Raw genomic sequence first — 55,699 nt, 5'->3', positions numbered from 1 at the left:
TCCACGGAGGGCACGCCCGCGGGATCGCACAGAATGGCCGATTCGGGCCTGCCCGGAAATCCCAAGGGAGGAGGCTGGTTTGACTCGGCGTCATACCGTCGGCGGCCGTCCCCGTCGGGCGGCTCACAGCCCCTCGGCGGCGGCGATCTCCCGGACGGTGGCGACGGTGTCCGCCTCGGCGGCGCTCTTGTCCGGCCGGTAGCGGACCACCCGGGCGAAGCGCAGCGCCAGTCCGGCCGGGTAGCGGGGGCTGCGCTGGACGCCGTCGAAGGCGATCTCCACGACCAGTTCCGGCCGGACCCGCACGGTGTAGGAGTCCCGTCCGGTCTCCCGGGCGAGGAGTTCGGCGGTCTGCCAGGCCAGGGTCTCGTCGGTCAGGCCCTTGAAGGTCTTGCCGAGCATCACCCACGGGCCGAGGCCGGGCTCACCGGCCGCCCGGGCACCCAGGTGCAGGTTGCTGAGGTGGCCGCGCCGGCGGCCGCTGCCCCACTCGGCGGCGAGCACCACCAGGTCCAGGGTGTGCCGGGGCTTCACCTTGATCCAGCCCGCGCCGCGCCGCCCGGCCGCGTAGCCGGCCGCCGGGTCCTTGACCAGCACACCTTCGTGGCCGAGCGCCAGCGTCTCGCGGAAGAAGGCCAGGGCCTGCTCGCGGTCCCCGGTCTCGGCGCGCGCCACCCGCAGTCCGGCGGGCACCGCCTCCGCCAGCGCCGCCCAGCGCTCCCGGCCCGGCCGGTCGACCAGGTCCTCGCCGTCCAGGTGCAGCAGGTCGAAGAAGTAGGCGTTGAGCGGGACTTCGGCGCGCAGCCGGGCCGGGTCGTGGCGGGAGGCGGTGCGCGCGGCGGTCTCCTGGAACGGGCGCGGCCGCCCGTCCGGGCCGAGCGCGATCGCCTCGCCGTCCAGTACCGCCGAACGCAGCGGCAACGCCAGGGCCGCCTCCGCCACCTCGGGGACGCGGGCGGTGATGTCGTCCAGGCTGCGGGTGAACACCGCCACCTGTCCGCCGTCCCGGTGCACCTGGACGCGGATGCCGTCCAGCTTCCACTCGACGGCGGCCGGGCCGGTGCGCTCCAGCGCCGAGGCGACGTCCGGCGCGGAGGCGGCCAGCATCGGCCGCACCGCCCGGCCCACCTCCAGCCGGAAGGCGGTCAGCGCGGGCACCCCGCCGGTCAGCGCCGCCTCGGCCACCGCGCGGGCCGAGCCGCGGAACATCAGCGCCCGGCGTACCGCCGTCGCCGGGACCTCGGCCGCCTTGGCGACGGCGTCGCCGACCACCGCGTCCAGCGCGCCCTGGCGCAGGTCGCCGACCAGCACCGCCCGCAGGAACGCCTGCTCGACGTCGGTCGCCCGCTCGAACAGTGCGACCAGCAGCCGTCGCCGCTCGGCCTGCGCCCCGGCGCCGTGCACCGCGGCGATCCGCTCCAGCTCCCGTTCGGTCTCCCGGACGCCGAGCGAGGCCGTGGCGGCGGGCGGGGGCAGGTCGCGCAGACTCGCCGGGCCGATGCCGGTGCGCAGCCGCTGCGACTCGCCCGAGAGCAGGGCCACCGCCGCAGGGGCCTCGGCCGGGCCCAGCTCACGCAGCTGCTCGGCGAGCAGGGCGGTCTTGGCGCGCCGCCCGGACTCCGCCGCGACGGCGCGGGACGTCAGGGCCAGGTTGCGCAGCCGCATGGGGCTCCTCAGGCTCGTCGGTGGACATCGGTCGACATCGGTGGACATCGGTGGACCTGGACGGGCATTGACGGGCATTGACGGGCATTGGTGGACATCGGTGGACGTCGATCGACTGCGATGGGGTGATCGGATGGGCGTGGGCGTCCAGGATCGGCGACCGGGCCCGCCCCCGCACGGCGGCGCGCTCCCGTCCAGCGCCGGTGTGGAGTACGCCGGCGGGTCCGCTACGCCTCGGTGGCGATCGGCGGGGAGCCGACGGCCCGTCATGCTGACGCCAGTTCGCGGCCCGGTGATCCCGGCGCCGCCCGACGGAGGGAGCCCGAGTTGGCCACCACGACCCGCTGGCAGATCACCGCCCCCGAGCTCGCCGACTACCCCGCCTGGCGTGAACTCTTCCGCGGCTACTGCGAGTTCTACCGGGTGCCGATGCCGGAGGAGAAGGCTGAGCGGGTCTGGTCCTGGCTGCTCGACCCGGAGCACGAGCTGGAGGGCCTGCTGGTCCGTGACGGGGACGGCACGCCGGTCGGCCTCGCCCACTACCGCCCGTTCGTGCGCCCGCTGCACGGTGCGACGGCCGGCTTCCTGGACGACCTGTTCGTGGCGCCCGAGGCGCGTGGCAGCGGCGCGGTGGACCTGCTGCTGGCCAGGCTGCGGGCGATCGGGGCCGAGCGCGGCTGGAACACCATCCGCTGGATCACCGCCGACGACAACCACCGGGCCCGCAGCAAGTACGACCAGGTCGCCACCCGGACCATGTTCGTCACCTACGACATGGCCCCGGACGCGGGCTGACCCCGGGACACCGGCCGTCCCCGGGCCGCCCGGGGGACGCCCGGAGGACGCCCGGGGGGACGTGCGGACGACGCCCGGGACGTCCGCCGATCGGGGAGGGTGGCGGGACCGCCGGACATTCGTTCGGACTTTCTGTTATCGGCCCGCCGCCCCGGGGTCTCCCAGGTGTCGGCACCCGACCGCCGACCCGGACCCCGGCAGAGAAAGCGTGGCCACGTGAACAGCGACGACAGGACGACGATCCTCCCGGTGACCGGTGCGGCGGGCGAAACCTCCGGGCGGACCGGCGGTCGTGCCGCGCGTCGGGCCGCTGAGCGCACCGTGGAACGTCACGGGGGCCGGGGCCGGCGGGCCCGGAGGCGAGGCGGGATCGGTCCGGTCACGGTGGTGGTCGCCGCGGTGGCGGGCACCGGCGTGCTCGCCGCCCTGGCCGGTGCCGGGTACGCGGCGTACGGCGGCAAGCAGAGCGACCGGGACGCCGGCCAGGCCGTCGCCGCGGACGCCCTGATCGCCGCCGAGGTCGGTACGCACGACGGCATCCAGGTCCCGGGGGCCGGGGGCGGCGACCTCGCGGCCGGTCCGGCGTCGACGGTCGACCTGTCCGCCACCGAGCCCTCGGCCGCCCCGACCTCCACCGGCCCGACGGCCACCGCCACCGCCACCGCCACCGCCTCCGTTTCGGCCTCGGCGTCGGGCAAGGCGTCCGCGAGCCCGACCGCCACCAGGACCAGCCCGACCGCTGCCACGAAGACCACCGCCGCCACCAGTACCCAGCGCACCGGAACCTCCGCCGCCACGTCCACCGCCGCCCCCACCCCCGTGGGCGGCGGCGCCGCCCCTTCCTACGCCCAGCAGGTCGTCGACCTGGTGAACGCCGAGCGCGCCAAGGCCGGCTGCGGCCCGGTCGCCGCCGAACCCCGGCTGGCCAGCGCCGCCCAGTCGCACAGCGACGACATGGCCAACCGCAACTACTTCGACCACGCCAGCCCCGAGGGCTACCACGCCGACCACCGGATCGAGGCGACCGGCTACAGCTGGAGCACCTGGGGGGAGAACATCGCCCGCGGCCAGAAGGATCCGGCCGCCGTGATGGACGCCTGGATGAACAGCCCCGGCCACCGCGCCAACATCCTGAACTGCGCGTTCAAGCAGCTCGGCGTGGGTGTCCGGACCGGCTCCGGCGGCCCCTGGTGGACCCAGGTGTTCGCGACCCCGGCCTGACCGAGCCGTCCCGGCCCCGGGGGTCCGCAGGCTCCGGGCGGGGCCCGTTTTCCGATTCCGCGCAAATTGTTGTTATCTGATCACTCCCCACGAGTCTCCGAGGAGGCAGCGGCGGACGGAACACGGCAAGACGGAGTGCGGACCATGAACGCTGACGTGCAGAACCGGACCGGGATCACCCTGGTACGCGCGGCCCAGGCGGGCGACCGGCAGGCCCAGGAGGCGCTGGTCGCCGCCTGGCTGCCGCTCGTCTACAACGTGGCCGGGCGCGCCCTCGGCGGCCACGCCGACGTCGACGACGTCGCCCAGGAGACCATGATCCGGGCCCTGGACGGCCTCGAAGGGCTGCGCGACCCGGAGTCGTTCCGCTCCTGGCTGGTCGCGATCACCATGAACCAGATCCGCCGCCGCCACGCCGCCGGGCAGCAGCAGCCCACGGTCGGTGGCCTGGACGAGACCTGGGAGGTCGCCGACCCCCGGGCCGACTTCACCGACCTGACGATCCTGCGCCTCGGCCTGTCCGGCCAGCGCCGCGAGGTGGCCGAGGCCACCCGTTGGCTCGACCCGGACGACCGCGAGCTGCTCTCCCTGTGGTGGCTGGAGGCCAGCGGCGAGCTCACCCGCGCCGAACTCGCCGAATCCCTCGACCTGAGCCCCCAGCACACCGCCGTCCGCGTCCAGCGGATGAAGAAGCAGCTCGAAGCCGGCCGGGTCGTCGTCCGGGCCCTCAGTGCCTACCCGCGCTGCCCCGAACTCGCCGAGGTCACCATCGGGTTCGACGGCACCCCGAACTCGGTGTGGCGCAAGCGCATCGCCCGGCACATCCGCAGCTGCGCCAACTGCGACCGGCTCGGCCGTGACCTCTTCCCCGCCGAGGGCCTGCTGGCCGGCCTCGCCCTGGTGCCGATCCCGCTCGACTCGCCCGTCCTGCTGCACCTCCACCCCACGGCCGCCGCCGGCCACGCGGCAGGCCACGCGGCCGGTACCGGCGCCGGGCACGGCGTTGGAGCCGGAGCCGGAGGTGGCACCGGCGGCGGAGCCACGCCCGGAGGCCACGGGGCCGCGGGCGGTGCCGGCCACGGCGGGTCGGCAGCCCATGGCGCCCACGGTGCCCATGGCGCCCATGGTGCCCACGGCGGTTGGAGCGGCCTGGTCCGCAGCAAGGCCGTCCTCGCGAGCGGCACGGCGGCCGTCCTGGCCGTCACCACCCTCGCGCTGGTCTGGCCGCAGTCGACCGAACCGCCGCGACAGGCCGCCCCCGAGCCGAGCACCCCGGCCGCCGCGCCCGACCTCCCGACGGCCACCGCGACCCCGCTGCCCACCTCGGCGGCACCGGTGCCCGTGCCCGTGTCGGTCACCGTCGCGCCCACGCCGACGCCCACCGAAACCCCCACGGCGACGCCCACGCCCACGCCGTCACCCACCGCCACCCGACCGAGCCCCGCACCCAGCCCGGAACGCCAGCTCGTCGACCTGGTCAACGCCGAGCGCGCCAAGGTCGGCTGCGCCCCACTGCGGATCGACCCCCGGCTGCACACCGCCGCCCAGAAGCACGCCGAAGACATGGTCGCCCGTGGCTTCTTCGACCACGTGAACCCCGACGGCGTCCATGCCGACGCCCGGATCACCGCCGCCGGTTACCGCTGGTCCCAGTGGGGCGAGAACCTCGACCGGGGCCCGACCGCCCCCGCCACCGTCGTCTCCCGCTGGATGGACGGCGGCATCCACCAGTCGAACATGCTGGACTGCGCCTTCAAGGACGTCGGCATCGGCCTGGCCAATGGCCCCGGCGGCAGCTACTGGACCCAGGACCTCGGCGCGCCGCTGTCCTGACCCGGGCGCGGCACCGCCGCCAAGCCGGCACCGCGGCCCGGCACCGCGACCCGAACTACGCCGGAGTGATTCCGACCAGACCGTCCGCCGACCCCGTCACGAACCCGGTCGCCTGCCCGACCACGCCGCCCGCGTCCCCGACCTGACCCGGCACCGTGTCCGGCGCGCTCGTCAGCGGCCCGGGCACGCCGTCCTGGCCGCCGACGGCACTGGCGTGCGCGCTGGGCGCGGTGAGCGAGGCCACGACGCCCACGGCGAGCGAGGCAACGGCGAGCATGCTGCGCTTCTTCATACCCACCTCAACGACCCCCGGCCGCCCGGGTTACGCGCCGCCCGGCCGAGCGGTCACGTGACCGGTCGCCCGCCCGACCACCCGGGCCCGCCGAGGGAGGCCCCGGCCCGCCGGACGTCGCGGACCGGCCGGGGCCCTCGGTGTGCCGCCGCCGGCGGTCAGGCCGTCAGGCCCGCCGTCAGCGGTAGAAGGTCCGGCCGGCCGCGCCCGAGGAGACCGACCAGACCTCGGTTATCAGCCCACCGGTGATCCGCAGGGTGTCCGTGCCGCTCCTGGCGACCACGGCGCCCTCGTCATCGGTGAAACTCGCCCGGTACGGCCGGGCCACCAGACCCGAGACCACCCCGTCCACCTCGGCGAGGTCGACCACCGCCTCGCCCTCGGCGGCGAAGTCCAGCTCCTGACGGCTCGCCCGCCAGCGGGCCACGACCCCGGCCAACTGCTCCGGGGTGCGCACCTCGTCGAACGCCTCCGTGTTGGCCTGGGTGTAGCGGAGGGTGAAGTCGGGCGCCATGATCTGCTCGGCCAGCCCGGTTTCGCCGTTCCACATCGCTGTCCACCGGTCGTAGATCTCGATCCCGACCTGGCGCAGCTCGTTGCTCATGAAAATCCCCCGTTCTCTGACTGTGCTGACGACGCTAGCAGGGCCCACTGACAAGCCGTCATTCAGTGGGCCAGAGCAGGGGCGTCGCCCATCACCACCACCGGGTGCAGCGCCGGATCCAGGGCGCGCAGGAGCTCGCGCATCCGGTCGGCGGCCAGCCCGATGCAGCCGTGCGTCGGCCCGCCGTGGTCGACGTGGAGCCAGATGCCGCCGCCGTAGCCGCCACCGCGCGGCCGCCGGCGGTCCAGCGGGGAGGAGCCGGGGACGCGGTTGTAGTCGACGGCGACCACGTAGTCGAAGGACCCGTCGAGCGGTTCGCCCTCGAAACCGGTGCCGGCGATGGTGAAGGCGTCCGAGCGGTCGTACGGCAGGCGGCTGCCCGGGTCGGGCATCCGCCCGCCCGCGTCGCTGAGGGTGAACACGCCGACGGGGGTGCGCAGATCGCCCTCCCGGTGGTCGGTGGTCCAGCCGCGCCGGGCGTTGCGGGCCGGCCAGCCGGCCCCGGCGAGCCAGCCGTCGCCGTCGTCCCGGTACAGCGTGGCGCGGCCGGTGGAGGAGTCGGGTCCGTCGCCGACGACGATCAGGGCCTGTCTGGTCCCGGCCGGTACGGCCGCGAGCAACTGCGGGCCGAGCCCGGGGAGTTGGCGGGGCAGCTCGGGCGGCGCGGGCCGGGCGGCCATGGTCGGCGAGGCGGCCGCCGAGGGCGAGGAGTCAGGCTGGGCGGTCGAAGCGGGGACGGCCGCAGCGGACACCGGCGTCGCCGCCGGCCGGCCCGCCCCGGGCGGCGTGCAGCCGACCAGGACCAGCGCCAGCCCGGCGAGGAGGGCATGACGGGGTAGGGACACGGTGAAGTCTGCTTTCGCGAAGGGGGAGTCGGGGGAGCCGCGTCAGCCGTCGACGCCGGTCGGCGCGTGGTCGGCGCTCTCGGCGGACCGGATCGAGTCGAGCACCTGCTGCGCCACCTGGAGCGTCCGCTCGGACGGCTTCCGGAGGCACGCCGACAGCTCGATCAGGACCGGCTTGCCCTTCTGGTAGACGGTCCGGATGCCGACGAGTTCGCGGTCGCCGCCGCGTGCCGCGCAGTCCTTGGCGAGCGGCGCCTCGGCGAGCGGGGCGGGCGCGGCGCTCAGCTTCTCGGTCAGCCGCGGGTCCGCGAACCGCAGCGTGAGGATGGCGCTGTCGACGGGCGTCGGCGCCATGGAGGGGCAGAGGCTCGCCGACGACGGGCAGGCCGGCCCTCCGTCGAGCGGCAGGTTGGTCAGGTAGCCGATGTCGCCCACGAGGTCGCCGGTCGCGGCTCCCCGGGTGCGCCAGTCCGGTGGCACGTCGACGACCGCGTCCCAGAAGGCCTTGAACCGGATCGGCGTGCCGGTGGCCCCTCCGGCGACCGACGGTGAGGGGGCCGCCGGGGACGCCGAGGGCGAGGCCCCCGTGGCGCCGGGCGTCGTCGGCGCGAGCGCCTGCGGTGAGAGCTCCGTCGGCACGGGCGTCGTCGGCGGGAGCGCCAACGGCGAGTGCTCCGGCGCCGGGGCCAGCGCGGGTGCTGCGGCCAGCGCGGCGGCGACCAGACCGGCGGTCAGCCCGGTCCCGAGTCCGGCGGCCAGCCGACGGCGCCGGGTGCGGGCGGCGCGGGCGAGGATCCGGTCCAGCCGGTCCTCGGGCGCGTCCAGGTCCGGTACGGCCTGGACGGCCTCGTGCAGCAGGATGCGCAGCTCGGCCTCCTCCGCCAGGCCTTCCGGCCCCGGTCCGTCCGGCTCCCGGCCGCCGGCGCCCAGCAGATCAGTTCCGGTCACGGTGTCCCCCGTCCAGCAGCAGTTCCCTGGCCGGCAGCCGGCCGCGCAGCGCGTTGAGTGCGCGGTGCGTCTGGCTCTTGACCGTCCCGGTGGTGCAGCGCAGCACCTCGGCGGTCTCCTCGACGCTGAGGTCCTCGAAGAAGCGCAGCACCACCACGGCCCGTTGACGCGGCGGCAGGGCGCGGACGGCCTGGGCGACGACCTGGCCGAGCACCACCCCGTCGTACGGGTCGTGGCCGGTCGGCGGCTCCGGCAGTTCGCCGTGTGGGAGTTCCCCGGTCCAGCGGCGGCGCCACCAGGAGACGTGGCAGTTGACCAGCACCTTGCGCAGGTACGCCTCGGGCCGTTCGATCGCGATCCGGTCCCACTTCGGCCAGACCTTGGCGAGTGCGGTCTGCAACAGGTCCTCGGCCTGGTGCGGGTCGCCGGTGAGCAGCCAGGCCACCCGGAGCAGTCTCGGGCCGCAGACGGCGACGAACTCCTCGAAGTCCGGTGTCGCGTCCCTCATCCTGCTGCCCCCGCCATGGTGTCCGCGCCGTTCCTGTCAGCCGTGGCGGCCGGGTGGGCCGCGTGCGTGGTGTCCTTCTCACGGCTGCTTGAACGCGGTGGGCGGTGGTTCGGGTTGCCTGCCGGAGGTGACGAATTCACGCCGACTCGACGGGGGCGTGCTGGACGGCCCGCGGGCCGACCGGGACGAAGCCGGGCGGCGGGCGGGCCGTGGGCACCACGATGGGCTCACCCGCCCCGGCGGGCCAGGGCGTGCACGGGGCGCCCGGGCGCACCCGTCCGGCGCGCCGAGGCGTACGGCCGCGACCGGGGCGGGATCCGAGCACCCCAGGCCCAGAGCGTCCAGACCTCAGAGCGTCCAGGCCCAGAGCGTCCAGACCTCAGCGCGTCCAGACCTCAGCGCGTCCCGACCTCAGAGCGTCCCGGAGCCACGCGGCACCTCCGCCCGGACGCCCCGGGCCGCGGCCGTCCCGTCCGGCGCGGCCGCCGCCACGGGGGTGACGGTCCAGTCCGGGTGGCCGGGCATCGGCGGGGTGCGCAGCCCGTAGAGCCAGTCGGTGAGGAAGTCGGTGAGGTCCTCGCCGGAGACCTCGGAGGCGGTGCGCAGGTAGTCCCGGGTGGTGGCGGTGCCGTGCTGGTGCTCGCGGAGGAAGGTGCGCTCGATCCGGTCGAAGGTGTCGGCGCCGACCTTCTCCCGCAGCGCGAACAGCACCAGCGCGCCGCCGGTGTAGCGCTGGCTGTCGAAGAGCCCGGCGGCGTCGGGCGGGGCGGCGACCGGCCCGGAGTCGTGCCGCCACTGGTCGCCCAGCCCGTACAGGTAGCGCATCCGGTCGGTCAGGGTGGTGTAGCCCCAGGCGTCCGGCCAGCCGCGCTCGTACCGGTAGACGAGGCCGTAGAAGTCGGCGTGGCCCTCGTTGAGCCACAGGTCCGCCCAGGTGGCGGGGGAGACGCTGTCGCCGAACCAGGAGTGGACCAGCTCGTGCATCATGTGCGAGCCGATCGCCGCCTCGGGCTGGCGCAGGAAGTTCGGCTTGTAGAGGGTGAGGGTCTGGGTCTCCAGGCCGGTGAACCCGAACGCGGCCGGGTCGTCGGTGTTGGCGGGCAGGATGCCGTACGACTCGAACGGGAACGGCCCCAGGTGGTCTTCGGCCCAGGCGAGTTGGTCGGCGGTGAGGGCCAGCGCCGGTTCGAGGTCGGCCGCGCGGGCGGTCGGGACGACGTCGCGCAGCGGGAGCCCGTGCGGGCCGGTGCGCTCGCGGACGGTGTAGTCGCCGACCGAGACCTGGACGAGCTCGGTGGCCATCGGCTCGCGGGAGGAGTACCGCCGGGTGGTCCGGCCGTCGCCGAGCGGTTCGGTGTCGGTCAACTCCCCGTTGGCGACCCCGAGCAGGCCGTCCGGCGCGGTGACGGCGATGGTGAAGCGGGCCTTGTCGCTGGGGTGGTCGTTGCACGGGAAGACGGTGTGCGCGCTGTCCGGCTGCCCGGCCACCGCGAAGCCGTCCGGGGTGGGCACCCAGCCGGTGTGCGGGAGCCGGGCACGCGGGTCGGCGGTGTACTGGACGGTCAGCTGCGCGGTGGCACCGGGGTGCAGCGGTCGGGCCGGGGTGACGGTCAGCTTCTCGTCGTGGCCGGTGGACTCCGCCGGGCGCCCGTCGACCCGGACGGCGCGCACCCGCAGGCCGAGCGCGTCCAGTTCGAGGTGCGCGAGGGTGCGGGAGGGCCGGACGGTGATCACGGCGGTGGCGTCCACCGTGCGGCTGTCGGGCCGGTAGTCGAAGGCCAGGTCGTACGCGAGGGCGTCGTACCCGGTGTTGCCGAGGGTGGGGAAGACCGGGTCGCCCAGGCCGTCCGCCGCGGCGGTGCCGGGCGCGGCGGCGGACAGCAGCGCCGCGCTGACGGCGAGCGAGAGGGCGAGACGGCCACGGGGCCTGCGCAGGGTGATCACCGAACTCCGGGGTCGTGGCCCCGGAGCGCCGGGGCGGGAGGCCGAGGCCGTGCCGCGGTACGTGTGCGACGCACCAGGCAGGGATGCTAGTGGAGCGGCGGGCCGGTCCGGGCGGGTTTCCGCGACTCGACGACACGGTGTCATCCCCCGGACGGCCCACCGTGCTGGCGCGGCCCCGGGGCGCCGGATAGCGTTCACAGTGCTTCGTCCCCTGACGGACGAGGCCACGGCCGTCGGAGAACCTGGCCAGGTCCGGCGGCCGTTCTTCGTGCCCGCGTGCACCCCGTAGGCTGGCGATCGAGACGACGCCCGCGTACCGGATGCCAGGAGCCGCCGTGACCAGCCCCGATTCGCACGTTCTGGTGATCGGCGAGTGCGTCGCCGACATCGTCCGAACGGACGGCGCGCCGGACCGGGTGCACGCCGGGGGCAGCCCCGCGAACGTCGCGTACGGCCTGGCCCGGCTCGGGCGGCCCGCCGTCCTCCTCACCGAGCTCGGGGACGACGCCAACGGGCGGCTGATCCGGGCGCACCTGGAGTCGGCGGGGGTGACGGTCCGGGCCGCCGCGGTGGCGCGGACGCCGTCGGCCGTGGTGCGGCTGGACGGGCAGGGGCGGGCGGACTACACCTTCGACATCGGCTGGACGCTGCCCCGGACCGGCCCCGCTATCGCCTCCGAGGACTCCTCCGAGGACGCCCCGGCTGCGGTCCACATCGGCTCGATCGCGGCGGTCACCGAGCCGGGCGCGGCGGCGGTACGTGCCCTGGTGCGACGCTGGCGCGGGCGGGCCGAGGTCAGTTACGACCCGAACGTGCGCCCCGCGCTGATGGGCGAGCGGTCGCGGGCCGTCCGGCGGGTCGAGGAGTGCGTGGCGCTCAGCGACGTGGTCAAGGCCAGCGACGAGGACCTGGCGTGGCTCTACCCGGGCGAGCCGGCGGAGGCGGTCGCCCGGCGCTGGCTGGCGCTCGGCCCGGCCGTGGTCGCGGTCACCCGGGGAGCCGACGGCGCCTTCGCGCTCACCGCCGACGGCGGCCGGGCGGCGGTGGACGTCGTCCGGGTGCCGGTCGCGGACACCGTCGGCGCCGGGGACTCCTTCATGGCCGCCCTGCTGCACGCCCGCGCGACCGGCGCGCCGCTGGACGCCTGCCTCGGCCAGGCCGCCACGGCCGCCGCGCTGACCGTCTCCCGCCCCGGCGCCAACCCGCCCTCGGCGGCCGAACTCGCGACCGCCCTGGCGGAGCGGCGGTAGCGGTCCACCACTCGCGGGCGGCTCAACCGCTCTGCGCGGCCCGGCCGGTGAGCTCCTTGCCGTACCAGATCTGGGCGTACGGGCCGGTGCTGTAGGCCGGGATCTCGCGGTAGCCGTGGCGGGTGTAGAGGGCGCGGGCCTCGACCAGGTCGAGGCGGGTGTCCAGGACGATCCGTTCGGCGCCGAGGGCGCGGGCGGCCTCGTCGACGGCGGCGAGCAGCCGGACGCCGCCGCCCGTGCCGCGCAGCTCGGGGCGGACGAAGACGCGGGTCAGCTCGACCGTGGTGGCATCGAGCCGGCGCAGACCGGCGCAGGACCGGGCGGCGCCCTCGTAACGGCCGACCAGGAAGAGCCCCTGCGGCGGCACGAGGTCGTCGCTCGGGGAGTCGGCCAGGCCGGACTCCAGTTCCTCGCGGGTGCCCTCCCGGCCGAGGTGCAGGCGGTAGTAGCGGTTGGCGACGTCGTAGTAGTAGTCGCGCAGCAGCGCCAGCGCCTCAATCGTGGTCACGTCTTCGGCGGTGACGGTCCAGAGGTCGGAGGAGGCGCGTGGCGGGCTGATCGTCATGGGCGCATGATCAACGCTCCCGGGCCGCCGTCGCAAACGGTTTTCGGGGCCCGACCCCGGGCCAGACCCCAGGCCCGGCGCCGCGCCCGCCCCGGGGCTCCCGTCCGGCCGCCGGCTGCGCCGCACGGGTGACGGGGGGATTGGCGGGGGTGTCCCACGGGGGAGCAGTGGACCTATGGACAGACCATCAGATTGTCGCACTAATGGGGATTTGAGGGGGAGTCACCGGAACCGGACCGGCCCGCGCGCCACCGCACGGACCGGCCTGCTGGCCACCGTCTGCCTCTCCGCGATCGCCGCCGGCTGCTCCGGACCGACCGGCCCTGCCCGGCCCAACGCCGCCCCGGCGGCCCCCGCCCCCGCGGCGCAGGTCGCCCCCGCCGCGCCCGGCGAGGCGGCCGGGGCCGCCGCCGACCGCGGGGCGGTCCGCCCGCCCGCGGCCCCGCCGGTGCTGCCGGGGCTGGCCCGCCGGGAGGAGGAGACCAGCAGCGAGGCCGTCGCCCGCCAGGAGTCGACCCTCCGCGCGGCCCTGGAGGCCGCGCACCGCTGGGGCCTGGAGCGCCCGCCGCTCAAGACCCCGCCGCACCCGGCGGTCCGGCCCGAGCTCACCCCCGTGACGGGCGTGAAGCTCAAGGAGGGCCGGCCGCCGGTGGTCTACCGGGTGCCGACCGAGGAGAAGATCGTCTTCCTGACCGTCGACGACGGCGCCGAGAAGGACCCCGAGTTCTCCCGGATGGCCGAGGAGCTGGGGATCCCGCTCAGCGCCTTCGTCGCCGACTACCTCGCCCGCGAGAACTACGGCTACTTCCGCGACCTGCACGCCCAGGGCGTGGAGATCAACAACCACACCATCAACCACCGCAACCTGAAGGTCCTGGACTACGACACCCAGCGCGACGAGATCTGCCGCCAGCAGGACCAGCTGGAGAAGCAGATCGGCGTCCGCCCCCGGCTCTTCCGGCCCCCGTACGGCGAGTACAACGACGACACGCTGCGGGCGGCGGCCTCCTGCGGGGTCCAGGCGGTGCCGATGTGGAACGAGGAGGCCTTCCCGGACCGGATGGAATGGCGCTACGAGGACCGCAGGCTGCACCCGGGCGACATCATCCTCACCCACTTCCGGGGCACCGACATCTGGAAGGCCACCATGCCGGACCTGCTCCGCAAGGTGGTCGACGAGGTCACCGCCCAGGGCTTCTCCTTCGCCCGCCTCGACGACTACCTGTAGCCGTCCGGGCCGGATCAGCCGAGCGAGAGGGCGTCCAGGTACACCCAGGCGCCCTCGTGCCGGACGAACCGGCTGTGCTCGGTGAGCACCCCCTCCTCGCGGCCCTCGGTCCAGTACGCCCGGAACGCGACCGTGCCCTCGGCGTGGAACGCCCCGCCCTCGGTCGTCGAGACCACCTCCAGCCGGGTCCAGCGCAGCGCCGGATCGAAGTCGACCGAGTCGGGCCGGGTGTCCGGGTGCCAGGTCCGCAGCAGGTAGGCCTCGTCCTGGGCGGCGAAGGCGCTGAACCGCGAGCGCATCAGCGACTCGGCGGTACCGGCCGCCGCGGTGCCGCGGTGCAGACGCCCGCAGCAGTCGCCGTAGGCGGCGGGCAGGCCGCACGGGCAGGGGGAGGAGGGCAGCAGCCGCGGTGCGGGGGCGGCGGAGCGGGGCGCGGAACGACGTCGGGACATGCCGTCCATTCTCCCCCCTGGCGCCGGGTGCGCCCCCACGCGGGGTGGGGGCGCACCCGGGCCGCTCAGGCCCGGCGCTTGAAGGAGTAGTTGAACTCCGGGGTGCCGAACTGCCGGTAGATCCGGATCCAGAACGGCATCATCATCTCGGTCCCCCGGGCGCCGGTGATGTCCCCGAGGTCGAGGATCCACTCCGCCGGCCAGCCGAACTCGCCCAGCAGCGCGACCGTTTCGGCCTTGGCACCGGCGTCGTTCCCGGCGATGAACAGGTTGTGCTCCCCGGGCAGCTTCGCCGGGTCGACCATCATCACGGCGGTCAGCGTGTTGAGCGCCTTCACCACCCGGGCCTCGGGGAACTCGCGCTGGATCTGCTCGCCGATGCTGTCGGTGTTGACCGGGTCGAGGGTCAGCTCGCCCTCGGGGCCGAACACCAGCGGGTTGGAGACGTCGATCAGCAGCTTCCCGGCCAGCCGCTCGGCCCCGGCCGCCCGCAGCGCCGCCAGCGAGACCGTGCCGCCGGTCGCGTTGATCACCACCTCGCCGAACTCCGCCGCGTCGGCGAAGGTCCCGGCGTGCCCGTTCGGGCCCGCCTGCCCGGCCCAGGCGAGGCCCTTCTCGTTGTCCTTGGTCCGGGACCCCAGCGTCACCTCGTGGCCGAGTTCGACCAGCTTGCCCGCCAGTGTCTGCCCGACCGTGCCCGTGCCGATGATTCCGATGCGCACAGCGTCTCCGCATGTCTCGTGAAACTCGTGAAACGCGCCCCTCGTGGAGCATGCCGCCGACGACCATAGTTGACCGGGCGTCACCTCGGCAGGACCGTCCCCGGTTCAGGCGCCGAGCGGGGCGCCGAACCAGGCGCGCAGGGACCTGCACGGACCGGCCCCGGCCGGCCCGTGCGGCCGGGGTGTCAGCGCCCGCGCTCGACCACGAAGCCGGGTAGCGCGAACAGGAACTCCCGTGCCTCCTCGGCCTCCTGGCCCGCGACCTCGGGGGCCGCGCCGAGCACCTGGTCGATCTCCCGCTCGGCGGCCTCGACCAGCCCGGCGGCGGCCTGGCGCGCGCTCTCCACGCAGTCGTAGGCCGTCAGCCGCTCCAGCAGCCACCGGACGTCCTCGGCCGCGTCGGGGCCGCGCTGCGCCCTGGTGGCGCTCAAGTAGCCGACCACGCGGGAGTGTTCGGCCGGGGTGCAGCGCTCCAGCAGGTGGATCAGCATCAGGGTGCGCTTGCCCTCCCAGAGGTCCCCGGCGATCTCCTTGCCGTAATCGGCCTCCGTGCCGACCAGGTTGAGCACGTCGTCCTGGATCTGGTACGCCGCGCCCAGGTACCAGCCGAAGCGGTCCAGCCGGTCGGCCCGGGTGGTGGCTCCCTCGGCGACCAGCAGTCCGGAGCGGCAGGGGTAGAGGAAGGTGTACCAGGAGGTCTTCTTGAGGCACATCCGGTAGTAGTCGCCGGGCACCAGCGCGCACGCGTTGTCGCGGATCCAGGCGATCTCCAGCGCCTGGCCCTCCAGCGACTGCCGGCACATCAGCTCGGTCTCCTCGAACAGCCGCCAGGCGAGCTCGCCGCCGAGCGCCCGCCGGTTGGCCATCAGCCGCTGGAGGCCGAGCAGGTTGGTGGCGTTGCCGACGTTGAGCGCGACCTCGACGCCGTACCGGGCGGGCAGGGTCGGCTCGCCCCGGCGGAGCTCGCTGCCGTCTTGGATGTCGTCGTGGATCAGGAAGGCGTTGTGGAACATCTCGACCGTCACGGCCGGGTTGAGGGCGCGGGCCGGGTCGCCGCCGAAGGCCGCGCAGGTGGCGAGGCAGAGCGCGGCCCGCAGCCCCTTGCAGGGGCGGGCCGGGTAGTCGGCGGCCAGCTCGTACAGGTACGGCGGGCTCTGCCCGGGGATGTGTTTCAGGAGTGCGGCCACCGTGCGCTCCCGGTAGCGGTCCAGCACCCGTTCGACCAGCGGGGCCCCGCCGGTGAGCCGTGCCGGGGTCACCCCTCGTGCCGGCCGTCGGTCTCCGGGCCGGCGGTGCGCTGGTGCCCGAAGGCGTTCGCCAGCCCCTGGTTGGCGAAGGCGGGCGCGAGGCTGCTGAGGTTCAGCAGCAGGTCGACGATGTCGTGCGCGCTGGTGGTGAGCTTGCGGGCATGCTCGGCGGCGTCGCCGGTGGTGCCGTCGAGCACCCGGGCGCTCACCGCGTCGATCAGCTCGTGGGTGTTGTCGGAGACCCGGCGCACCAGCTTGTCGAACTCCTGCGGGTCGACCCGGTGTTCACCGCTGACCCGGGCGCCGGCCGCCTTGGCGTCGACGAGTCCGGCGGCGAGCTCGCTCTCCAGGACGGCGGCCGCCTCCATGACCGCGCGCGAGCCCTGCTCGCCCAACTCGCTGAACCGACCGGCATCGGGCATTGGCCGACCTCCAGGTTCGTGCCCCGGGAGGTCCGGGGACACCGTCGCAAACACTGAGCACCGATGGTACACGGCTGTGCGCGGAGCGTGTCCGGGCCGTGGAGTGGTCGGGAGTCCCCCCGGGGGCTCGGCGAGTCGCCCGGCGGCCCCCTCTGGTCACTGATAGTAGTTGCCTGCTTGCGGAGCGAACCGACGCAAGGTGATCCGGCAGGACGGTCCGGGCCGACGGGCCCGACAGGACGTGAGGAGCGGTCATGGGTGGCAGACAGCGTCCGCCGAGAGCGCGGACCCCTCGGCAGGGCAAGGCGGCCGGCGGTGGCCGGCCGAACTCCCGGGCGGACTCCCGGCCGAGCCCCCGGGCGGACTCGACGGTGGAGATCGCCCGGCTGGAGGGCTACCTGGCCTGGGAGGCCGAGGTCGCCGCGGCCGAACGGGACGCCCGCGCCTTCGCCGGGCAGTTCCCGTGGCTGCCCACCGCGGAGCGGGAGAGCCTGGAACAGGCCTACACCGCCGACCGGCTGCGCTACGCCGAGGAGGTCGTCGACCGCGCCGTCGAGCGCTGCCGCCAGCTGGCCGCCCGCTACCGCAGCGAGTGCCGCCGGATCTGCACCCGCTGGGCGGCGCTCTGCCTCTCCGTCACCCTCGCGGCCGCGCTGTTCGCCGTCGTCCCGGCGGCCCTGCGGGGCTGAACCGGACGGACCCGGCCACGACGAGGGCCCGCCGCGCCGGTGACGGCGGGGCGGGCCCTCGTACTGCGCGGCGGCTCAGTGGTGGCCGTGGCCGCTGCTGATCTCCTCGTGCTCCTCGACGGTGGGCTTGGCGATCTGGCTGCCCTCGCCGTAGAAGCCGCGGGACAGCTTCACCCGGGCGCGGGTGAACAGGCCGACCTTGCGGGCCACCCCGTTCTCGTCCACCTCCGGCGGCAGGTCCGCCGGCTGCGGCTGGTCGTGCGCGGTGAGGGTGAACAGCCGGCCCTGCGGCAGCGGGGCGTGCACCTCGATGTACTCGCCGTGCTGGAGCCGGTTGATGACGCCGGTCTCCCGGCCGTGCAGCACCTTCTCCTTGTCCCGCCGCTGGAGGCCCAGGCACCACCGCTTGGTGACCACGAAGACGATCACCGGCAGGGCGAAGAACCCGGCCCGGACCGCGTAGGTGATCGCGTTGATCGACAGGTGGAAGTGGGTGGCCAGCAGGTCGTTGCCGCCACCGGCGAGCAGGATCAGGTAGAGGCTCATCCAGGCGGCGCCGATGGCCGTGCGCACCGGTGCGTTGCGCGGCCGGTCGGCGATGTGGTGCTCGCGCTTGTCCCCGGTGATCCAGGCCTCCACGAACGGGATGCCCCAGATGAAGACCAGCACGAGCGGGAAGATCATCAGCGGGATGAACACCCCGAGGTTGATTGTGTGGCCGCCCCAGACGCTGATCTCCCAGCCCGGCATGACACGGATCAGCCCCTCGGAGAAGCCCATGTACCAGTCCGGTTGGGCGTCCGTGGACACCTGGTCGGGCCGGTACGGGCCGTACGCCCAGATCGGGTTGACCGTGGCGATGGCCGACATCACCGAGACCACGCCGAACACCAGGAAGAAGAAGCCGCCCGCCTTGGCCGTGTAGACCGGCAGCAGCGGCATGCCGACCACGTTGTCGTTGGTCCGGCCGGGCCCGGCGAACTGGGTGTGCTTGTGGTAGAAGACCAGGATCAGGTGTGCCGCGAGCAGGCCCACCATGATCCCCGGGATCAGCAGGATGTGCACGGTGAACAGCCGCGGCACGATGACGGTGCCCGGGAACTCGCCGCCGAAGAAGAAGAACTGCAGGTAGGTGCCGATGATCGGCACGGCCAGGATCGCGCCCTCCATGAACCGGATGCCGGTGCCGGAGAGCAGGTCGTCGGGCAGCGAGTAGCCCATGAAGCCGTCGAACATGCCGAGGAACAGCAGCAGCGCGCCGAAGACCCAGTTGATCTCGCGCGGCTTGCGGAACGCGCCGGTGAAGAAGACGCGCATCATGTGCGTCAGCATCGCGGCGACGAAGACGATCGCCGACCAGTGGTGGATCTGCCGGATCAGCAGCCCGCCGCGGATCTCGAAGCTGATGTCCATCGTCGAGGCGTAGGCCTCGGACATCGGGATGCCCCTGAGCGGGATGTACGAGCCGTCGTAGATGACCTCGGCCATGCTCGGCTTGAAGAACAGGGTCAGCCAGACGCCGGTCAGGATGATGATGATGAAGGTGTAGAGCGCGATCTCGCCCAGCATGAAGGACCAGTGGTCCGGGAAGATCTTGCGCAGGTTGGCCTTGGCCAGGCCGTAGATGCCGAGCCGGCCGTCGGTCCAGTCGGCGAGGGCCTCGGCCGTGTTCGCGGGCTTGGCGCGCGTACTGGTCACCGGTCCCGGCTGCGACTGCTGGTCGGCTCTCACGACGGGCTCCCCGGCGTCCTCGGCGTACCGGGCTGGAGGCCCGCCGACGCGAACGCCGGCCGGCGAAGTGTTGTGATCATGGGACCTCTCGATACGGGACCGCCGGGCGGACCCGGCGCGCGGGCGGGGTGACCCGCCGACCCCGTTGCTCAGGGTGATGGAGCGCTTACTCTGTCATGCTGTCGGCAGGGGGCCGACTGTGCACGTCCATCGGCCCGTCCGGCCGCTCGTGTCGGGCCGGACGGGGGTCCCTGACGCCCGATCGGCTGCCGCCGAGTGGCCGGTGCTGCGCTCGGGTGCCGCTGAACCGTTTCGGCGCGCGCCGTGCGAGGGGGTCCCGCGATCCACGGCCTACGCTGCGCCAATGGTGGATCACCGTGAACTCTTCGAGGACGTCACCGCGGCTCTCGCCCGCGCCGGGTTCGACACCGGGCCGGGGCCGTCCCGGCTGCGGATCGGCCATCGCCCGCAGGGCGTGGTGGTCGGCTGGGCCCCCGGGGGCGCGCCCGACGGATCTGACGGGCCGGGCGGACCTGATGGGCAGGGCGGATCTGACGGGCCGGATGGACCTGACGGGCCGCCGTCGCGGGGTGCGCGGGCCGCGGTCAGCGGGGCGGCGGCGGTCGTGCTGCGCGAGTGCGGCTACCGGGTCACCGAGACGGACGGCGGCGAGCTCCTGGTGACGGCGTCGGCGTCGGCTTCGGCCGGGGCCGAACCGGTGACCGTGCCCGCCGACGGGCCGGTGGACCGGGAGACCGTCCCGGAGCAGTGGTGGGGCTAGGGGGTGTCTTCGGATCATGCCGCGCCGTCCGGCCTGGCGCGGCGGCCCGCCGCACCGGCGCGGCCCTCATACCGAACCCTTACCGCCCCGTGCGGGTGCACCGGAGGGCGGCGAACCTAAGGTTTGCCTAAGCTAAGCCGCAACGCCCTGGACCAGCGATGTCCGGGGCGTTCGGCTGTGCCGTCCCGCCGTCACCCCGGGAGGAGCCCGCTGCATGTGGGATGAGGCGTTTCCCAGCTTCCTGATCGGACTGCGCGAAGGCCTGGAAGCCGGACTGATCGTGTCGATCCTGATCGCCACCCTGGTCCGCTTCGACCAGCGCAACCGGCTGCCGCAGGTGTGGACCGGCGTCGCCGCCGCCCTCGCGCTCAGCCTCAGCTTCGGTGCCGTGCTCACCTTCACCGCCGCCAGCCTCTCCGGCCACGCCCAGGAGGCGTTCGGCGGGGTGCTGAGCCTGATCGCGGTCGGCTTCGTCACCGCGATGGTGTTCTGGATGCGCCGGTCCGCGCGCACCCTCTCCGCCGAACTGAAGGAGAAGGTCCAGGCCTCGCTGGCGCTGGGTGCCGGGGCGCTGGTGCTCACCAGCTTCCTCGCCGTCGCCCGCGAGGGCCTGGAGACCTCGCTGTTCCTATGGACCAACGTCCGTACCGCCGGGGAGTCCACCGGCCCGCTGATCGGCGCGGCCGCCGGCCTGCTGCTGTCGGCCGGGCTGTGCTGGGCGCTGTACCGGCGGGCGCTGCGGATGAACCTGACCCGGTTCTTCACCATCACCGGCGCCGGACTGATCGTCATCGCGGCGGGGGTGCTCGGGTACGGGCTGCGCGACCTCCAGGAGTCCGGGCTGGTCGGCGGCGGCGCCTCGTACGCCTTCGACCTGGGCGGGCGGCTGGACGCCTCCTCCTGGTACGCCACGCTCGTCCAGGGCACCCTCAACCTGACCGTCACGATGACGGTCCTCCAGGTCGTCGGGTACGTGGCGTACCTGTGCATCGTGATGACGCTGTTCGTCGAGGGCCTCCGGGGGAGCGGGGCGGCTCCGACCTCGGCTCCGGCTCCCGCGGCGGGCCCGACGGCTGCCTCGGGAGCGGGCGACGGAGTGGCCGGGGGAGCGCGGAAGGCCGACCCGCCGGGGCGCCCCGGCCGACGGCGGTGGGTGCTGCCCGCCGCGCTGGTGGCCGGCCCGGCCGTGGTGGCCGCGGTGGTGATCGCGGTCGGCGCGGACAAGCCGGCCGGCGCCGCCACCGTCGCCGTCTCCGAGGCGGAGTGCGGTCGGGGGTTCACCGCGCCGGCCCCCGGCCAGCAGGTGTTCCAGATGCACAACACCGGTGACAAGGTCGCCGAGGTCTACCTGGTCAACCCGGCGACCGGCGCGGTCTACGGCGAGATCGAGGGCCTGGCGCCCGGCACCACCCGCGCCCTGACCGCCACCATCGGCACCGGCGACTACGCCTGGCGCTGCGTGCCCACCGGCGGGAGGTCCGTCACCTCGGCCGCCGTGCACGTCACCGGTGGCGGTGAGGTCAAGGCGGTCAAACCCGTCGCCGAGGACGACCTCAAGGGCCCGCTCGACAGCTACAAGCAGTACGTCGTCCAGGGCCTCGCGAGCCTGCGGACCGAGACGGCGAGGCTCCAGGCCGACGTCCGCGCCGGCGACCTGGCCGCCGCCAGGGCCGACTGGCTCACCGCCCACCTGCGGTACGCCTCGCTCGGCGCCGCCTACGGCACCTTCGGCGACCTCGACGGGCGGATCAACGGCCGCCCCGACGGCCTCGCCGACAAGGCCGGGGACAAGGACTTCAGCGGCTTCCTGCGGCTGGAACACGGCCTCTGGCACGGCCGGTCGGCCGCCGAACTCACACCCGTCGCCGACCAGTTGGCCGCCGACGTGGCGAAGCTCGGAGAGGACTTCCCCGGCCAGGACTTCGATCCGGGGGACCTGCCGCTGCGCGCCCACGAGATCCTGGAGAACACCCTCCAGTTCGAGCTGACCGGCGACACCGACCAGGGCAGCGGCAGCAACCTGGCCACCGCTCAGGCCAACCTGGCGGGCACCCAGGAACTGCTGACCGTGCTGCGGCCGCTGCTCGACGAGCGGGACCCGCAGCTGCTCGCCCGGGTCGACGCCGGGGTGAAGCAGGTCGGCGACCTGCTCGCCGCCGCGCACGGGCCGGAGGGCTGGACCCCGCTGGACCGGCTGCCCGCCGACCACCGGCGGCGGTTGAACGGCGCCGTCGGCCGGCTCCTGGAGGACCTCGCCCCGATCCCCGCCCTGCTGGAAATCCGGAAGGCCGCCTGATGACCGACCACACCACCGCCGACCCGGTCTCCTGCCCCGCCCCGCAGGACCGGGCCGCCCCGGAGGGCGGCTGCCCGGCCGGTCCGGCCCGGCGCAGCGTCGTCCGGGCCGCGCTCGGTGCGGGTGCCGGGGCCGCCGCGATCGCCGGGGGCGCCTTCGTGCTCGCCGCCGAGCCGGCCGCCGCCGGGAGCGGCCGCCCGGCCGCCACCGGCACCGTGTCCTTCCACGGCCCGCACCAGGCCGGGATCCTCACCCCGCCCCCGGGCTTCGCGGCCTTCGTCTCCTGCCAGGTGATCGCCCCGGACCGCAAGGGGCTCGAGGAGCTGTTCCGGACGCTGACCGAGCGGATCCGCTTCCTCACCGCCGGGGGCACCCCGCCCGACCTCGGCGTCGGCGCGCCGCCCTCCGACAGCGGCGTCCTCGGCCCGGTCGTGCCCGCCGACAACCTGACCGTCACGGTCGGGGTCGGCGCCTCGCTGTTCGACGAACGCTACGGGCTGGCCAAGGCCAAGCCGGTCCGGCTGGCGCCGATGCGGACCTTCCCCAACGACAACCTTCAGGCCGCCGAACTCCACGGCGACCTCTCGTTGCAGCTCTGCGCCGACCACCAGGACACCGTGCTGCACGCGCTGCGCGACATCGCGCGGCACACCCGGGGCGGCATGCAGGTGCTCTGGCGGATCGACGGCTTCCAGAACCCCGCCCGCCCGGACGGCGCCCAGCGCAACCTGATGGGCTTCAAGGACGGCATCGTCAACCCGGACACCACCTCCGTCCGCGAGACGGACCGGCTGATCTGGGTCGTCGACGGCCTGGGCGAGCCCGCCTGGGCGACCGGCGGCAGCTACCAGGTGATCCGCGTCATCCGGATGCTGGTCGAGTTCTGGGACCGGGTCACCCTCGCCGAGCAGGAGAAGATGTTCGGCCGCCGCCGCGACACCGGAGCGCCGCTGGACGGCCGGCAGGAGACCGACGCGCCGGACTACGGCAAGGACCCGGAGGGCAAGGCGATCCCGCTCAAGGCGCACATCCGGCTCGCCAACCCGCGTACCGCGGACACCGACAACTCCCGGATCCTGCGCCGCGGTTACAACTACGACCGGGGTGTCGACCCGGCCGGGAACCTGGACCTGGGGCTGGTGTTCTGCTGCTACCAGCAGGACGTGGTGCGGCAGTTCGAGGCGACCCAGACCCGGCTGGTCGACGAGCCGCTGGTGGACTACATCTCGCCGGTCGGCGGCGGCTACTTCTTCGCCCTGCCGGGGGTGCGGGACGCCGCCGACTGGCTCGGGCGGGGGTTGCTCGGCGCCGCCGGACAGGCCGACGTCACCTGACGATCCGTCAATTATCCGCCGACTGTCCGTCAGCTATCCGTCAACTGCCCAGGGTGAAGCCGATCACCGTGCCGCCGCCGGGCCGGTTGGCGGCGAAGGCGGTGCCGCCGTGCGAGCGGGCCACCTCGTGCACGATGGCCAGGCCGAGCCCCGAACCGGGCAGGCTGCGGGCGGCGGTGGCCCGGAAGAAGCGGTCGAAGACCCGGTCCAGGTCGGCCTCCTCGATCCCCGGCCCCCGGTCGCGGACCTCGACCCGGGGGCCGCGCACCACCACCTCGATCACCGCCGTCCCGGCCGGGTCGAACTTGGCCGCGTTGTCCAGCAGGTTGGCCACCGCGCGGGCCAGCGCCTCCGGCCGGGCGGTCACCGTGGTCTCGTCCGCGTCGACGGTGATCTCCCGGCCGTTGCGCCGCCGGGCCTGGGCGGCGGCCTCCCGGACCACCCCGGCCAGCACCAGTGCGATCGGCTGCTCGTCCGCCTTCTGTTCCGCCGCGAGCGCCACCAGCTCCTCCACCAGCAGCGTCAACTCCTTGGCCTCCTCGGCCAGATCGGCCATCAGCGCGGCGCGCTCGGCGGGCGGCAGCCGGTCCAGGCTGGGCAGCACGGCGAGATTGGTGCGCAGGCTGGTCAGCGGGGTGCGCAGCTCGTGTCCGGCGTCCTGGACGAGCCGGCGCTGCTTCTCCCGGGCGGTGGCCAGGCGCCCGAGCATCCGGTCGAAGGCCCGGCCGAGCCGGCCCACCTCGTCCGTCCCGGTGGCGGGCACCGGGACGTCCAACCGGCCGCTGGCGGCGACCAGTTCGGCCACCTCGGTGAGCCGGAGCAGTCGGCCGGTGATCCGGCGGGCGAACAGCCAGCCGACCCCGCCCGCGCCCACCGCGACCACCGCGACCACCGCCACCGTGCGCAGCCGCAGGACCGACAACAGGTGCTCGGTGTCCCCGAGCTGCTGGACGAGCTGGACGGCGCCGCGGCCACCGCCGAGCGAGACCACGGCTACCCGGTAGGTGTCGCCGTGGGCCCGCCGCAGGTCGGCCGTGGTGCGGCCGGGGGCGTCGGCCCGGGCCAGGCCCTGGTCGCCGGGGGCCGGGGGCAGGTCGACGCGGGCGGTGCCGGGCAGCACCGCGCCGTTGGCGTCCAGCGACTGCGCGGTGACCCGGATCGGGCGCAGCAGCTCCTCGCTCAGGCCGCTCGGGCCGTTGAAGTCGCCGGGGAAGAGCTTCTCGCGGACGACCTGCTGGTGGACCGCCTGGACGGCCGCGGTGAAGTCGGCGGTCTCGTCGTCGCGGATCAGCCGGGCGGCCGCGCGGTAGCCGAGCGCGCCGATCAGCACCGCGATCAGGGCGGCCATCGCGGCGAAGGCCAGCGGGACGGTGGTGCGCAGGCCGGGCATGCGCAGCCAGGGCAGGCGCAGGCCAGGCACGCGCGGCCAGGGTAGGCGCGGCCCGGGCCTGCGCAGGCGGGGCGTGCGCAGGCCGGCGGTGCGGCGGGGGCGCCGGGGGCCGGTCACCGTTCGCGCAGCGTGTAGCCGACGCCGCGGACGGTGTGGATCAACGGTGCGAGGCCCGGGCGGTCGAGCTTGCGGCGCAGGTAGCCGATGAACACCGCGAGGTTCTTCGAGCCGGGACCGAAGTCGTAGCCCCAGATCCGCTCGTACACGGTGGCCTGGTCGAGCACCGCGCCGGCGTGCCGGGTCAGCAGCTCCAGCAGGTCGAACTCGGTGCGGGAGAGTTCGAGCTCGTGCCCGTCCCGCCAGGCGCGCCGGGCGCCCGGTTCGATCCGCAGGTCGGCCACGGTGAGGACGTCCTCGGCGGGCTCGGGCGGGTTGCGGCGCAGCAGGGCGCGCAGGCGGGCGAACAGCTCGTCCACGTCGAAGGGCTTGACCAGGTAGTCGTCGGCTCCGGCGTCGAGGCCCGCGATCCGGTCCGGGACCTCGACCCGGGCGGTGAGCATCAGCACCGGGGTGCGGTCGCCGGCCGCGCGCAGCCGGCGGCAGATCTCCAGGCCGTCCGGGGCGGGCATCATCACGTCCAGGACCAGCAGGTCGGGGCGCTGCTCGGCGAGGGCGGCGAGCGTCTGGGCGCCGTCCACGGCGGTGCTCACCCGGTAGCCCTCCAGTTGCAGGGCGCGGCTGAGGGAGTCGCGGATGGCCCGGTCGTCCTCGGCGATCAGCACGGTGTGGGTCATGGCTCCGATTCTTCCTGGCGTGCTCACGACGGTTTCGGGCGGGGCGGGTTGGGTTGGGCCGTGGGGCGGGTTGGGCCGCGGGGTGGGGGCAGGGCGTGCGCCGGGGTCGGGAGCGGGGTCGGGGGCGGGTGACGGGGTCAGGCGGGGACGGCCGCGTACCGGTGGGCGAGGGCCGCGGCGGTGTCGGCGAGGCGGGCGCGCAGCTCCGGCGGGGCCAGCACCTCGACATCGGTGCCGAGGGCGAGGAAGGCGGAGTGCGCGTGGTCGAGCGATTCGATCGGCAGCACCGCCCGCACCCGGCCGTCGGGCTCGGGCGTGCCGGTGGCCTCGGCGGCCCGGGCGGCGGCGGTGCCCAGCCGGGCGGCCGCGCCGGGGGCCAGCAGGACCTCGGCCTCGCCGCGGTGCAGCCGGGCGTGGAAGTCCGCCTCGTAGGCGCGCCACCAGCCGGCCAGGTCGAAGCCGTCCGGTGGGGTGAAGCCCTCCGCCAGTTCCCTGAGTTCGAGGATCTGGTCGACCCGGAAGGTGCGCGGCCCGGGCCCGGCGACCAGGTACCAGCGGCCCGCCTTCAGCACCAGACCGTACGGCTCCAGCCGCCGGTCGACGTCGGTCGGCGCCTTCCAGCGGCGGTAGCGCGCCTGGAGCACCCGGCCCCGCCACACCGCGTCCGCGACCTGCGCCAGGAACGGCACCTCGTCGTCCTCGGCGTACCAGCCCGGCGCCTCCAGGTGGAACCGGGCGCGCATCCGGTCGGCGTCCGCGCGGAGGGCGGGCGGCAGCGCGGCGCGCAGCTTCAGCTGGGCGGCGGCCAGGGCCGGCCCCAGCCCGAGGGCGGCGGCCGGGCCGGGTAGCCCGGCCAGGAACAGCGCCTCGGCCTCGCCCGCGTTGAGCCCGGTCAGCCGGGTGCGGTAGCCGGCCAGCACTTGGTAGCCGCCGCCGTGGCCGGCGTCCGCGTACAGCGGCACCCCGGCCGCCTGCAACGCCTCGACGTCGCGGTACACCGTGCGGACCGAGACCTCCAGCTCCTCGGCGAGCCGCTGGGCGGTCATCCGGCCGTTGGTCTGGAGCAGCAACAGGATCGACAACAGGCGGCTGGACTTCACTGACACACGATGTCAGGGGAGCGGCCGTAGCGTCCAGCCATGCCCTTCCAGGAAGACCTGCTGCCGGCGTTGCCGGCCCTGTTGTCCGTCGGGACCGGCGGACGGCACGTCAAGCGCCACCACGTGCCGTCCCGCGCCGGCGGGATGGAGCCCGCCGTCGAGCAGGCCGACCTGGCCCCCGCCGCCATGACTGGAGACCATTCGTGAACGACTTCGACTTCCTCACCGGCACCTGGGACGTGGTCAACCGCGCCCGCGCCGACTTCCTCGACCCGGACAGCCCGTGGGAGGAGTTCCCGGGCATCACGCGTGGCTCGCGGCACTTCGACGGGCAGGCGAACCTCGACGAGATCGAGTTCCCGACCAAGGGCTTCACCGGGCTCACGCTGCGGCTCTACGACCCGGAGCGCGAGGAGTGGTCGCTGTACTGGTCGAGCACCCGCACCGGCCGGCTGTTCCCGCCGGTCGTCGGGCGGTGGACGGACGGGGTGGGCGAGTTCCACGGGGACGACGAGTACCAGGGGACGCCGATCCGGGCGCGCTACCGCTGGTCGGGGGTGACGGCCGACGCCGCGCACTGGGAGCAGGCCTTCTCGACCGACGACGGCGCGACCTGGGTGACCAACTGGACCATGGCGTTCTCCCGGCGGTAGCGGGGCGAGGCCGGTCGGCGGGTGCGCACGCCGGGTTCCTGCTCCGGGTTGCTGGGCAGGGTTCCTGCGCCGGGTCTTTGCGCCGGGTTTTTGCGCAGGATTCCCGCGCTGATTCCGCACGCCGGTTCTCACGCTGAGTGCACCGCTTCCGCAGGGTGCTTCGTGGGCGTACCGTGGCCACACGGCGGCGTGCCCGGCAGGTCGGCCGCCGGGTCCGAGTCGGCACGCCCTGCCGGAGGCCGCGATGGCAGACCGGATGGCCTTCCTCACCACCCCGCGCGCGGAGCGGGCGCGGCGGGACGCGCAGGAGCGGGTGGGGGACTGGCGGGAGGTGTACCGGCCCGGCGCGCTGCTCCCGCTCGTCGGCGGGCAGGCCGGCCGGTGCATGGACTGCGGCCTGCCGTTCTGCCACCACGCCTGCCCGCTCGGCAATCTGGTGCCCGAGTGGAACCGGCTGGTGGCGGACGCGGACTGGCGGGCGGCGGCAGCGCGGCTGCTGGCGACCAACAACTTCCCCGAGTTCACCGGGCGGCTCTGCCCGGCCCCCTGCGAGAGCGCGTGCGTGCTCGCGATCGACGCGGCCGCCGTGACGATCAAGAACATCGAGCTGGCCATCGCCGACCGGGCCTGGGACGAGGGCTGGGACCGGCCGCAACCGCCCGAGCGCCGCAGCGGGCACCGGGTCGCCGTGGTCGGCTCCGGCCCGGCCGGGCTCGCCGCCGCCCAGCAGCTCACCCGGGCCGGACACCGGACCACCGTCTACGAGCGGGCGGACCGCCCCGGCGGGCTGCTGCGCTACGGCATCCCGCCGTTCCGACTCGAGAAGCACCGACTGGACCGGCGGCTCGACCAGATGCGGGCCGAGGGCACCGCGTTCCGCACCGGGGTGCGCGTCGGGCGGGACGTCTCGGCCGGGGAACTGCGGGCCGGGTGCGACGCGCTGGTCGTCGCGGTGGGCGCCACGGACTGCCGGGACCTTCCGGTGCCGGGGCGCGACCTGCCCGGGGTGCATCCCGCGATCAGCTATTTGACCTGGGCGAACCGGGTCGACGAGGGCGACCGGCCGGACTCGCCGGTGTCCGCCCGCGGGCGGCACGTGGTGATCGTCGGTGGCGGGGACACCGCGGCCGACTGCCTCGGGACGGCGCTGCGCCAGCACGCGGCGTCCGTCACCCAGCTCGACATCAATCCGCGCCCGCCCGGCCGCCGGTCGGCCGGGCAGCCCTGGCCGGTCCACCCCAAGGTGTACCGGGAGACCACCTCGCACGAGGAGTCCGGCGCCACGGCAGCCGGGCCACGGGTGTTCGCCGCGACCACCGTCGGCTTCGAGCCCGGCCCGGACGGGCGGCTCGCCGCCGTCCACTTCGCCGAGGCCGAACCGGCCGACCGCAGCCCGCGGCCCGGCACCGAGCGGACGATCCCGGCGGAGCTTGCGCTGCTCGCCCTCGGCTTCACCGGGCCCGAGCCGGAGCCGTGGCTCACGGCCCACCTCGGGCTGGCCATCGGCCCGGACGGGGCCCTCGTCCGGGACGACGACTTCGCGACCGGGGCCGAGGGTGTCTTCGTCGCGGGCGACGCCGGGCGCGGGCAGTCGCTGATCGTCTGGGCCGTCGCGGAGGGGCGGGCGGCGGCCGCGGCGGTCGACCGCTACCTGCGGGGCGACACCGAACTGCCCGCCCCGATCCGGGCCTCGGCGCGGGCGCTCACGCTCTGAGCGGAGTCCGGGGGTGGGGTTCTCCCGGGGGTGGCCGGGTGCTCGCTCCGTGGTCGGGCACCCGGCCGGGGCGCGGGGTGGTCAGGCCCGGGGCATCAGGCCCGGGGTGATCAGGCCCGAGGTGATCAGGCTCGGGGTGATCAGGCTCGGGGTGATCAGGCCCGGGGTGATCAGGAGAGGCCGAGGACCGAGAGGGCGGTGGTCCAGTCGGTGGCGATGGCCTGCTGGGCCGGGACGAGGTCCACCTGGTGGTTGCAGACGGCGCGGTAGAGCTTGTACTCGACGGTGTCCTTGTCGCCCGCGGTCTGGTCGGCGGGGCCGGTGGAGTAGCGGGGCTCCGGCCAGAGGTTGCGCGGGTCGGTCGGGTGGCCGCCGAGGGAGAGGGGGATGTGGTGGTCCTCCTCGTAGTCCGCGGTGTCGGTGTCGGCGTAGCCGTACTGGGCGATCTGCTGGATCTTCAGACGGTTGGTGTAGCTGGTGGAGGGGCGGATCGAGCTGCTGTAGCCGCCGACGCAGATGGTGTCGTCGATGGTGTCCTGGGTGACGTCCGGGTTGGTGGCGCCCGGGGTGCAGACCGGGTCGGGCAGCGGGAGGTAGGCCTGCGAGCAGGTCGCGGCGAGGGTGGTGCGGGTGGGGGTCTTCGCGGCGGTGTTCGCGGTGGCGGCGTGCGCGGTGCCGCCGGCGGTGAGGGCGGCGGTGGCGAGCACGACGACGGCCATGGCGGGGGCGAGGCGGTGGGGGCGAGGCATGGGTTGAGGGCTCCCTGACGCGGGCTCGGCACCGGTCGCCGAGCGGTGTGTCCATGTCACCACTGATGGGTCTATGCGGGTAGACCGGCGACGGTAAACAGTTGACGAAGCGTTGGTCAGGAGTCCGACGGCAACTCTTTGCTTGACGCCCCGTCCGGTGTGGTTTTCGGGCGGCGGGCTGGACTCAAGCTGACTACCCGGTTACGGGGTTGCTCGGGGCGGGGTCGCTTGGGATGGGGTTGCCCGCCCCGGGCTTGCTCGGGGCGGGCGGGCGTCGGCGCGGGCTCAGAACAGCGGGAGCCGGCGCAGGAACACGTCGCTGGCCCGGTTGGTGTCGCCCGCGACCAGACCGCCGTCCTCCGAACTGAACACGACCGTGGTGCCCAGGGCGTCGACGAAGGGATCATCCGAGTTCCCGGCGCTCTGACTGCCGTCGGCGGCCAGGCTGACCCGTTCGGTGCGGCCGGTCCACAGATCGCGCCGGAAGACGTCCCGGGCGTTGTTGGTGTCCCCGGGGACGAGGTTCTCCGCCGTCGAGCTGAAGTACACCCAGCGGTTGTCCGCCGTCATGCGCGCGTTGGACGAGTCGCCGGCGGTCTTGGTGCCGGGCAGGCCGACGCTGACCAGCGTCTCGGTGTCCTCCTCCAAGTCCCGGACGTACACCTCGAAGTGGTGCGACCACGGGCTGCCGCCGTCCGGGACCGGCGACGAGAAGACGGCGAACCGGCCGTCGGGGCTGAGCGCGGGGGTGGCCGCCCCGCGGTAGCCGCCCGCCCCGTCCGGGCTGGCCAGGCGGGTCTCCTCGGCGCGCAGGTCGCGGACGTAGAGGGGGTAGAACCGGGGCTTGAGGATCTCCGGGTGGGCGTCGTGCCGGAAGGAGTCGCGGACGAACTCCTCGTCGGAGGCCCCGGCGGCGAGCTGCGCGGCGGCGGCCGGGGCGAGCGCGCCAGGCTTGTCCTGCCCGACGATGTTGGTGGCCTTGGAGATGAAGCCGACGGACCCGCCGTCGGCGCTGATCACCGGATCGGCGGAGGAGGCGTTCGCCTCGGCGCCGTCCGCGCCGATGCTGACCAGGCGGGTCCTGCCGGTCCAGCGGTCGGCCACGTAGATGTTGCCGCCGAGCCAGGTGACCGTTCCGGGCGCCAGGTCGGAGCGGTTGGACTGGTAGGCGATGTAGCGGCCGTCCCAGCTGATCGACGGATGGCCGGAGAGCTTGCCGGTCTGCGCCGGCGCGGCCGGGTCGTGGCCGGTGGAGACGAGTTCGGTCCGCCCGGTCCAGCGGTCGTGGACGTAGACGTCCTCGAAGCCCAGGTTGGCGCCGGGCGCGAGGTTGGTGGCGTAGGAACTGAACGTCACGTAGCGGCCGTTGCCGCTGATCGCGGCGTCGAAGGAGTCGCCGGCGGCCTGCGTGCCGTCCGCGCCGAGGTTGACCCGCTCGGTCGCGCCGGTCCACAGGTTGCGGACGAACACGTCGTTCTTGCCGTTGGTGTCGCCCGGCACCAGGTTCGTGGCCCCGGAGGTGAAGACGGCGAGGCGACCGTCCGCGCTCACACCGGCCGCGAACGAGGCGCCGTCGGGCTGCGCCGCGCCGAGGCCGATGGACACCCGCTCGGTGCGGCCGTGCGCCGGGGCGGCTTGCGCGGGCGCGGCAGCCACGACGGCGGTGGCGGTTGTGACGGCCAGGGCGGCTGCGGCCAGTGTGCAGGCGGCGCGAAGCAGTTGGCGGGTGGCTCGTGCCCGGGGCGTGCGGGTGGTGTGGGGCGTGTGGGCGGTGGTGGCCGTGTGGGTCGTGTTGGTAGTGCGGGTCGTGTGGGTCATCTGGTCCCTCCCCTGGGATCGCGCCGTACCGCACCGAGCTCCCCGGCGGCCGGCTCGATGGTGAGCCAACCGTTCGGGGGCCGGGCGGTCAATGGGGGCGGGGGAGGGAGTGACGGATTCGCGTCAACGGGGCATGCGGGGCGTGCAGGGCGGGCTCGGGGGGCCGGTTCGGGCGGGGCGGTTGGGTCGGAGGGGGCTTGTTACGATCATGGAGAGCGCGTCGAGCGCCGGGGCGTCGAGCGCGGGGGCTACGGGTGGAGGGGGCGCGGGTGGACGGGCTGCAGGTGGCGGCAGGCCGGGCGGCGGAGCAGATGATCGAGGTCCGGTACACGCCGACGGCCGCGGACTTCCGCGCGGCGTTCGCGGCACTGGCCCGGCGGACGGCGCAGGGTCGACGAGGCCGGGCGCAGCGGTATCTGATCGGTGCGTGCGCCGCCGCCGGCGCGGTGCTGACCTCGGTCGCCGACCACGGCATCCGGCCGCCGGGGCTGGTGATGCTCCTCGTGCTGCTGCTGGTGGCCGGACTGCCCCGGCTCCAGACCTGGCAGGCGGCCCGACTCGCGGCGGGCAAGGGCGAGTTGCGGGTCGTCGTCGGCGCGGACGGGGTGACTGTCGACAACAACGCCACCAGCACCGTGCACATCTGGCCGGAGCTGCCGCACTACCTGGAGACGCCCGGACTGTTCCTGCTGCTGGGCGGCGACGCGAACACCCACGTCCTGGTCCTGCTGCCGAAGCGCGGCACCGAGGACCCGAGCCGCCTCGGTGCGCTGATCGCCCGGCACGCTTCGGCGTGCTGAACGCCGGGCGCGCTGCGGTCCTGGTGAGTGCTGGTGAGCGCCGGGAGTTGACGGCTGCGGAGGGGTTCCCGTTCACCGCGCAGCCGCGCGGGCTTCCTCGACGTGCGGGCTGGTGCACCGGTCGTAGCGCCAGAGTGCGGGTAGCGCGGCGGTGAGGGTGGCGGTGCCGGCGAGGCAGAGGAGACCGCCGGTGCGCAACGCCGCGCGGATACCCTGACGGGCGGCCAGGCTACCGGCCCGGAGGTCGCCGAGGGCGGGTCCGGCGGAGCCCACCAGCAGCTCCAACCCGGCTGCACGGCCGCGGAGTTCGTCCGGAATGGACTGGTTCCAGATGGCGCTGCGGAAGGTGTCGCCGATCCAGTTGGCGCCGCCTGCGACGACCAGGCAGAGCAGCACGGCCCACAGGTCGGTGGCGAGCGAGGCGCCGACCATGGCGGCGCCGACCAGTGCGGCGGAGATCAGGACGGGCCGGCCGTGCCGGTGCACCCGCTCGGTCCAGCCGCCGGTGGCGGCCGCCAGCAGGCTGCCCGCGGCGGCCGCCGAGTAGAGCAGGCCGAGCGCCCACAGCGCGTCCAACTCCTGGGCGAGGAACGGGAACAGCGCAGTCGGAAGGGCGAAGACGGTGGCCGCGAGGTCGGCGAGGTAGGTGCCCAGCAGGTCGGGCCGCCGGGCCGCGTACCGGGCGCCTTCGACGAACTCGCGCAGCACCGGGGCCTCGGCGTCCCGCTCCGAGGGGACGGGCCGGACGCGGGCGAGCAGGGCCAGTGAGAGCAGGAAGGTGCCCAGGTCCACCAGGTACGCCGCCGGGACGCCGGCCCAGGCGATGAGCAGCCCGGCGGCCGCCGGACCGGCCAGCCCGGCGAGGCTCCAGCGCAGCGAGAGCAGGGCGCCCGCCGCCACCAGCTGCTCGTGCGGCACCAGTCGGGGGATCATCGCCTCCACCGAGGGCTGCTGGAGGCCCTGGAGCGCCGCCGCCAGTCCGGCCGCGGCGTACAGCGGCCAGAGCGCGGGCGTGCCGAGCAGCGCGTTGGTCAGCAGTAAGGCGCTGAGCGCGGCGAGGGCGGCCTCGGTGAGCACGGCGACGGCCCGCCGGTCGGCGCGGTCGGCGAGCAGGCCGCCGTAGAGGCCGAAGACGATCGTCGGGAGGAGTTCGACCGCGCCGACCGCGCCCACGGCGAGCGGCGAGCCGGTGAGGTCGGCGATCTGCAAGGGGATCGCCGTCATGGTGAAGATCGAGCCGAAGAGGCTGATCGTGCCGGAGGTCCAGGTCAGGCGGAAGTCGCGGGAGCCGCGCCAGGGTGCGGTGTTGGGCAGGAGTCGGGACCGGAGGCGGTCCGTGCCGGAGGTCATGGAGGGGCTCGCCCTGCTTTCCTTATCGGTGATAAATTCCGAACCGGGAACTTAGCGGCGATAAGGTGGCGGGGCAAGCGAATAGCGGACAAGGGGCGGGCGAGCGGCCGGAAAGGTGGTGCGGCGCATGGCGCTGCAACGGGACGAGGTGGTGCGCACCGCGCTGCGCGTGCTCAACGAGGAGGGCATCGACGGGCTCACCACCCGCCGGCTGGCCCGCGAACTCGGCGTCCAGTCACCGGCGTTGTACTGGCACTTCAAGAACAAGCGGGAACTGTTGGACCTGATGGCGGAGGCGATGCTCGCCGAGGCGCTGCCGCCGGACCGTACCCCCGACCCGGCGCACTGGCCCGACTGGGTCGCCGCCGACGCCCGTGCCAAGCGCCGCGCCCTGCTCGCCTACCGGGACGGCGCCCGGGTGCACGCCGGGACCCTCCCCACCGAGGCGGAACTCCCGGCCGTCGAGGCCCAGTTGAGCGCCCTCTGCCAGGCCGGTCTGCGGCCCCGGACGGCCCTGCGGCTGCTGCTCACCGTCGACCGCTACCTGATGGGCTGGGTCACCGAGGAGCAGGCCTGGCGCCAGGGCGCCGAGGACCGCGCCGGGCCGCCCTTCCCGGACGAGGCGCTGCGCGACCTCCCGCTGCTGCGCGAGGCGGCCGAGGTGCTGCGGATGACCGACCACGACGCCGACTTCGAGTACGGGTTGCGCGTGCTGATCGACGGCTTCCGGGCCGAGGTGGCGCGTGAGGCTGCTGTCGGTGAGTGAGCCGGCGTTCGTGAGTGAGCCGCTGCTCGTGCCTGAGGCGGCTGTTCGCGTGTGGGGCCGCTGTTCGCGGGTGGGGTTGTTGCTCGTGAGTGATGCTGCCGCCGGTGATCCGCTAGCGTGAGCGCCATGCGAACCCTTGATCCTCGCGGCACGGCGCTCGTCCTGATCGATCTGATGGACCGGATCGTCGCCAACTCCCTTGCCCCACGCACCGGGACCGAGGTCGTCGCGGCCTCGCTGGAGCTCGCCGAGGCCTTCCGCAAGGCCGGCGCCCCTGTCGTCGCGGTGCGCGTCGAGCGCCCCAACGTCGCCGAACAGCCGTCCGGGAGCGACCTCGTGGCCGAGGTCGCGGCGGTGGCCGACGAGGTCGTGGTGAAGCGCACGATCGGCGGCTTCCACGGCACCGGCCTGCACGAGTTGCTCCAGGCTCGGGGCGTGGACACCCTGGTCATGGCCGGCATCGCGACCAACCTCGGGGTGGAGTCCACCGCCCGCGCGGCCGGCGACCACGGGTACGGGCTGGTCTTCGTCGAGGAGGCGATGGCCGCGCTCACGGAGGAGGAGCACCGGGCATCCGTCGCGCTCGACCTCCCGCGCTTCGGTGAGGTGGTCGGTCGGGCGGCGGACCTGCATTTCGGCTGATCAACCGTCAGTGATCCGTGGTCGAGGTCAAGCTGTCGATTTTCTGGCGGTATTGCGGTCTGTGGTGCCCGGTGGCGGCGCTTAGCGGTGGTGCTCAGTGCGGTGCCTCGCGTAGCGCGTCGCGCAGCCGTCCGCCGTGGGCCGCCAGCAGGCGGGCGGCGGTCGGGGCGTCGACGTCCGCGAGTACGGCCAGGATCGCGTCCTTGGCGCGGCCGTCGGTCGCCGTCAGGGCGCGGCGGACCGTCGCGTCGTCGGCGCCGGTGGCCTCCGCGACGATCCGCTGCGCCCGCTCGCGGAGCTTGGCGTTGGTGGCCCGCATGTCGACCATCAGATTGCCGTACGTCCGGCCGAGCCGGATCATCACGGCCGTCGACAGCATGTTGAGCACCAGCTTCTGCGCCGTACCGGCCTTCAGCCGGGTCGACCCGGCCAGCACCTCGGGGCCGACGACCACCTCGATGCCGAGGTCGGCCTCCGCCACCAGCGCCGAACCCCGGTTGCAGGCCAGCCCGACGGCCAGCGCCCCGGCCTTGCGTGCCGTACGGACCGCGGCCACCGCGTACGGGGTGCGGCCGGAGGCGGAGACGCCGACGACGGCGTCGGCCGGGGTGAGGCCGAGGGCGGCCAGGTCGGCCTTGGCCAGCTCCGGCCGGTCCTCGGCGCCCTCCGCCGCTGCGGCCACGGCGGTCGGACCGCCCGCGATCAGGCCCACCACCAGTCCGGGCTCGGTGCCGAAGGTCGGCGGGCACTCGGCGGCGTCCAGCACCCCGAGCCGCCCGGCCGTCCCCGCCCCGGCGTAGATCAGTCGTCCGCCGTCCGCCAGCCGAGCTGCGACGGCGTCCACCACGGCGGCGATCTCGGTGAGTTGCCCGGCCACGGCGGCGGGGATGGTCCGGTCCTCGGCGTTGATCAGGGCGAGCAGGTCGGCGGTCGGCAGTTCGTCGATGCCCGCCCAGTCCGGGCGGATCGTCTCGGTCGGCGGCCCGGCGGGGCGGGCGGGGTCCTGGTCCATGCGGCCAGCGTCCCCGGGTGTACCGGCCGCGAACCCGGGCAGGAGCCGTAGGGAGGAGGCCGTCGCCATGACCGAACACCGGACGGTCGCCGCGCTGCTGGCCAGGCAGGGCCGCACCTATGCGGAGGAGGCCGGGATCACGCTGCGCGACACACCGTCGCCGCTCTACCGACTGCTGGTCCTGACGGTGCTCTGCTCGGTCCGGATCAGCGCCGCCACCGCCACGGTCGCAGCCCGTGAGCTCTCGGGGGTGGGGCTGCGCACACCGCAGGCGATGGTGGGGGCGAATCGGCGCACGGTCATCGCCGCGCTCGGCCGCGCCCACTACGTGCGGTACGACGAGAGCACCGCCACCGCCCTCGGGCACGGTGCCGAGCTGCTGCTCGAACGCTGGCACGGGGACCTGCGCCGGCTGCGGGAGGAGGCCCGGGGCGAGTCCGAGCGGATCGGCGAACTGCTGCGCGAGTTTCCGCGGATCGGGCCGGTCGGGTCCGAGATCTTCCGGCGCGAGGCCCAGGCGGTCTGGCCCACACTGCGGCCGTACTTCGACGAGCGGACGCTGGCCGCCGCCGGCGAGCTCGGGCTGCCGGTACGGCCCGAGGGGCTGGCCGCCCTGGTCGAGCCGGGCGACCTCGCGCGGCTCGCGGCGGCGCTCACGAGGGTGAGCCTCGCGCCGGACCTGGCACGCGAGCTTGCGGCGGCGTGAGGGGGGAGGGCAGGAGTGTCTGGGACGGGCGGGAGCGATGGGGCGCGGGTGCGGGCCTGGTCGTGGGCGCAGGCGTGGTCGTGGGCGCAGGCGTGGTCGTAGGCGGAGCCTGGTCGTGCGCGTGGTCGTTGAACGCCCGGGCCGTCAGGGCGCCACGACCGGGACCCCGTCCGGGCGGCCGGCGAGGAGCGCGGCGAGGTGGTCGGCGCAGCGGATCGCCGCCTCGGCCATGGCGGTGCGGGTCATGCCGGCGATGTGCGGGGTGAGCAGGGCGTTCGGCAGGCCGAGGAGCGGGGAGCCGAAGGCGGTGTGCTCCCGGGCGAACGTGTCGACGGCGGCGGCTGCGAGGGGGTGGTCGGGGTCGCGCAGCGCGTCGGCCAGGGCCTGTTCGTCGACGATGCCGCCGCGCGCGGTGTTGAGCAGCACCGATCCGGGCCGGAGCAGCGCGAGTTCGCGGCGACCGATCAGCCCCCGGGTCTGCGGGGTGAGCGGCAGATGGACGGAGACCACGTCGCTGCTGGCGAGCAGGGCGTCGAGCGAGTCGGCGCCGCGCAGGGGCGCGGGGGCGGGGCGGCGCGACCAGCTCTGCACGGTCATGCCGAGGGCACGGGCCCGGGTCGCGAGCGCCGAGCCGATGCGGCCCGGCCCGGCGATGCCCAGGGTGAGCTCGGCGAGCCCGGCCGGCGGGGCGGCGGGTGCGCTCCAGCGGCCTTGGTGGGAGGCCTGGTTGAAGGCGGGCAGGCCCCGGACGAGAGTGAGGAGCTGAGCGAGGGCGAACTCCGCGACGGCCTCGGCGTTGGAGCCGGGCGTGTGGGTGACGGTCACGCCGTGGCGGGCGGCGGCCGCCAGGTCGACGTGGTCCGTGCCGGCGCCGGCACGGCCGATCACCCGGAGCGGGCAGGGCAGCGCCGGGTCGGCCGCCGCCGCGAGGAAGTCGGCGCGCAGGGGCACGCTCCCGCGCGACTTGACGGCGTGGAAGCCGGGACCGCGCCGTACCTCGGCGATCAGCGCGGCCTCGTCGAAGGCGTCGAGGTCGGTGAACTCGACCCGGCCGGCCCACGTTGAGGTCGCGCCCGCCCGGTCGTCCACGCGTCGCAGGTTCAGCGTGACGGCGAGGCCGTGACCGAGCAGGCGCTCCAGCTCGCGGTCCAGCAGGTCCCCGGGAGCCGCGTCCAGCACCAGGACCCGTGTCCGTCCCATAATCCCCCCCGTTGATCTCGCCCCGTTCCGTCGGGGCGATCTTAGGACGGGGCTCGGACAGCGCCCCGGGGGAGGAGCGGTGTGGGCGGACCGTCGGGTCGGGTCAGGCCATCCAGAAGAAGACCGCCGTCATCCGTCGTTCCGGAAGCTCGTTGCCGTAGTAGCTCGTCGCGCTGTGGATGAGGTTGGCGTGGTAGAGGAGCAGTTGGTTGTAGCGGTTGGGGACGCGGACGTCCTCGGTGAAGTGGTCGGCGGGCACGTGGCGGGTGCCGAGCGCCTCGACCAGGTTGTTGTGCGGCGCGTTGACGAGGTTGCCGCCGAGCCGGCCGCCGGGGAACTGCTGCCGGTAGAAGCTGGTACCGGCGTCCTTGGGTGCGCCGGGGCTGAGGTAGAGCACGGCGGCGTAGCGGCAGAGCGCGCGCGAGTCGGTGTGCGGGCGGGACTCCGACTCCCCGGCGCCGACGACCTGCACGCAGTTGTGGTTGAGCGTGCCGCCGCCCGGGGTGCTCTGGACCCAGAGCCGGGACGCGCCGGTGGCCTTGCGGACCAGGGCCTCCACGCGGGCCAGTTCGTCCGGTTCCAGGCCGGGCATGGTGCGCAGGCCGGGCCAGGCCTCGGGACGGTACGGGTAGCCCTCGGTCCAGTCGCCGCGGGCCAGACAGCGTTCGCGGACGGCGTCGGGATCGGGCAGGACGTTGTCCAGGACCCAGTAGTCCCGGCCGCGGGTGGGCTTGCGGTACGGCAGGACCGGCAGGGTCGTGGGCCTGATGGGCTGTGAGGGCATGCGCCGACGATAGGGGCGGTAGTCGTCAACCTTCTGCCGTGAGCAGGTCAACCTTTCGTCAAGTGCCTCCTGTGTCTGGTGGGCTCTTCGGATGGTCCGTCGGGTGGCCCTCCGGGCTGGTCGGGGTGTCGGTGGTCGGGTTCGGCTTCGGGTTCGGGGGCGTGGGCCGTCCGGTCCGGGGCTCCGGTTGTCGGGTTCAGGGAGCCGGGCGGACGGCGAAGGTGCCCAGGGCGGTCTCCAGTCGGTCGAAGGCGCGGACCGCCGAGGGGCGCACCGCGGCGGCGACGGTGGTGGGTTCCTCGCCGGCCAGGATCCGGCGGAACACCTCGCTGAACACCGCGCGGTCGACGGCGGCGAGCAGGCCGGCGGCGACCCGGCTCTCGAAGTCGACGTCCTCGGGGTGTCCGTGGCCCTCGGGGTGCTCGGGGTGGTCGGGCTGTCCGGGGCTCTCGTGGTCGGCGGGGGCCGCCGGGTTGGTGGCCCTGGCCAGGGCCCCGGCGAGGGCCGCCTCACCCTGCTCGTGCAGTTCGCGGAGGCGGGCGACGAGTGCCGGGCTGTCGGTGATGGTGCGGGCGAAGGGTGCGCCGGAGAAGCCGAGCCGGGGATCGTGCCGGTCGAGCCCGGCCAGGCAGTCGCGGCGCAGTGCGGCCAGCGCGGACTCGCCCGGTGCGCGGTCGGCGACCGTCCGGGCGAGCCGGCCGACCAGCTCCTCGTGCAGGTCGAGGAGCAGGTCCTCCTTGCGCGGGAAGTGGTTGGTGACGGTCATCTTGGCGACGCCCGCGGCGGCCGCGACCTCCGCGATGGTCGTCCGGTCGAAGCCCTGGTCGATGAAGAGCCTGGTCGCGGCGTGCGAGATCGCCTCACGGGTGCGGCGCTTGTTGATCTCGCGCAGGTTCGGGGTGGTCTCGGTCATGGGGGGAGCCTAGCGCAGTTCATTGGGTCGAGCACAGTAATTATGCTTGACCTAATCTCTGGGTCCGTCCTAAGTTTTCCTCAGGTGGTCGGAGCGACCGCCGGACGAACGAGCCCGGGGAGGGGTCATGACCGCATCGGTCGGTGGAGCGGCGCGACGGCGCGGTGGTTCGGGTGGAGCGGCCCGTGCGGCCGACCCGGCCCTGCGGCGCGCCGTCTCTGGCAACACCTGATCACTACTCACGGAGGATCCATGTTCACCAAGCACCCCGGCGGTCTTCGCCTGCTCACCGTGCACGCCCACCCCGACGACGAGTCCAGCAAGGGTGCGGCCACCCTCGCCCGCTACGCCGCCGAAGGCGTGGAGGTCCTGGTCGCCACTTGCACCGGAGGGGAGCGCGGGTCGGTGCTCAACCCGGCGATGGACCGCCCCGAGGTCCGGGCCGAACTGGCCCGGATCCGCCGCCAGGAGATGGCGGCCGCCCGCGAGATCCTCGGCGTGCAGCAGAGGTTCCTGGGCTTCGTCGACTCCGGCATGCCCGGTCCGGGCGAGCCGTTGCCGGAGGGCAGCTTCGCCGCCCAGCCGGTGGAGGTCGCGGCGGCGCCGCTGGTCGCCCTGATCCGGGAGTTCCGCCCGCAGGTGGTGGTCACCTACGACGAGACGGGCGGGTACCCGCATCCCGACCACGTGATGACCCACCGGGTCACCGTCGAAGCCTTCGAGGCCGCGGCCGACCCGACGCGGTACCCCGACGCGGGGGAGCCCTGGCAGGCCGCCAAGCTCTACTACCACCTGGCGCTCTCCCGGGCCTGGTTCCAGAGCCTGCACGACGCGATGACGGAGCGGGGCGTCCCCTCGGCGATGGGCGAGCTGCTCGCCGGCTGGCCCGACACCCCGCCCGCCCTCGCCACCACCACGCGGATAGCGTGCGCCGAGCAGTTCGTCGTCCGGGACGCCGCACTGCTCGCGCACGCCACCCAGGTCGAGCCCGGCACGGGGTTCATGGCCCACCCCCGGGACATCGAACGCGAGGTCTGGCCGACCGAGGACTACCACCTCGCCCGGAGCGTGCCGCCCGGTGTCGGCGAGCTGCCCGAGCACGACCTGTTCGCCGGACTCCGGTCAGGGGAGGGGGGCGGATGAGCCACTCGACGGATCCGCGACGGTCCCTGCGGTCAGCACTGGCCGTCGGAGAGCACGAAGTAGCCGGGGCCGGTCTGCTTCAGTGTGTGGGTCACGAAGGTGGTCCAGAGCCCCATGCTCTGGCCCGAGCCGAGTGCGTAGGTCAGGCCGCCGGTCTGGGTGGCCCGGCCGGCCCGCACCTGGCCGTAGTTGGTGTCCGTGAAGCACTGCGGCGCGGCGCCGCCGGTGGTCGCCGTGACCGCCGCCGACCGGGCGCCGACCGTGCCCGTCGTGTCGACCGCGGCCACGGTGTAGCTGTACGCCGTCCCGGTGGCGAGCCCGGTGTCGGTGAAGGACGGACCGGCCGTGGTGCCCACCAGGGCGCCGTCGCGGAAGACCTGGTACGAGACGGCGCCGCCTACGGCCTGCCAATCGAGGGTGATCGAGTCCTGGCCGGATGCGGTCGCGGTCAGCCCGGCCGGGGCGGGCAGACCGGGGGAGGTGGGCCCGGTGCCGCCGTCCAGACCCCAGAACTGCGCGGTGTAGTAGCTGGAGCAGATCGCGTTCAGGAAGTAGCTACCGGTCGCGCCGCACTGGTCCGCCCCGGAGCCGGGGCTGACCGCCAGGCCGTGTCCCATCCCCGGCACGGTGAACAGCGCCACGGTCGGCCGTCCGTCCGGGCCGGCGTACAGCTCCTGGTTGGTGCCGCCCGGCAGGTTGCGCGTGCCGGTCGGGCGCTGGCCGATGCCCTGGGCGTTCGTCCACTGGTCGCGCAGCTCGGTGGCGTTCACGGGCTTGACGACGGTGTCGGCGCTGCCCTGCCAGATCGCCACTCGGGGCCACGGACCGGCGTAACCCGGGTGCGCGGACCGGACTCTGTCACCCCACTGGGCCGGGGCGAGCCCCTGGTCACTGTTCTGACAGCTGGAGGCGGCGCTCTGGGTGGTGGCGCAGTGCGCGGGCAGGCCGGAGTCGATCGCGCCGCCGGCGAACAGCTCGGGGTAGTCGGCGAGCAGATCGGCGGCCATCCCGCCGCCGGCCGACAGTCCGGTGACGAACACCCGATGGCTGTCCGAGCCGAACAGGCTCTTGGCCTTGGCCAGCATCTCGACCACGGACTCCGCCTCACCGGCACCACGGGTGTCCTTGGTGGCGTCGAACCAGCTGAAGCAGGAGAGGCTGTTGTTGGTGCTGTTCGTCTGCGGGAAGACCACAGCGAAGCCGTACAGGTCGGCGTACTTGGTCCATCCGGAGTTGCGGTAGTAGTCCGTGGCGCTCTGCAGGCAGCCGTGCAGGGCGACCACCAGCGGTGCCCCGGTCGGCAGTCCGGCAGGGGTGTAGGTGTACATCGCCAGGTTGCCGGGGTTGGCGCCGAAGCCGGTGACCTGCTGGTAGAGGCCGTTACCGGCGGCGTCGGCCGTGGCGGTCGGGGCAGTGGCCGACGCATAGGTCGGGGCAGTGGTCGGCGTGGCGGAGACGGGCGCGGTGTTGCCGAAGGCGAGGGCTGTGGCTGTCAACAGCGCGGCGGCGACAGGGCGGAGTGGCATCGAGGCTCCAGGGTGGGGGAGGTGTGGGGCCGGACGCCGTGCAGCGTGGCGCGTCCCGGAGGGCCGGACCATGTGACGGGCAGCCGGAGTCCGCCCGCCTGTCATGGCACGGGCCGCCATGGTGCCTCCGTCCCCGCAAGGCCGCCCCGCCAGGCCGTCCCCGTGAGGCCGCCCCGCCAGGCCGTCTTCGCCTAGCCGTCCGGTCTGCTCGGCACCCGTCCGCGGGGCGCCGGGCGGCACTTGAGGGAAGCGTTCGAACAGGGCAGGTTGATCCCATGACGACTCATGAGATCGCCCCCGATGAGAAGACGCTTCTGGATGGCCAGGAGGCGCGTACCCGAACGCACACCTGGACGGCCGGTCCGCCAGTGTCCGCCTTCCCGCATCTGACCGGAGAGGAGATCCTGCGGGAGATGATCGCCGGGCGAATCCAGGAGCCAGCGATCTGCAGCACCATGGGCTTCCACCTGACCGAGGTGCGGTCGGGCACGGCGGTGTTCGAGGGCGAGCTCGGCGACCACCTCTACAACCCGATGAACACCGTGCACGGCGGGTACCTCGCGACCCTGCTGGACTCCGCGCTCGGCTGCGCCGTGCTGAGCCGGTTGCCGGCCGGACTCGGCTACACCACCACCCAGTTGAACGTGCACATGCTGCGCCCGCTGTTCGCCGATTCAGGGCTGCTGCGCTGCGAGGGCGTGGTGCTGCACCTCGGCCGGACGATGGCGACGGCCGAGGCCCGGGTGGTCGGTGTGGAGAACGGCAAGCTGTATGCGCACGCCACCACCACCTGCGCGATCCTGACGCCGCGCCCGGCGGCCTGACTGGTGGCCTGACCAGTGCCGGGCCTCCCGGCCGACCGCCCTGGTGCTCGCGCGCCGACAGGAACGGCCCCGGTCACCGCAGTGGCCGGGGCTGCCCGGACCCGAACGCTAAGCATTTGGAGAGTGAGGAAAGCTGGGCCGTGTGCGATCAGGTAGTCGGCCATCGCGTGCGCCTCCGGCAGCTTCTCGTCCGGTCCTTGGCCACCCGAGGAGATCAGCGCCGGCGGGTTGCCGTGCGCGGCCTGCTTCCCGTAGATCTCCCGGCCCCGGTACTGCCGGCTGGCCAGCAGCGGCGGGATGCGGTCGCCGGCGATCGGCCCGGAGCCGAGGACGACGACGAAGCCCACGTCCCGGCGCGGCCGGTGGCGGCTGTACAGGAAGGCAGGCGTAGCCGACGAAGCAGACGAAGAGGAAGGAGACGCAGCCGACCACCAGGACAACCGTGCCCGCCAGGATGCCAAACCGGTGCGAGCCGGTGGCCAGGGCGGCGGACAGCAACGCGATGACGGCGAGGATGCCGAGCCCGGCGAGCAGTGACAGCAGGTTGGCCGGCCGCATGCCCTCCTTTAGGATCCGGATCCGGTTCCGGTTCAGGCGAAGCGCTCGATGGCCGCGAGGACGGCCGCCGACATCGCCGGGCTCCCGGTGTGCCCGGCTTCGTCGATGACCGTGAGCCGGGCGTCCGGCCAGTGCCGGACCAACTCCCAGGCGGTGTCGAGCGGTGAGCCGAGGTCCAGCCGGCCGTGGATCAGCTCGCCGGGGATGCCGGCCAGCCGTCCGGCGTCGCGCAGCAGCTGCCCGTCCGCCAGGAAGGCGTGGTGCGCGAAGTAGTGCGCGGTGATCCGGGTGAAGGCCATCAGGTCGTCGGCGGGGCGGTCGGTGTAGACGTCCGGCTTGCCCAGCACCTCGTGCGCGACGACCGCGTCCTCCCAGACGCTCCAGGCCCGCGCGGCCGCCCGCCGGACCGGCTCCTCGGGGCTGTTGAGGAGGCGGCTGTAGGCGGCCACCAGGTCGCCGCCCCGGTCGGCGGGCGGCAGGGCGTCGCGGAAGGCCTCCCAGGGGCCGGGGAGGAAGCGGGCGACGCCCCGGTAGAGCCAGTCGGTCTCCTCCGGGCGGGTCATGGTGACCCCGCAGATCACGATCTCCGACACCCGCTCGGGGTGGGCCTGGGCGTACGCGAGGATCAGCGTCGAGCCCCACGAGCCTCCGTACAGCAGCCACTTGTCGATGCCGAGGTGTTCGCGCAGCCGCTCCATGTCGGCGATCAGGTGCGCGGTGGTGTTGTGCTCCAGACCGGTCGTCGGGTTGGCGGCGTGCGGCAGGCTGCGGCCGCAGCCGCGCTGGTCGAACTGGACGAGGCGGTACCGCGCGGGGTCGAAGTACCGTCGCGAGCCTGCCCGGTGGCCGGAGCCGGGCCCGCCGTGCACCACCACGGCGGGCTTTCCGGCCGGGTCGCCGGCGACGTTCCAGTGGATCCGCTGACCGTCGCCGACGTCCAGCAGGCCCTGCGCGTACGGCTCGTGGAGCGGATACAGCTCGGTCATCGCGGAACTCCTCCGTGAACGTCCGGACGCTTGCCCCGCGAGACTACCGGGCGTACTCAGGTGCGGCTCCCCAACCGGGCTCACCCCGGTCGAATGTGACGTTCAGTCACAGAACTCCCTCGACCGCTGCCTGTGCCGCCTGAGCCAGTTGTCGACGTGCACCCGCCCGGGTGGCCTGGGGGCCGGGGGCCGGGATCGGCGGCAGGAACGTCACCTCCGCGACCAGCCCGCGCACCGCGACGACCCGGGCGAGCGAGGTGAGCAGCCCGTCGTCGCCGACGAAGGCGGGCGCGCTGGTCCGCCGCCCGTCCGCCAGCCGGTAGCGGATCGTCACCGGCTGGACGAAGGAGCCGGTGTCCACCGCCGCCTGGAACAGCGCGGGCCGGAAGCGGCCGCTCTCCCGACCGCACCAGGTGGACCCCTCCGGGAAGACGATCACCGGATGGCCGGACCGCAGCACCTCGGCGACCGCCGCCACGGTGTCCGGCAGGGTCCGCAGCCGGTCCCGGTCGAGGAAGACGGTGCCGCCCCAGGCGATCACCGGCCCGATCACCGGCCACCGCCGGACCTCGCTCTTGGCCAGTGAGCGGCCCGGCCGGCCGGCCGCGATCAGCGGGATGTCCAGCCAGGACACGTGGTTGGCCACCACGAGCATCCCACCGCCGACGGCGCCGACCGGAGTGCCGAGCCGGACGGTCACCCCGAGGGAACGCAGCAGGACGCGCGCCCAGAGCCGGATCAGCCCGTCCCGGGCGCCCTGCGGGAGGAGGCGCGCGGGCAGGCTGAGCACGACGCCCGCCGTGACGGCCGCCAGGCAGGCGGCCAGTCGCAGCGCCCGCCGGGGGCACGAGACCGTCGGGGAGGGTTCGGACAGGCAGGTCTCGGGCCGGCAGGGCGCCGTCGGCAGCCAGACGCTCATGCCGGTGTGCCCTGGGGCCGGGCCGGCAGCCCGGACAGGAAGTGCCGCAGGTAGCGGGGGTCGGTGCGCTCCAGCGAGAGCAGCACGTACAGGTCGGCGCAGTTGAAGTCCGGGTCGTACGCGGGCTCGCCGCAGACCCAGGCACCGAGCCGCAGGTAGCCGCGGAGCAGGGCCGGCAGCGCGCCCCGCTCGGCGCGCGGCACGCCGGTGGCGTCCCAGCGCCGGTGCGGGGTGACCCGGTACTCCTCGGGGGCCAGGTACTTGGCGCTGACGGTGTCCCAGACCCGGGCGGCGGTGGCGCCGCCGTCGGCCAGTTCGATCGAGCAGCAGCCGCCGACCCAGGTGTTGCCGGTGTCGGCCAGGTAGCGGGCGATGCCGCCCCACATCAGGTTGATGACGGCGCCGTTGCCCCGGTGGTCGGGGTGGATGCAGGAGCGGCCGAGCTCGACCAGGCCCGGGCGGACCGGCGCCAGCGCGGAGAGGTCGAACTCGCCGTCGGAGTAAAGCCGGCCGGCGCGGCGGGCGGCCGCGGGCGGCAGCAGCCGGTAGGTGCCGACGACGGCGCCCCGCTCGCCCTCCCGGACCAGCAGGTGGTCGCAGAACTCGTCGAACGGGTCGACGTCCAGGCCCTCGACCGGGCTGTGCAGCACGGCGCCGAGCTCGGCGGCGAACACCTGGTGGCGCAGGCGCTGAGCGGCGCGCACCTCGTCCTCGTCGCGGGCGAGGGAGACGGTGTAGCCGGCGGCCGGGGCCTGCTCGTGGCGGGGCACGGGGATCGCCGGGGCGTCGTGGGCGGGGGCGACTGCGGACGGAGCGTACGTGGGGACGGTGGTCATGGCGGACCCTCCAGGGCAGCACGGTCGGCGGTGCCGTGGATCGCCAGGGCACCGGCCCGGCCGCATCCGTTGGGCCTGGATGCGAACCGGTAGTCCCCGTATGTCTCTCCGGGCCGGTTGGCGTCCACGTGGCCGTTCGGCGGACCGCAGATGTGCAACTGCTGAATGGGACCACCCGTTGCCCCTCGGACACCTGCCCGGCACCGGGCGCTCGCCCGCGAGGGGTAGACAGCGGGGCACGCGGTCCCGAACCCCGCGTGCCCCGGTCGTCGCACTGCGCCTCGGCCTTGGCCATCGGGCCGGCCGGGTGCGCCCTAACTGCCCTGCCAGCCCTGCGGATCGACGCCGCCCGGGACGGCCGGGGCGGGTCCGTACGGCTCGCGGGTGAACACGAAGGAGCCGAGGTCGAGGTGGCTGACCGTGCCGTCGGCGGCCCGGACCACCCGCAGGGTCTCGCCCGCGTAGTAGTTGTCCAGGCCGGTCCAGGTGCCGTCCGGTTCCGCGCGGAACCGGGACTCGCGACTGCCGGCGGCGAGCGCGGTGAGCTCCAGCCCGCGGTCGGCCTTCAGGTGCAGGGTGTAGGGCGAACTGCCCCAGTACCAGGGGCCGGTGAGTGCCAGCAGCTCCTCGTCGACCTCCGGAAGCGGGCGCCAGGGTGCCGGGATCCGGGGCTCGTGTTCGGCGGTGAGCGTGATCAACTGGGCTGCCAGCAGCGGGGAGTTGGCGCCGCTGGTGGCATTGGAGAGGGCGATCGCGGCCAGCCCGTCCGATTCGCTGACCCAGATCCCGGCGGTGAAGCCGGGCATCGACCCGGCATGACCGTACAGCACCCGCCCCTCGTGGCGTCGGAGTTGGAGCCCGAGCCCGTACGTGGCGGTCCAGTCGGCGCTGTCCGGGCCGACGGCGGGGCGGCGCATCTCGGCCAGCGTGTCGGCGGCGAGCACCCGGTCGTCGCCGTCCGCCAGGAAGGCCGCCCAGCGGGCCAGGTCGGCGGCGGTGGACCAGAGTTGTCCGGCCGGGCCCATCAGACCGGTGTCGGTGAGCGGCTCCGGCAGCATGACGTCGGCCCACGGGTGGACGGCGAAGCCCCCGGCGTGCGGGTGCTCGGGGAACAGCGTGGTGCGGTCCATGCCGAGCGGTGTCAGGATCTCGCGGCGCAGCACCTCGCCCCAGGGCTCGCCGCGCAACTTCTCGACGAGCGAACCGAGCAGCGCGTAGCCGGGGTTGGAGTAGTGGAAGCGGCGCCCGGCCGGGTGCTTGAGCGCGTTCTTCCGGTCGAGCAGGTCGCCGACGGCGGGCCGCAGTGAGCCGTCGGTCCGCTCCCACCAGGGCTCGGGCGTCTCGGCGGCGATCCCGGCGGAGTGCGAGAGCAGCTGGGCGATGGTCGCGCCGTCGGCCGGGGTGCCGGGCAGGTGGTGTTCGAGCGGGTCGGCGAGGTCGAGCCGGCCCTCGTCGCGCAGCCGCAGCACCAGCACGGCGACGAAGGTCTTGGTGAGCGAGCCGATCCGGTACTGCACGTCCGGGGTCGGCGCGTGCCCGTCGACCATGCTGCGGGCACCGCTCCAGACCAGTCGCCCGTCCCGGACCACCCCCGCGATCAGGGAGGGGGTGCGCCCCTCGGCCTGGGTGACCGCGATCCGGTGCAGCAGGGCGCGGCGGGTGGTCGGCAGCAGCTCGTCGGGCTGATCGGTCATCTGGTCCTCTGGAATCTCGGGCGGAACGGGGTCGAACGTGTTCAACCTAGTCAGGCCCTGCTCAGTGGATCCACCGGATATCCCGGAACCGGCGCGCGGAGCCCCGCGCGGCTCCCGTGGGACCCCCGCGCGGAGCCCCCCGCCGGGTGCCCGCTCAGGCCGGCAGCGGCGGGAGCTCCGGCCGGTGCAGCCAGACCTCGAAGAGCGGGCCGAGCGGGGCCGTGGTGTACCGGGAGGCGTGGGCGCGCAGGTCGGCGGTGCCGACCACACCGTGCCGGTTGACACTCGTCCAGTCCCGCAGCATCGCGAAGAACCGGTCGTCGCCCAGGGCCCGCCGCAGCGCGTGCACGGCCAGCCCGCCGCGCTGGTACAGCCGGTCGTCGAACATCAGCTTCCGGCCCGGGTCGGCCAGCGTCAGGTCCTGCGGCAGCCCGGCCAGCAGGCCGTGCGCGGCGGCGGCGTGCGTGCCGGCGGTGGGGCCGCCGACGTGCTCGGACCAGAGCCACTCCGCGTACTTGGCGAAGCCCTCGTTGAGCCAGATGTGCCGCCAGTCGGCGATCGAGACGCTGTTGCCGAACCACTGGTGGGCCAGCTCGTGCGCGATCAGCCGCTCGCGCTCCCAGCCGCCGCCGAGGTGGTTGGTCCCGAAGGTGGCGACGCCCTGCGCCTCCACCGGCACGTCCAGCTCCTCGTCCGCGACGACCACCGCGTACTCGCCGAACGGGTACGGTCCGAAGACCTCGGTGAAGTAGGTCAGCATCTCCGGTTGGCGGCCGAAGTCCCGGGTGAACGCGGGCACCAGTCGCTCGGGCACGTAGCCGGTCTGCGGCACCGCCGGGCGCGCGGCCAGCGGCACCGGCTGGTAGTGCCCGATCGACACCGTGACCAGGTACGTCGAGGTCGGCGCGCTCTGCTCGTACACCCAGGTGGTGCTGGACGCCCGGGTGGTGCGGGTGAGCAGCCGCCCGCTCGCCACCACGGTGAACGGCGACGGCGTGGTGACCGCTATCTGGTAGGTCGCCTTGTCGGCCGGCCGGTCGTTGCACGGGAACCAGGACGGCGCGCCGACCGGCTGGCTGGCCACCAGCGAGCCCTCGGTCAGTTCCTCCCAGCCCAGGCCGCCCCACGGGCTGCGCACCGGGTGCGGGTTGCCGGTGTAGTGCACCTCGGCGGTGAACGCGGCCCCCGCCGCCAGCGCCTTCGCCGGGCGGATCCGCAGCTTGCCGCCGCGGTGGGTGTACCGGGCGGCCTTGCCGTCCACCAGCACCCGCCCGATCCGGAACTCCGCCAGGTCCAGCGCGAACTCGGCCAGCGCGGCGTCCGCGACGGCGCTCAGCCGCGCCGAGGCCGCCAGCCGGTTGGGCCCGGGCCGGTAGTCCAGCGCCAGCTCGTAGCGGTGGACCCGGAAGCGGTGGTCGCCGCTCTGCGGGAAGTACGGGTCCGGGGCGCCGGTGGCGGTCGGGACGTGCTTGGGCTTCACGGGGTCGAGCGCTTCCTGCGGGCCGGGACGGGTGGTCACGACGTGGTCTGCCACGCCTCGATGGGGTTGCCCAGCCACCGCGTGTCGGCGGGGACGGACTCGGCGCGCATGACCAGCGAGGCCGGGCCCAGCGTGCTGCGCTCGCCCACCGTGCTGCCGGGCAGCACGATTCCGCCCGGGCCCAGGGTGGCACCCTCGCGGAGGACCACAGTATCCATCCGCATGATCCGGTCGTGGAAGAGGTGGGTCTGCACCACGCAGCCCCGGTTGATGCTCACGCCGTCGCCGAGGGTGACCAGGTCCGCTTCCGGCAGCCAGTAGCTCTCGCACCAGACACCGTGCCCGACGTGCGCGCCCAGCGCCCGCAGCCACAGGTTCAGCACCGGCGTGCCCGGCACCGCGCCGACCAGCCACGGCACCGCCAGTACCTCGACGAAGGTGTCCGCGAGCTCGTTGCGCCACACGAAACCGCTCCACAGCGGGTGCTCCACCGCCCGGAACCGCCCGACCAGCAGCCACTTCGCCGCCACCGCGACCAGGCAGGCCGCCGCGCCGGCCGTCAGCAGCACCACCCCGGAGAGCAGGGCGGCGGTCAGCGGCGAACCGGCCGCCAGCCAGGACAGCACCGCCACGGTCAGCGCACCGAGCGCGCCCGAGGCCAGCACCGGCAGCAGCCGGGCGAGCTCGACCAGCCCGCGCGCCCAGAGCAGGCGGGCCGGCGGCTCGTAGGTGAGGCTCTGGTCGGCCTCGTCCGCCGCGCGCGGCAGCCGCATCGGCGGCATGCCCAGGTACGAGCCGCCCTTCTTCGCCTTCTCCGGCGTCGCCGACAGCACCCCGACCAGGCCCCGCTTGGGCACCGCCCGGCCCGGCGCGGTCATCCCCGAGTTGCCGAGGAACGCCCGCTCGCCGACCTTCGCCTCGCCCAGGCGCACCCAGCCGCCGCCCAGCTCGTACGGGGCCATCAGGGTGTCGTCGGCGAGGAACGCGCCGTCGCCGACCGTGGTCAGGCTGGGCAGCGCCAGCACCGTGGACACCTCGGCGCCCCGGCCGACCCGCATCCCGAGCGCCCGCAGCCACAGCGGCGTGACCAGCCCCGCGTACAGCGGGAACAGCACCTCACGGGCCCGGTCCATCAACTGGGTGACGGTCCACGCCTGCCAGCCGACCCGGCCGTGCAGCGGGTGCACGCCGGGCTCCAGGCCGATGCTCAGCAGCCGGACGGCGGTCACCAGCTGCGCCGCGTACACCGCGCCGTACGCGAGCGTCGCGGGCAGCAGGCCGAGCAGCGCGCCGCCGAGCGCCGCGCCGAGCTCCGCGCCCGGATCGACGAAGCGCGTGAGCACCGCGGCCCCGGCCAGCGCGGGCAGCAGCGGGAGCAGACCCAGCGCCGTGCCGCTGGCGCCGTACAGCGCCGCCCAGCGGGCTCGGCGGACCGGCCGGTCCTTGGGCCAGCTCCGCTCGACGCGGCCCAGCTTCACGGCGGGCGCCCCGCCCCAGCGTTGCCCGGTCGGGACCTGGCCGGTGACGCTGGAGCCGGCCACCACCTGGGCGCGCTTGCCGACCCGGGCACCGGGCAGCAGCGTCGAACGGGTGCCGACCACCGCGCCGGAGCCGACCTTGACCTGGCCGACCTCCAGCCGGTCGCCGTCCAGCCAGTAGCCGCACAGGTCCACCTCGGCCTCGACCGCGCAGCCCCGGCCCAGCTTCAGCATGCCGGTGACCGGCGGCAGCGAGTGCAGGTCCACCTCGGGTGCGACCTTGGCACCCAGCGCGCGGGCGTAGCGGACCAGCCAGGCGCCGGACAGCGAGGTGGCGCCGCTGAGCTCGGCCAGCCGTTCGGCGGCCCAGAGCCGCAGGTGGGTGGCGCCGCCGCGGGGGTAGCTGCCGGGCGCCAGACCGCGCAGCAGCAGCCGGGCGCCGCCGGCCGCGACGGCCAGCCGGCCCGCCGGGGTGTACAGGACGAGGGCGCCGGCGCCGACCGCCCACCAGGAGGCGGTGGGCGCCCAGGGGTAGTCGCCGAGGTGGGAGAGCAGGTTGCCGAGGGCCAGCAGGGCGACCGTCCAGCGCAGACCCACCACGGTGAACAGCGGGATCAGCAGGAGCAGCTGGAGCAGCTTGGCCCGGGTCGGCACCAGGGTGACCGTCCTGGCCTCGGCGCCGTCGGCGGCCGTCCGCTCCAGGTGCCGGGCGAGCTTGCGCAGCGTCGGGTGCTGGTAGACGTCCAGCACGGCGGCGCTGGGGTAGCGGGTGCGCAGCAGGGTGGTGAGCCGGGCGGCGGCCAGGCTGCCGCCACCGACCGCGAAGAAGTCGTCCCGCGGGCCGCTCACCTGGACGCCCAGGATCTCCGCCCACTGCTCCGCCAGCCAGGCCTCGGTGCCGTACAGCTGCTCGGTGGGGCCGGCGCTCTCCAGCTCGGGCAGCGGCCACGGCAGGGCGTTGCGGTCGACCTTGCCGGACGTCCTGGTGGGCAGCGTGTCGACCGGCGCGAGCAGCGGCACCAGGGCGGCCGGCAGTTCGGCGCGCAGCCGCCGCACGGCCTCCTCCCGGTCGAAGCCGTCCTGGACGACCAGGTAGCCGACCAGCAGCTGGTTGCCGCCGCGCGCGGTGCGGACGGCGGCGGCCGCGCCCGCCACGCCGGGCAGCGCCTGGAGCGCCGCGTCGACCTCGCCGAGCTCGATCCGGCGGCCGCCGAGCTTGATCTGCTCGTCGGTGCGGCCGAGGAACAGCAGGCCGGCCGGGTCGGCCTGGACCAGGTCGCCGCTGCGGTAGGCACGCTGCCAGCCCAGCGAGGGCAGCGGCGCGTACTTCTCGGCGTCCTTCTCCGGATCGAGGTAGCGAGCAAGGCCGACCCCGCCGATCACCAGCTGGCCGGTGCCGCCGGGCTCGACCGGCTCGCCGGCCTCGTCCACCACGGCGAGGTCCCAGCCGTCCAGCGGCAGGCCGATCCGCACCGGGCCGTCGCCGGTCAGCAGGGCCGCGCAGGCGACCACGGTGGCCTCGGTGGGGCCGTAGGTGTTCCAGACCTCGCGGCCCTCGGTGACCAGCCGCTGCACCAGCTCGGGCGGGCAGGCCTCGCCGCCGAAGATCAACAGCCGGACCTCGTTCAGCGCCTCGGCCGGCCAGAGCGCGGCGAGCGTCGGCACGGTGGAGACCACGGTGATCTCCTGCTCGGCGAGCCACGGGCCGAGGTCGGCGCCGCTGCGCACCTGGGCGCGGGGGACCGGCACCAGGCAGGCGCCGTAGCGCCAGGCCAGCCACATCTCCTCGCAGGAGGCGTCGAAGGCGACGGAGAGCCCGGCCATCACGCGGTCGCCGGGGCCGATCGGCTCGTCCTGGAGGAAGAGCGCGGCCTCCGCGTCGACGAAGGCGGCGGCGTTGCGGTGGGTGACGGCCACGCCCTTGGGGCGGCCGGTGGATCCGGAGGTGAAGATGATCCAGGCGTCGTCGGCCGGGGCGGGGCGGCGGTCCGGGGCGGCCGGGCGCTCGCGGTGGACGGTCAGGGCGCGCCCGGCGCCGAGCACCGCGGCGACCTCGGCCTCCTCGAAGACCAGCTGGGCGCGCTCGTCCGGGTCCTCGGCGTCCACCGGGACGTAGGCGGCGCCGGCGGCGAGCACGGCGAGGATCGAGACGTACAGGTCGTTGGTGCCGGACGGGACCCGCACGCCCACCCGGTCGCCCGGACCGATCCCGGCGGCGGCCAGGCGGCGGCGCAGCTGCTCCACCTCGGTGGCGAGGGCGCGGTAGCTGAGGACGGTCCGCCCGTCGTCCAGGGCCGGTTCGTTGGGGTGGGCGTGCACGGTGGCGTCCAGGACGTCGACCAGGGTGCGCGGCGTAGCGGCCGGGCGGCCCGGGAAGAGGGCGCGCGGCGGGGTGGTGCTCTGCTCCGGCTGGCTCGGTTCGATCATGGTGGCCTGTGCGCTCCTCGTCCTCGCCCCGTTCAGACCCGTGCCCGGCCCTTGGGGGCGGTGGGAGCACTCGCCTGACCGGGTGACCCCACTCCGGGGCCGGAGCGGACAACCCGACCGATGGTAGCCCCGCGTGACGGGTGGCGTACGGGCCGACACTCGGCCCAACTGGGCTGGAAATGGCCGTATCTGACGATCCTTCAGACTGCAACTGAGCGGTCGTGAGCCTATTGTGACGACATGTCAGTCGAATTGACGGATCGTCAGATCGGATTTCCGCCCGTGATCCACGTCACGGCGATTCTTACTCCCTTCGGGTGGCGGGCCCGGTTCCGAGCCGAATTCGAGCCGGTTTCCGGCCGGATCCGGCCCGTTCCCGGGCCGCTCCTTGGGTCCGCCGCGGGTCGTGGTGGTCAGCGGAAGAGGTGCAGGTGCTCGCGGAGGAAGGCCTCCAGGGTGCGCGGAGGGCGTCCGGTCAGGCGGGTCGCGGTGTCGTCCGGCACCTCCCGACGGACCACCGCCAGCTGCTGGATCTCCACCACGTGCGCGGCCAGCCAGGCCGGCATCCCGCCCCGGTGGACCAGGTGGGCGTGCAGCTCGGCCGGGCTCAGGTCGACGTAGCGGACCGACCGGCCGAGCAGCTCGCCCAGCAGGCCGGTGAGCTCGGGATGGCTGTACGCCCGTCCGCCGGTGAGCGGGTAGGCCCCGCCGGCCAGCTCCGGGCGGGTGAGCACCTCGGCCGCGACGTCGCCGATGTCCCGGGCGTCCACGTAGTTGCACCGTGCCAGGCCCAGCGAGCCGTGCACCACACCGGCGGCGGCGATGCCGGGCGCCAGGAGCAGCAGTTTCTGCATGAACGCGTACGGCCGCAGCACGGTCGCGGTGATCCCGGACGCGCGCAGGTGCTCCTCGATCCGGTGGTGGCCGCGCGAGACGGCGACGGGAGAGTCCGGCTCGGCGGCGGGGGCCGAGATCTTGACGATGTGCTCCACTCCGCTCTCCGCCGCCACGTCGATCGCCGTCAGCTCGTGCTCGACCTGGCGGGGTCCGTTGGCCATGGTGAGGAAGAGCTGGTGGGCGCCGCGGAACGCCGCGCGCAGCGAGTCGGGGTCGGCGGCGTCGGCGGGCAGGGGCTCGGTCAGGGCGAGGGTCCGCTCGTCGAGTTCGGTGGCGAGGCGGGCGGGGTTGCGGCTGAGCGCACGGGTCGGCGCGCCGATCGCGGCGAGGCTGCGCAGGGTGGCGCTTCCGGTGGCGCCGCCGGCGCCCATGACGACGATCATGATGTCTGCCTTTCGGAGTTCAGGTGTGCGGGCTGCTGGTGCTCGGGGGCGGGACTCATGGGGATGGGACTCGCGGGGGTGGCGCTCGAGGGGACGGGGCTCTCGGGGTGCGGGTTGGCGAGGGGTGGGTTGGTGGGGCGCGGGTTTCGGGAGTGCTGGGGGAGTCGGCGCTGGGCGGGGTCGCGGGGGAGGCTGCCGCGCCAGCGCCAGGTGATGACGGTGGCGGCGATCGCCGAGGAGACCGGTAGGTCGCCGGGGAGTCGGCCGGGCCAGGGGCTGTCGGCGAGGGCCGGGAGCCGGGGCAGCCAGTGGGCGGCGGCGAGGCCGACGGCCAGAGCCGTCGCGGCGGCGGCTAGGCCGAGGGCGACGGTCACCAGGGCGCGCGGTGCCCGGGCCGACCAGGAGTGGCGGGGGCGGCGACGCAGCCGGGCGCCGGTCAGGGCCGCGACGAGGGCGGAGGTGCCCGCGATGGTGGTGGCCGCCGCGACCAGGAGTTGCGGTTGGCGGGTGACGGCCCCGCCGATGCCGGCCATGGCGGCGGGCATCGCGTAGGCCACCACGACCTCGCGCCACAGGACGAAGGGGGGTGGTGCCCCGGGTGCCTTCGTGCCCTTCTTGCCCATGAGGTGCCTCCTGAGGGGAGCGATCAGATGCTTAGGTGCCTAATTATTAGTGCTTAGGTGGCTAACAGGAGAGGAATTCGAGCTTCTTCGGGATGAGGAAGAGCAGGGTGGCGCCGGCGAGCGGGCCGCTGATGGTGCCCATGCCGCCGAGGATGACCGCGG

Annotated in this window: 50 protein-coding genes; 18 read left to right on the top strand and 32 right to left on the bottom strand. The window is 74.5% G+C overall.

Annotated elements, in window-relative coordinates; genetic code table 11:
• Positions 1–123 precede the first annotated feature (123 nt).
• Positions 124–1,665, bottom strand: a complete 1,542-nt coding sequence (locus tag ABTY15_RS28410) for an ATP-dependent DNA ligase (RefSeq protein WP_350601538.1) — start codon at positions 1,663–1,665, stop codon at positions 124–126.
• Between the two features lie 327 nt (positions 1,666–1,992).
• Between ABTY15_RS28410 and ABTY15_RS28405 the strand changes: the two genes are divergently transcribed.
• From ABTY15_RS28405 to ABTY15_RS28395, 3 genes are all read left to right on the top strand, one after another.
• The gene (locus ABTY15_RS28405) at positions 1,993–2,460 is read left to right on the top strand and encodes a GNAT family N-acetyltransferase (protein WP_350601535.1); all 468 of its coding nucleotides are present in this window, start codon (positions 1,993–1,995) and stop codon (positions 2,458–2,460) included.
• 387 nt (positions 2,461–2,847) lie between these two features.
• Complete coding sequence (locus ABTY15_RS28400; protein ID WP_350601532.1) at positions 2,848–3,681, top strand: CAP domain-containing protein; 834 nt, start codon at positions 2,848–2,850, stop codon at positions 3,679–3,681.
• A gap of 144 nt (positions 3,682–3,825) precedes the next feature.
• Positions 3,826–5,514, top strand: a complete 1,689-nt coding sequence (locus ABTY15_RS28395; RefSeq protein WP_350601531.1) for a sigma-70 family RNA polymerase sigma factor — start codon at positions 3,826–3,828, stop codon at positions 5,512–5,514.
• A gap of 55 nt (positions 5,515–5,569) precedes the next feature.
• Here ABTY15_RS28395 and ABTY15_RS28390 read toward each other — a convergent pair whose 3' ends face one another.
• The 6 genes from ABTY15_RS28390 to ABTY15_RS28365 form a co-directional block, all read right to left on the bottom strand.
• A complete protein-coding gene (locus ABTY15_RS28390; protein ID WP_350601528.1) occupies positions 5,570–5,806 on the bottom strand; it encodes a hypothetical protein in 237 nt (78 codons plus the stop codon).
• A gap of 178 nt (positions 5,807–5,984) precedes the next feature.
• A complete protein-coding gene (locus ABTY15_RS28385) occupies positions 5,985–6,410 on the bottom strand; it encodes a hypothetical protein (RefSeq protein WP_350601525.1) in 426 nt (141 codons plus the stop codon).
• Between the two features lie 62 nt (positions 6,411–6,472).
• Entirely contained in the window at positions 6,473–7,255 is a 783-nt protein-coding gene (locus tag ABTY15_RS28380; protein ID WP_350601523.1) for a L,D-transpeptidase family protein, read from the bottom strand.
• A 42-nt stretch (positions 7,256–7,297) separates the two neighbouring features.
• A complete protein-coding gene (locus tag ABTY15_RS28375) occupies positions 7,298–8,203 on the bottom strand; it encodes a hypothetical protein (RefSeq protein WP_350601520.1) in 906 nt (301 codons plus the stop codon).
• Positions 8,190–8,711 (bottom strand): SigE family RNA polymerase sigma factor, encoded by a 522-nt coding sequence (locus ABTY15_RS28370; RefSeq protein WP_350601516.1) that lies wholly within the window; start codon positions 8,709–8,711, stop codon positions 8,190–8,192. Before ABTY15_RS28370 ends, ABTY15_RS28375 begins: the two co-directional genes overlap by 14 nt.
• A gap of 411 nt (positions 8,712–9,122) precedes the next feature.
• Positions 9,123–10,646, bottom strand: a complete 1,524-nt coding sequence (locus tag ABTY15_RS28365; RefSeq protein WP_502893610.1) for a M1 family metallopeptidase — start codon at positions 10,644–10,646, stop codon at positions 9,123–9,125.
• Between the two features lie 344 nt (positions 10,647–10,990).
• Here ABTY15_RS28365 and ABTY15_RS28360 point away from each other — a divergent pair, with 344 nt between their 5' ends.
• On the top strand, positions 10,991–11,905 hold the full coding sequence (locus tag ABTY15_RS28360; protein ID WP_350601509.1) for a carbohydrate kinase family protein: 915 nt from the start codon (positions 10,991–10,993) through the stop codon (positions 11,903–11,905).
• Positions 11,906–11,927: 22 nt separating this feature from the next.
• On the opposite strand, the gene ABTY15_RS28355 is transcribed toward ABTY15_RS28360, so the two are convergent.
• Positions 11,928–12,470, bottom strand: coding sequence for a GNAT family N-acetyltransferase (locus ABTY15_RS28355; RefSeq protein WP_350601506.1), 543 nt, complete (start codon positions 12,468–12,470; stop codon positions 11,928–11,930).
• 211 nt (positions 12,471–12,681) lie between these two features.
• On the opposite strand from ABTY15_RS28355, the gene ABTY15_RS28350 reads away from it, so the two are divergent.
• Positions 12,682–13,698, top strand: a complete 1,017-nt coding sequence (locus tag ABTY15_RS28350; protein WP_350601504.1) for a polysaccharide deacetylase family protein — start codon at positions 12,682–12,684, stop codon at positions 13,696–13,698.
• A gap of 14 nt (positions 13,699–13,712) precedes the next feature.
• Here the strand turns inward: ABTY15_RS28350 and ABTY15_RS28345 are convergent, their stop codons facing one another.
• The 4 genes from ABTY15_RS28345 to ABTY15_RS28330 form a co-directional block, all read right to left on the bottom strand.
• Entirely contained in the window at positions 13,713–14,150 is a 438-nt protein-coding gene (locus ABTY15_RS28345; protein ID WP_350601501.1) for a YchJ family protein, read from the bottom strand.
• A 65-nt stretch (positions 14,151–14,215) separates the two neighbouring features.
• The gene (locus tag ABTY15_RS28340) at positions 14,216–14,872 is read right to left on the bottom strand and encodes an NADPH-dependent F420 reductase (protein WP_350601498.1); all 657 of its coding nucleotides are present in this window, start codon (positions 14,870–14,872) and stop codon (positions 14,216–14,218) included.
• A 185-nt stretch (positions 14,873–15,057) separates the two neighbouring features.
• The gene (locus ABTY15_RS28335) at positions 15,058–16,131 is read right to left on the bottom strand and encodes a polyprenyl synthetase family protein (protein ID WP_350601494.1); all 1,074 of its coding nucleotides are present in this window, start codon (positions 16,129–16,131) and stop codon (positions 15,058–15,060) included.
• Positions 16,128–16,541, bottom strand: a complete 414-nt coding sequence (locus ABTY15_RS28330) for a hypothetical protein (RefSeq protein ID WP_350601492.1) — start codon at positions 16,539–16,541, stop codon at positions 16,128–16,130. Before ABTY15_RS28330 ends, ABTY15_RS28335 begins: the two co-directional genes overlap by 4 nt.
• A gap of 254 nt (positions 16,542–16,795) precedes the next feature.
• Here ABTY15_RS28330 and ABTY15_RS28325 point away from each other — a divergent pair, with 254 nt between their 5' ends.
• Entirely contained in the window at positions 16,796–17,230 is a 435-nt protein-coding gene (locus tag ABTY15_RS28325; protein ID WP_350601490.1) for a hypothetical protein, read from the top strand.
• A 75-nt stretch (positions 17,231–17,305) separates the two neighbouring features.
• Here ABTY15_RS28325 and qcrB read toward each other — a convergent pair whose 3' ends face one another.
• Positions 17,306–18,928 carry a cytochrome bc1 complex cytochrome b subunit gene (gene qcrB, locus ABTY15_RS28320; protein WP_350601578.1) on the bottom strand — a complete coding sequence of 541 codons (1,623 nt, stop codon included), beginning with the start codon at positions 18,926–18,928 and terminating at the stop codon, positions 17,306–17,308.
• A gap of 397 nt (positions 18,929–19,325) precedes the next feature.
• Between qcrB and ABTY15_RS28315 the strand changes: the two genes are divergently transcribed.
• From ABTY15_RS28315 to efeB, 3 genes are all read left to right on the top strand, one after another.
• Positions 19,326–19,742, top strand: a complete 417-nt coding sequence (locus tag ABTY15_RS28315; RefSeq protein WP_350601488.1) for a hypothetical protein — start codon at positions 19,326–19,328, stop codon at positions 19,740–19,742.
• 214 nt (positions 19,743–19,956) lie between these two features.
• Entirely contained in the window at positions 19,957–22,038 is a 2,082-nt protein-coding gene (gene efeU / locus ABTY15_RS28310) for an iron uptake transporter permease EfeU (RefSeq protein WP_350601486.1), read from the top strand.
• Positions 22,038–23,372, top strand: a complete 1,335-nt coding sequence (gene efeB, locus ABTY15_RS28305) for an iron uptake transporter deferrochelatase/peroxidase subunit (protein ID WP_350601483.1) — start codon at positions 22,038–22,040, stop codon at positions 23,370–23,372. Before efeU ends, efeB begins: the two co-directional genes overlap by 1 nt.
• A gap of 40 nt (positions 23,373–23,412) precedes the next feature.
• Here the strand turns inward: efeB and ABTY15_RS28300 are convergent, their stop codons facing one another.
• From ABTY15_RS28300 to ABTY15_RS28290, 3 genes are all read right to left on the bottom strand, one after another.
• A complete protein-coding gene (locus ABTY15_RS28300) occupies positions 23,413–24,792 on the bottom strand; it encodes a HAMP domain-containing sensor histidine kinase (RefSeq protein WP_350601480.1) in 1,380 nt (459 codons plus the stop codon).
• An 83-nt stretch (positions 24,793–24,875) separates the two neighbouring features.
• A complete protein-coding gene (locus ABTY15_RS28295) occupies positions 24,876–25,556 on the bottom strand; it encodes a response regulator transcription factor (protein WP_350601477.1) in 681 nt (226 codons plus the stop codon).
• 137 nt (positions 25,557–25,693) lie between these two features.
• Complete coding sequence (locus ABTY15_RS28290; protein WP_350601474.1) at positions 25,694–26,656, bottom strand: helix-turn-helix transcriptional regulator; 963 nt, start codon at positions 26,654–26,656, stop codon at positions 25,694–25,696.
• Between the two features lie 39 nt (positions 26,657–26,695).
• Between ABTY15_RS28290 and ABTY15_RS28285 the strand changes: the two genes are divergently transcribed.
• From ABTY15_RS28285 to ABTY15_RS28275, 3 genes are all read left to right on the top strand, one after another.
• Positions 26,696–26,863: a hypothetical protein gene (locus ABTY15_RS28285; protein ID WP_350601472.1), complete on the top strand. Its 168-nt coding sequence runs from the start codon at positions 26,696–26,698 to the stop codon at positions 26,861–26,863.
• Positions 26,860–27,309 (top strand): hypothetical protein, encoded by a 450-nt coding sequence (locus ABTY15_RS28280; RefSeq protein WP_350601470.1) that lies wholly within the window; start codon positions 26,860–26,862, stop codon positions 27,307–27,309. The genes ABTY15_RS28285 and ABTY15_RS28280 overlap by 4 nt, the downstream gene beginning before the upstream one ends.
• A 244-nt stretch (positions 27,310–27,553) precedes the next feature.
• Positions 27,554–29,023, top strand: coding sequence for a glutamate synthase subunit beta (locus ABTY15_RS28275; protein ID WP_350601466.1), 1,470 nt, complete (start codon positions 27,554–27,556; stop codon positions 29,021–29,023).
• Between the two features lie 170 nt (positions 29,024–29,193).
• Here ABTY15_RS28275 and ABTY15_RS28270 read toward each other — a convergent pair whose 3' ends face one another.
• On the bottom strand, positions 29,194–29,772 hold the full coding sequence (locus tag ABTY15_RS28270; protein ID WP_350601463.1) for a hypothetical protein: 579 nt from the start codon (positions 29,770–29,772) through the stop codon (positions 29,194–29,196).
• Between the two features lie 285 nt (positions 29,773–30,057).
• Positions 30,058–31,590 carry a TolB family protein gene (locus ABTY15_RS28265; RefSeq protein ID WP_350601459.1) on the bottom strand — a complete coding sequence of 511 codons (1,533 nt, stop codon included), beginning with the start codon at positions 31,588–31,590 and terminating at the stop codon, positions 30,058–30,060.
• Between the two features lie 269 nt (positions 31,591–31,859).
• On the opposite strand from ABTY15_RS28265, the gene ABTY15_RS28260 reads away from it, so the two are divergent.
• Entirely contained in the window at positions 31,860–32,390 is a 531-nt protein-coding gene (locus ABTY15_RS28260) for a hypothetical protein (protein ID WP_350601456.1), read from the top strand.
• Positions 32,391–32,462: 72 nt separating this feature from the next.
• Here ABTY15_RS28260 and ABTY15_RS28255 read toward each other — a convergent pair whose 3' ends face one another.
• The gene (locus ABTY15_RS28255; protein WP_350601453.1) at positions 32,463–33,740 is read right to left on the bottom strand and encodes an MFS transporter; all 1,278 of its coding nucleotides are present in this window, start codon (positions 33,738–33,740) and stop codon (positions 32,463–32,465) included.
• 127 nt (positions 33,741–33,867) lie between these two features.
• Between ABTY15_RS28255 and ABTY15_RS28250 the strand changes: the two genes are divergently transcribed.
• Together ABTY15_RS28250 and ABTY15_RS28245 are read left to right on the top strand one after the other, a co-directional pair.
• Positions 33,868–34,506 (top strand): TetR/AcrR family transcriptional regulator C-terminal domain-containing protein, encoded by a 639-nt coding sequence (locus tag ABTY15_RS28250; RefSeq protein ID WP_350601450.1) that lies wholly within the window; start codon positions 33,868–33,870, stop codon positions 34,504–34,506.
• A 126-nt stretch (positions 34,507–34,632) separates the two neighbouring features.
• Positions 34,633–35,148: an isochorismatase family protein gene (locus ABTY15_RS28245; protein ID WP_350601448.1), complete on the top strand. Its 516-nt coding sequence runs from the start codon at positions 34,633–34,635 to the stop codon at positions 35,146–35,148.
• A gap of 94 nt (positions 35,149–35,242) precedes the next feature.
• On the opposite strand, the gene murQ is transcribed toward ABTY15_RS28245, so the two are convergent.
• The gene (gene murQ, locus ABTY15_RS28240) at positions 35,243–36,160 is read right to left on the bottom strand and encodes an N-acetylmuramic acid 6-phosphate etherase (RefSeq protein WP_350601445.1); all 918 of its coding nucleotides are present in this window, start codon (positions 36,158–36,160) and stop codon (positions 35,243–35,245) included.
• Positions 36,161–36,227: 67 nt separating this feature from the next.
• On the opposite strand from murQ, the gene ABTY15_RS28235 reads away from it, so the two are divergent.
• Entirely contained in the window at positions 36,228–36,866 is a 639-nt protein-coding gene (locus ABTY15_RS28235) for an endonuclease (protein ID WP_350601443.1), read from the top strand.
• Positions 36,867–37,010: 144 nt separating this feature from the next.
• Here the strand turns inward: ABTY15_RS28235 and ABTY15_RS28230 are convergent, their stop codons facing one another.
• The 3 genes from ABTY15_RS28230 to ABTY15_RS28220 form a co-directional block, all read right to left on the bottom strand.
• Positions 37,011–38,066 carry an NAD(P)-dependent oxidoreductase gene (locus ABTY15_RS28230; protein WP_350601441.1) on the bottom strand — a complete coding sequence of 352 codons (1,056 nt, stop codon included), beginning with the start codon at positions 38,064–38,066 and terminating at the stop codon, positions 37,011–37,013.
• Between the two features lie 103 nt (positions 38,067–38,169).
• Entirely contained in the window at positions 38,170–38,850 is a 681-nt protein-coding gene (locus tag ABTY15_RS28225; RefSeq protein WP_350601438.1) for a DUF6445 family protein, read from the bottom strand.
• A gap of 196 nt (positions 38,851–39,046) precedes the next feature.
• Entirely contained in the window at positions 39,047–39,763 is a 717-nt protein-coding gene (locus tag ABTY15_RS28220) for a TetR/AcrR family transcriptional regulator (protein ID WP_350601436.1), read from the bottom strand.
• A gap of 252 nt (positions 39,764–40,015) precedes the next feature.
• Between ABTY15_RS28220 and mca the strand changes: the two genes are divergently transcribed.
• Entirely contained in the window at positions 40,016–40,906 is an 891-nt protein-coding gene (gene mca, locus ABTY15_RS28215; RefSeq protein ID WP_350601434.1) for a mycothiol conjugate amidase Mca, read from the top strand.
• A 32-nt stretch (positions 40,907–40,938) separates the two neighbouring features.
• Here mca and ABTY15_RS28210 read toward each other — a convergent pair whose 3' ends face one another.
• The gene (locus ABTY15_RS28210) at positions 40,939–42,432 is read right to left on the bottom strand and encodes an extracellular catalytic domain type 1 short-chain-length polyhydroxyalkanoate depolymerase (protein WP_350601431.1); all 1,494 of its coding nucleotides are present in this window, start codon (positions 42,430–42,432) and stop codon (positions 40,939–40,941) included.
• Between the two features lie 275 nt (positions 42,433–42,707).
• Between ABTY15_RS28210 and ABTY15_RS28205 the strand changes: the two genes are divergently transcribed.
• Positions 42,708–43,256 (top strand): PaaI family thioesterase, encoded by a 549-nt coding sequence (locus tag ABTY15_RS28205; RefSeq protein ID WP_350601428.1) that lies wholly within the window; start codon positions 42,708–42,710, stop codon positions 43,254–43,256.
• Between the two features lie 590 nt (positions 43,257–43,846).
• Here ABTY15_RS28205 and pip read toward each other — a convergent pair.
• The 8 genes from pip to ABTY15_RS28160 form a co-directional block, all read right to left on the bottom strand.
• Positions 43,847–44,800, bottom strand: a complete 954-nt coding sequence (gene pip / locus ABTY15_RS28195; RefSeq protein ID WP_350601426.1) for a prolyl aminopeptidase — start codon at positions 44,798–44,800, stop codon at positions 43,847–43,849.
• 106 nt (positions 44,801–44,906) lie between these two features.
• Positions 44,907–45,719 (bottom strand): lysophospholipid acyltransferase family protein, encoded by an 813-nt coding sequence (locus ABTY15_RS28190; RefSeq protein WP_350601424.1) that lies wholly within the window; start codon positions 45,717–45,719, stop codon positions 44,907–44,909.
• Positions 45,716–46,555: a GNAT family N-acetyltransferase gene (locus ABTY15_RS28185; RefSeq protein ID WP_350601422.1), complete on the bottom strand. Its 840-nt coding sequence runs from the start codon at positions 46,553–46,555 to the stop codon at positions 45,716–45,718. Before ABTY15_RS28185 ends, ABTY15_RS28190 begins: the two co-directional genes overlap by 4 nt.
• A gap of 314 nt (positions 46,556–46,869) precedes the next feature.
• On the bottom strand, positions 46,870–48,249 hold the full coding sequence (locus tag ABTY15_RS28180; RefSeq protein ID WP_350601420.1) for a serine hydrolase domain-containing protein: 1,380 nt from the start codon (positions 48,247–48,249) through the stop codon (positions 46,870–46,872).
• A gap of 154 nt (positions 48,250–48,403) precedes the next feature.
• Positions 48,404–49,729 carry a M1 family metallopeptidase gene (locus tag ABTY15_RS28175; RefSeq protein ID WP_350601575.1) on the bottom strand — a complete coding sequence of 442 codons (1,326 nt, stop codon included), beginning with the start codon at positions 49,727–49,729 and terminating at the stop codon, positions 48,404–48,406.
• Positions 49,730–49,764: 35 nt separating this feature from the next.
• Positions 49,765–53,634 (bottom strand): Pls/PosA family non-ribosomal peptide synthetase, encoded by a 3,870-nt coding sequence (locus tag ABTY15_RS28170; RefSeq protein ID WP_350601419.1) that lies wholly within the window; start codon positions 53,632–53,634, stop codon positions 49,765–49,767.
• Between the two features lie 413 nt (positions 53,635–54,047).
• The gene (locus ABTY15_RS28165; protein WP_350601416.1) at positions 54,048–54,914 is read right to left on the bottom strand and encodes an NmrA family NAD(P)-binding protein; all 867 of its coding nucleotides are present in this window, start codon (positions 54,912–54,914) and stop codon (positions 54,048–54,050) included.
• Positions 54,911–55,537, bottom strand: coding sequence for a hypothetical protein (locus tag ABTY15_RS28160; protein ID WP_350601413.1), 627 nt, complete (start codon positions 55,535–55,537; stop codon positions 54,911–54,913). The genes ABTY15_RS28165 and ABTY15_RS28160 overlap by 4 nt, the downstream gene beginning before the upstream one ends.
• Positions 55,538–55,699: the final 162 nt, after the last annotated feature.

The sequence above is a fragment of the Kitasatospora sp. NPDC097643 genome, assembly GCF_040302625.1.
In the GTDB taxonomy this organism is placed as follows: domain Bacteria; phylum Actinomycetota; class Actinomycetes; order Streptomycetales; family Streptomycetaceae; genus Kitasatospora.
Note: the sequence above shows the minus strand (reverse complement) of the source record. Positions and strands in the feature narration are given on the sequence as shown.

Excerpts from the sequence above, each read along its gene's own strand:
- ABTY15_RS28170 (WP_350601419.1), bottom strand. The coding sequence starts at position 53,634 with ATGATCGAACCGAGCCAGCCGGAGCAGAGCACCACCCCGCCGCGCGCC.
- ABTY15_RS28370 (WP_350601516.1), bottom strand. The coding sequence starts at position 8,711 with ATGAGGGACGCGACACCGGACTTCGAGGAGTTCGTCGCCGTCTGCGGC.
- ABTY15_RS28220 (WP_350601436.1), bottom strand. The coding sequence starts at position 39,763 with ATGACCGAGACCACCCCGAACCTGCGCGAGATCAACAAGCGCCGCACC.
- ABTY15_RS28235 (WP_350601443.1), top strand. The coding sequence starts at position 36,228 with ATGACCGAACACCGGACGGTCGCCGCGCTGCTGGCCAGGCAGGGCCGC.
- ABTY15_RS28345 (WP_350601501.1), bottom strand. The coding sequence starts at position 14,150 with ATGTCCCGACGTCGTTCCGCGCCCCGCTCCGCCGCCCCCGCACCGCGG.
- ABTY15_RS28230 (WP_350601441.1), bottom strand. The coding sequence starts at position 38,066 with ATGGGACGGACACGGGTCCTGGTGCTGGACGCGGCTCCCGGGGACCTG.
- ABTY15_RS28190 (WP_350601424.1), bottom strand. The coding sequence starts at position 45,719 with ATGAGCGTCTGGCTGCCGACGGCGCCCTGCCGGCCCGAGACCTGCCTG.
- ABTY15_RS28410 (WP_350601538.1), bottom strand. The coding sequence starts at position 1,665 with ATGCGGCTGCGCAACCTGGCCCTGACGTCCCGCGCCGTCGCGGCGGAG.
- ABTY15_RS28210 (WP_350601431.1), bottom strand. The coding sequence starts at position 42,432 with ATGCCACTCCGCCCTGTCGCCGCCGCGCTGTTGACAGCCACAGCCCTC.
- ABTY15_RS28270 (WP_350601463.1), bottom strand. The coding sequence starts at position 29,772 with ATGCCTCGCCCCCACCGCCTCGCCCCCGCCATGGCCGTCGTCGTGCTC.
- ABTY15_RS28315 (WP_350601488.1), top strand. The coding sequence starts at position 19,326 with ATGGTGGATCACCGTGAACTCTTCGAGGACGTCACCGCGGCTCTCGCC.
- murQ (WP_350601445.1), bottom strand. The coding sequence starts at position 36,160 with ATGGACCAGGACCCCGCCCGCCCCGCCGGGCCGCCGACCGAGACGATC.
- efeB (WP_350601483.1), top strand. The coding sequence starts at position 22,038 with ATGACCGACCACACCACCGCCGACCCGGTCTCCTGCCCCGCCCCGCAG.
- ABTY15_RS28180 (WP_350601420.1), bottom strand. The coding sequence starts at position 48,249 with ATGACCGATCAGCCCGACGAGCTGCTGCCGACCACCCGCCGCGCCCTG.
- ABTY15_RS28285 (WP_350601472.1), top strand. The coding sequence starts at position 26,696 with ATGCCCTTCCAGGAAGACCTGCTGCCGGCGTTGCCGGCCCTGTTGTCC.
- ABTY15_RS28385 (WP_350601525.1), bottom strand. The coding sequence starts at position 6,410 with ATGAGCAACGAGCTGCGCCAGGTCGGGATCGAGATCTACGACCGGTGG.
- ABTY15_RS28185 (WP_350601422.1), bottom strand. The coding sequence starts at position 46,555 with ATGACCACCGTCCCCACGTACGCTCCGTCCGCAGTCGCCCCCGCCCAC.
- mca (WP_350601434.1), top strand. The coding sequence starts at position 40,016 with ATGTTCACCAAGCACCCCGGCGGTCTTCGCCTGCTCACCGTGCACGCC.
- ABTY15_RS28390 (WP_350601528.1), bottom strand. The coding sequence starts at position 5,806 with ATGAAGAAGCGCAGCATGCTCGCCGTTGCCTCGCTCGCCGTGGGCGTC.
- ABTY15_RS28255 (WP_350601453.1), bottom strand. The coding sequence starts at position 33,740 with ATGACCTCCGGCACGGACCGCCTCCGGTCCCGACTCCTGCCCAACACC.
- efeU (WP_350601486.1), top strand. The coding sequence starts at position 19,957 with ATGTGGGATGAGGCGTTTCCCAGCTTCCTGATCGGACTGCGCGAAGGC.
- ABTY15_RS28225 (WP_350601438.1), bottom strand. The coding sequence starts at position 38,850 with ATGCCCTCACAGCCCATCAGGCCCACGACCCTGCCGGTCCTGCCGTAC.
- ABTY15_RS28205 (WP_350601428.1), top strand. The coding sequence starts at position 42,708 with ATGACGACTCATGAGATCGCCCCCGATGAGAAGACGCTTCTGGATGGC.
- pip (WP_350601426.1), bottom strand. The coding sequence starts at position 44,800 with ATGACCGAGCTGTATCCGCTCCACGAGCCGTACGCGCAGGGCCTGCTG.
- ABTY15_RS28165 (WP_350601416.1), bottom strand. The coding sequence starts at position 54,914 with ATGATCGTCGTCATGGGCGCCGGCGGCGCCACCGGAAGCGCCACCCTG.
- ABTY15_RS28160 (WP_350601413.1), bottom strand. The coding sequence starts at position 55,537 with ATGGGCAAGAAGGGCACGAAGGCACCCGGGGCACCACCCCCCTTCGTC.
- ABTY15_RS28245 (WP_350601448.1), top strand. The coding sequence starts at position 34,633 with ATGCGAACCCTTGATCCTCGCGGCACGGCGCTCGTCCTGATCGATCTG.
- ABTY15_RS28295 (WP_350601477.1), bottom strand. The coding sequence starts at position 25,556 with ATGACCCACACCGTGCTGATCGCCGAGGACGACCGGGCCATCCGCGAC.
- ABTY15_RS28250 (WP_350601450.1), top strand. The coding sequence starts at position 33,868 with ATGGCGCTGCAACGGGACGAGGTGGTGCGCACCGCGCTGCGCGTGCTC.
- ABTY15_RS28275 (WP_350601466.1), top strand. The coding sequence starts at position 27,554 with ATGGCAGACCGGATGGCCTTCCTCACCACCCCGCGCGCGGAGCGGGCG.
- ABTY15_RS28330 (WP_350601492.1), bottom strand. The coding sequence starts at position 16,541 with ATGCCCGATGCCGGTCGGTTCAGCGAGTTGGGCGAGCAGGGCTCGCGC.
- ABTY15_RS28265 (WP_350601459.1), bottom strand. The coding sequence starts at position 31,590 with ATGACCCACACGACCCGCACTACCAACACGACCCACACGGCCACCACC.
- ABTY15_RS28355 (WP_350601506.1), bottom strand. The coding sequence starts at position 12,470 with ATGACGATCAGCCCGCCACGCGCCTCCTCCGACCTCTGGACCGTCACC.
- ABTY15_RS28395 (WP_350601531.1), top strand. The coding sequence starts at position 3,826 with ATGAACGCTGACGTGCAGAACCGGACCGGGATCACCCTGGTACGCGCG.
- ABTY15_RS28325 (WP_350601490.1), top strand. The coding sequence starts at position 16,796 with ATGGGTGGCAGACAGCGTCCGCCGAGAGCGCGGACCCCTCGGCAGGGC.